The 45945-nt window shown below is 73.1% G+C and carries 40 protein-coding genes and 1 tRNA gene; 22 read left to right on the forward strand and 19 right to left on the reverse strand.

The genetic code is table 11. From position 1 onward, the window contains the following. Positions 1-144: 144 nt before the first annotated feature. The 3 genes from ACIPKM_RS08290 to ACIPKM_RS08300 are packed head-to-tail and all read right to left on the reverse strand — an operon-like array spanning position 145 to position 1846. Positions 145-1122, reverse strand: coding sequence for an SURF1 family protein (locus tag ACIPKM_RS08290; protein WP_402736542.1), 978 nt, complete (start codon positions 1120-1122; stop codon positions 145-147). Further along, on the reverse strand, positions 1119-1427 hold the full coding sequence (locus ACIPKM_RS08295; protein WP_070419043.1) for a hypothetical protein: 309 nt from the start codon (positions 1425-1427) through the stop codon (positions 1119-1121). Before ACIPKM_RS08295 ends, ACIPKM_RS08290 begins: the two co-directional genes overlap by 4 nt. Next, the gene (locus ACIPKM_RS08300) at positions 1427-1846 is read right to left on the reverse strand and encodes a DUF3099 domain-containing protein (protein ID WP_070419042.1); all 420 of its coding nucleotides are present in this window, start codon (positions 1844-1846) and stop codon (positions 1427-1429) included. The genes ACIPKM_RS08295 and ACIPKM_RS08300 overlap by 1 nt, the downstream gene beginning before the upstream one ends. Positions 1847-2012: 166 nt before the next feature. Here ACIPKM_RS08300 and fabG point away from each other — a divergent pair, with 166 nt between their 5' ends. Next, positions 2013-2726 (forward strand): 3-oxoacyl-ACP reductase FabG, encoded by a 714-nt coding sequence (fabG, locus tag ACIPKM_RS08305; protein ID WP_070419041.1) that lies wholly within the window; start codon positions 2013-2015, stop codon positions 2724-2726. Positions 2727-2840: 114 nt separating this feature from the next. On the opposite strand, the gene serB is transcribed toward fabG, so the two are convergent. Together serB and ACIPKM_RS08315 are read right to left on the reverse strand one after the other, a co-directional pair. Then, a complete protein-coding gene (serB, locus tag ACIPKM_RS08310; RefSeq protein ID WP_336696504.1) occupies positions 2841-3479 on the reverse strand; it encodes a phosphoserine phosphatase SerB in 639 nt (212 codons plus the stop codon). Between the two features lie 87 nt (positions 3480-3566). Continuing rightward, positions 3567-4808, reverse strand: a complete 1242-nt coding sequence (locus ACIPKM_RS08315) for a glucose-1-phosphate adenylyltransferase (protein WP_070419039.1) — start codon at positions 4806-4808, stop codon at positions 3567-3569. 47 nt (positions 4809-4855) lie between these two features. Here ACIPKM_RS08315 and glgA point away from each other — a divergent pair, with 47 nt between their 5' ends. The 3 genes from glgA to ACIPKM_RS08330 all read left to right on the forward strand — a co-directional run bounded on the left by glgA (position 4856) and on the right by ACIPKM_RS08330 (position 7217). After that, on the forward strand, positions 4856-6055 hold the full coding sequence (gene glgA / locus ACIPKM_RS08320; protein ID WP_071301538.1) for a glycogen synthase: 1200 nt from the start codon (positions 4856-4858) through the stop codon (positions 6053-6055). A gap of 9 nt (positions 6056-6064) precedes the next feature. Continuing rightward, on the forward strand, positions 6065-6847 hold the full coding sequence (locus ACIPKM_RS08325) for an ABC transporter ATP-binding protein (RefSeq protein ID WP_070419037.1): 783 nt from the start codon (positions 6065-6067) through the stop codon (positions 6845-6847). 121 nt (positions 6848-6968) lie between these two features. Next, on the forward strand, positions 6969-7217 hold the full coding sequence (locus tag ACIPKM_RS08330; protein ID WP_070419036.1) for a type B 50S ribosomal protein L31: 249 nt from the start codon (positions 6969-6971) through the stop codon (positions 7215-7217). Between the two features lie 719 nt (positions 7218-7936). Here ACIPKM_RS08330 and ACIPKM_RS08335 read toward each other — a convergent pair. After that, positions 7937-8683: a 3'-5' exonuclease gene (locus tag ACIPKM_RS08335; RefSeq protein WP_175473596.1), complete on the reverse strand. Its 747-nt coding sequence runs from the start codon at positions 8681-8683 to the stop codon at positions 7937-7939. Between the two features lie 158 nt (positions 8684-8841). Further along, positions 8842-10557: a maltose alpha-D-glucosyltransferase gene (gene treS, locus ACIPKM_RS08340; RefSeq protein ID WP_071296374.1), complete on the reverse strand. Its 1716-nt coding sequence runs from the start codon at positions 10555-10557 to the stop codon at positions 8842-8844. A 155-nt stretch (positions 10558-10712) separates the two neighbouring features. Here treS and ACIPKM_RS08345 point away from each other — a divergent pair, with 155 nt between their 5' ends. Continuing rightward, complete coding sequence (locus ACIPKM_RS08345) at positions 10713-11726, forward strand: alpha/beta fold hydrolase (RefSeq protein WP_083403476.1); 1014 nt, start codon at positions 10713-10715, stop codon at positions 11724-11726. 5 nt (positions 11727-11731) lie between these two features. Further along, positions 11732-12814, forward strand: coding sequence for a glycosyltransferase family 1 protein (locus tag ACIPKM_RS08350; RefSeq protein ID WP_071296375.1), 1083 nt, complete (start codon positions 11732-11734; stop codon positions 12812-12814). A 51-nt stretch (positions 12815-12865) separates the two neighbouring features. Here ACIPKM_RS08350 and ACIPKM_RS08355 read toward each other — a convergent pair whose 3' ends face one another. The 3 genes from ACIPKM_RS08355 to ACIPKM_RS08365 form a co-directional block, all read right to left on the reverse strand. After that, entirely contained in the window at positions 12866-13615 is a 750-nt protein-coding gene (locus ACIPKM_RS08355; RefSeq protein WP_071296310.1) for a hypothetical protein, read from the reverse strand. A gap of 99 nt (positions 13616-13714) precedes the next feature. Then, the gene (locus ACIPKM_RS08360; RefSeq protein ID WP_070419604.1) at positions 13715-14353 is read right to left on the reverse strand and encodes a histidine phosphatase family protein; all 639 of its coding nucleotides are present in this window, start codon (positions 14351-14353) and stop codon (positions 13715-13717) included. A gap of 55 nt (positions 14354-14408) precedes the next feature. Then, complete coding sequence (locus ACIPKM_RS08365) at positions 14409-15263, reverse strand: NAD-dependent protein deacetylase (RefSeq protein WP_071296376.1); 855 nt, start codon at positions 15261-15263, stop codon at positions 14409-14411. 108 nt (positions 15264-15371) lie between these two features. On the opposite strand from ACIPKM_RS08365, the gene ACIPKM_RS08370 reads away from it, so the two are divergent. After that, entirely contained in the window at positions 15372-16199 is an 828-nt protein-coding gene (locus ACIPKM_RS08370; protein ID WP_070419033.1) for an RNA methyltransferase, read from the forward strand. A 41-nt stretch (positions 16200-16240) separates the two neighbouring features. Here ACIPKM_RS08370 and ACIPKM_RS08375 read toward each other — a convergent pair whose 3' ends face one another. Genes ACIPKM_RS08375 through ACIPKM_RS08385 form a run of 3 tightly spaced genes read right to left on the reverse strand, consistent with a single transcriptional unit; the run spans position 16241 to position 19577 of the window. Beyond that, on the reverse strand, positions 16241-17797 hold the full coding sequence (locus ACIPKM_RS08375) for an AtzH-like domain-containing protein (RefSeq protein ID WP_071296311.1): 1557 nt from the start codon (positions 17795-17797) through the stop codon (positions 16241-16243). Further along, positions 17794-18888, reverse strand: a complete 1095-nt coding sequence (locus ACIPKM_RS08380) for an acetamidase/formamidase family protein (protein WP_402736543.1) — start codon at positions 18886-18888, stop codon at positions 17794-17796. The genes ACIPKM_RS08375 and ACIPKM_RS08380 overlap by 4 nt, the downstream gene beginning before the upstream one ends. Further along, positions 18885-19577, reverse strand: a complete 693-nt coding sequence (locus tag ACIPKM_RS08385; RefSeq protein ID WP_071296313.1) for a FadR/GntR family transcriptional regulator — start codon at positions 19575-19577, stop codon at positions 18885-18887. Before ACIPKM_RS08385 ends, ACIPKM_RS08380 begins: the two co-directional genes overlap by 4 nt. A 148-nt stretch (positions 19578-19725) precedes the next feature. Between ACIPKM_RS08385 and ACIPKM_RS08390 the strand changes: the two genes are divergently transcribed. The 4 genes from ACIPKM_RS08390 to ACIPKM_RS08405 are packed head-to-tail and all read left to right on the forward strand — an operon-like array spanning position 19726 to position 23580. Then, positions 19726-21015 carry an amidohydrolase family protein gene (locus tag ACIPKM_RS08390; RefSeq protein WP_402736544.1) on the forward strand — a complete coding sequence of 430 codons (1290 nt, stop codon included), beginning with the start codon at positions 19726-19728 and terminating at the stop codon, positions 21013-21015. After that, positions 21008-21613 carry a DUF1097 domain-containing protein gene (locus tag ACIPKM_RS08395; RefSeq protein WP_071296315.1) on the forward strand — a complete coding sequence of 202 codons (606 nt, stop codon included), beginning with the start codon at positions 21008-21010 and terminating at the stop codon, positions 21611-21613. Before ACIPKM_RS08390 ends, ACIPKM_RS08395 begins: the two co-directional genes overlap by 8 nt. A 48-nt stretch (positions 21614-21661) precedes the next feature. After that, positions 21662-22894, forward strand: a complete 1233-nt coding sequence (locus ACIPKM_RS08400) for a D-alanyl-D-alanine carboxypeptidase family protein (RefSeq protein WP_402736545.1) — start codon at positions 21662-21664, stop codon at positions 22892-22894. A gap of 2 nt (positions 22895-22896) precedes the next feature. Continuing rightward, positions 22897-23580, forward strand: a complete 684-nt coding sequence (locus tag ACIPKM_RS08405) for a GNAT family N-acetyltransferase (RefSeq protein ID WP_402736546.1) — start codon at positions 22897-22899, stop codon at positions 23578-23580. A gap of 4 nt (positions 23581-23584) precedes the next feature. Here the strand turns inward: ACIPKM_RS08405 and ACIPKM_RS08410 are convergent, their stop codons facing one another. Next, positions 23585-24907, reverse strand: a complete 1323-nt coding sequence (locus ACIPKM_RS08410; protein WP_402736547.1) for a hypothetical protein — start codon at positions 24905-24907, stop codon at positions 23585-23587. 170 nt (positions 24908-25077) lie between these two features. Here ACIPKM_RS08410 and ACIPKM_RS08415 point away from each other — a divergent pair, with 170 nt between their 5' ends. After that, on the forward strand, positions 25078-26445 hold the full coding sequence (locus tag ACIPKM_RS08415) for a serine hydrolase domain-containing protein (RefSeq protein ID WP_402736548.1): 1368 nt from the start codon (positions 25078-25080) through the stop codon (positions 26443-26445). Positions 26446-26452: 7 nt separating this feature from the next. On the opposite strand, the gene ACIPKM_RS08420 is transcribed toward ACIPKM_RS08415, so the two are convergent. Continuing rightward, positions 26453-27247 carry an SGNH/GDSL hydrolase family protein gene (locus ACIPKM_RS08420; RefSeq protein ID WP_079238902.1) on the reverse strand — a complete coding sequence of 265 codons (795 nt, stop codon included), beginning with the start codon at positions 27245-27247 and terminating at the stop codon, positions 26453-26455. Between the two features lie 23 nt (positions 27248-27270). Here ACIPKM_RS08420 and ACIPKM_RS08425 point away from each other — a divergent pair, with 23 nt between their 5' ends. From ACIPKM_RS08425 to ACIPKM_RS08455, 7 genes are all read left to right on the forward strand, one after another. After that, positions 27271-28428: an acyl-CoA dehydrogenase family protein gene (locus tag ACIPKM_RS08425; protein ID WP_402736549.1), complete on the forward strand. Its 1158-nt coding sequence runs from the start codon at positions 27271-27273 to the stop codon at positions 28426-28428. A gap of 77 nt (positions 28429-28505) precedes the next feature. Then, complete coding sequence (locus ACIPKM_RS08430) at positions 28506-30800, forward strand: FUSC family protein (RefSeq protein ID WP_402736550.1); 2295 nt, start codon at positions 28506-28508, stop codon at positions 30798-30800. Then, on the forward strand, positions 30797-32047 hold the full coding sequence (dinB, locus tag ACIPKM_RS08435; protein ID WP_402736551.1) for a DNA polymerase IV: 1251 nt from the start codon (positions 30797-30799) through the stop codon (positions 32045-32047). The genes ACIPKM_RS08430 and dinB overlap by 4 nt, the downstream gene beginning before the upstream one ends. Before the next feature lie 17 nt (positions 32048-32064). Then, the gene (locus tag ACIPKM_RS08440) at positions 32065-33981 is read left to right on the forward strand and encodes a DEAD/DEAH box helicase (RefSeq protein ID WP_374115176.1); all 1917 of its coding nucleotides are present in this window, start codon (positions 32065-32067) and stop codon (positions 33979-33981) included. Between the two features lie 7 nt (positions 33982-33988). Continuing rightward, entirely contained in the window at positions 33989-34198 is a 210-nt protein-coding gene (locus ACIPKM_RS08445) for a hypothetical protein (RefSeq protein ID WP_071296324.1), read from the forward strand. A gap of 32 nt (positions 34199-34230) precedes the next feature. Then, positions 34231-35559: an NAD(P)/FAD-dependent oxidoreductase gene (locus ACIPKM_RS08450; RefSeq protein WP_071296325.1), complete on the forward strand. Its 1329-nt coding sequence runs from the start codon at positions 34231-34233 to the stop codon at positions 35557-35559. A gap of 140 nt (positions 35560-35699) precedes the next feature. Continuing rightward, entirely contained in the window at positions 35700-37172 is a 1473-nt protein-coding gene (locus ACIPKM_RS08455) for an HD domain-containing protein (protein ID WP_175475932.1), read from the forward strand. On the opposite strand, the gene ACIPKM_RS08460 is transcribed toward ACIPKM_RS08455, so the two are convergent. The 4 genes from ACIPKM_RS08460 to ACIPKM_RS08475 all read right to left on the reverse strand — a co-directional run bounded on the left by ACIPKM_RS08460 (position 37156) and on the right by ACIPKM_RS08475 (position 42060). Beyond that, a complete protein-coding gene (locus ACIPKM_RS08460) occupies positions 37156-39258 on the reverse strand; it encodes a sigma-70 family RNA polymerase sigma factor (RefSeq protein WP_175475934.1) in 2103 nt (700 codons plus the stop codon). The genes ACIPKM_RS08455 and ACIPKM_RS08460 overlap by 17 nt on opposite strands. A 206-nt stretch (positions 39259-39464) precedes the next feature. After that, positions 39465-40109 carry a class F sortase gene (locus ACIPKM_RS08465; protein ID WP_254790940.1) on the reverse strand — a complete coding sequence of 215 codons (645 nt, stop codon included), beginning with the start codon at positions 40107-40109 and terminating at the stop codon, positions 39465-39467. A gap of 196 nt (positions 40110-40305) precedes the next feature. Then, positions 40306-41598 carry a collagen binding domain-containing protein gene (locus tag ACIPKM_RS08470; RefSeq protein ID WP_402736552.1) on the reverse strand — a complete coding sequence of 431 codons (1293 nt, stop codon included), beginning with the start codon at positions 41596-41598 and terminating at the stop codon, positions 40306-40308. Positions 41599-41974: 376 nt separating this feature from the next. Next, positions 41975-42060: transfer RNA gene (locus ACIPKM_RS08475), tRNA-Leu, on the reverse strand. A gap of 172 nt (positions 42061-42232) precedes the next feature. Here ACIPKM_RS08475 and ACIPKM_RS08480 point away from each other — a divergent pair. The 3 genes from ACIPKM_RS08480 (at position 42233) to mshC (ending at position 45683) form a co-directional block, all read left to right on the forward strand. After that, complete coding sequence (locus ACIPKM_RS08480) at positions 42233-43549, forward strand: M20/M25/M40 family metallo-hydrolase (protein WP_092387087.1); 1317 nt, start codon at positions 42233-42235, stop codon at positions 43547-43549. A gap of 62 nt (positions 43550-43611) precedes the next feature. Beyond that, positions 43612-44442, forward strand: coding sequence for an undecaprenyl-diphosphate phosphatase (locus tag ACIPKM_RS08485; RefSeq protein ID WP_071296530.1), 831 nt, complete (start codon positions 43612-43614; stop codon positions 44440-44442). Then, positions 44439-45683 carry a cysteine--1-D-myo-inosityl 2-amino-2-deoxy-alpha-D-glucopyranoside ligase gene (gene mshC, locus ACIPKM_RS08490; protein ID WP_071296531.1) on the forward strand — a complete coding sequence of 415 codons (1245 nt, stop codon included), beginning with the start codon at positions 44439-44441 and terminating at the stop codon, positions 45681-45683. The genes ACIPKM_RS08485 and mshC overlap by 4 nt, the downstream gene beginning before the upstream one ends. The last annotated feature ends 262 nt before the right edge of the window (positions 45684-45945 follow it).

A 45945-nucleotide genomic window follows, 5' to 3' on the forward strand; every position in this document is an offset into this window, starting at 1 on the left:
CCCGCGGGGGGGCGGGGGGGGGGGGGCGCGCGGGGGCGGGGGCCCCCGGTGGCCGCCCCGCCCCCCCCCCCCGGAGGGGGGGCGCGGGGCCCGCGGCCCCCGCGCCTCCAGTCCGTCCTGGGCGGCGTCAGCCCTGTGCTGGCGTCAGCGACCCGCGTTCAGCAGCTCGTCCTCGATCTGCGCGTCCGTCTTCGGCTTCGCGTCCTTGCGGCGCTGGCGCTCGAGAGCGCGCTCGCGCTCCTCGGGGTCGTCCTGGTTCAGGTTCCGGAACTCCTGCACCATCAGGTAGGCGAGGAACCCGAACCCGCCGACCGCGAACATGAACCACTGGATGAAGTAGCTGAGGTGCAGCCCCGTGTCGGCCGTCGGGCGCTCCCAGCCGAGCGGGCGAGCCTCGGTCGGGGCGGGGGACTCGGACGCGAGCTGCCCGTACGCCCCGGTGTAGATGGGCGTGTCGACCTTCTTGCCGACGTCGGTCAGCGTCACGGACTGCACCTGGTCGGTGTGGGCCGGGTCGGTGCGGCCGGGGATGCGCGGTTCGCTCGGCTGCAGGCGGACGATCGCCGTGACCTCGCCGGACGGGGGAGCGGGCACGTGGTCGGGGGCGTCCTGTGCGTTGCCGGTGGGGACCCAGCCGCGGTCGACGACGAACGCACGACCGTCGGCCGTGACGAGCGGCGTGAGGACCTCGAAGCCGGGCTGGCCGTTGTGCACGCGGTTCCGGACGAGCAGCTGGTCATCGGTGTCGTAGCGGCCGGTGACGCTCACGCGGAGCCAGGTCTTGCCGTCGTTCCAGCTCGACGCCGTCGGGAGCGCCTCGTCGAGGGGGACCGGGGTGTGCTCGTAGTTCTGCGCGACCTGCTCGTTCTGGCGGACGGCCTCGTTCCGGCGGTCCCACTGCCACATGCCGAACAGCGCGCACACGATCGCGAACGCCACCGCGATGGCGAAGTAGCCGAGCCACCGCCGACTGCGGACGAAGCGCCAGCCGACGAAGGGCTCGTCCGGATCACGCTCGGCGGTCCGGGTGGTGCCGTCGGCAGCGGAGGCGGCTGCGGCGCGCTCGAGCTTCTGCGCGTGTCGTCGGCCGTACCGGGAGCTCGGGTCGAACTGCTGGCTCACCGACGGTCACCGGCTGCGCGTGCACCGACGTCGTTCTTCGGGGCGTCGGCCGGGTCGCGTTCGTCGTCGAGGCGGTCCACGTCCTCGTGCATGCCCGTGACACGGACGGGGAACGACCGGGACCGGAGGTAGTCGGCGAGGAAGTCACGGTGCTCGTCGCACGCGGCCCAGATCTTCACCCGGTCGGTCGCGTGGATCCGCGGGTTGCGCCAGTTGACGCGCCACGAGGCGGTCGACACGCAGCCGGCACGCGAGCACACGGGGGTCGAGCCGGGTTCGGTGAAGAGGTCGAACGTGGCCCCCATCAGCGACGTCCCCAGACACGCGAGCGGTCACCGTTGCGCTGCCACTCGGCCTGCGCGTCCTGCGCCTGCTCGCGCAGCCGGTCCTGCTCGGCGCGGTACGCCTCGGCCCGGGCGTCCTCCTGCTGTTCGCGGAGTCGCGGGTCCACGGCGTCGTAGAGCTGGATCGCACCGGCAGGCGTCACGATGTCGCTCTCGGCACGGCTGCCCGCGTTGGCGATGATGACGGCGACCCACGGGATCACGCCGGCGAGGACGATCGGGATGACGGCGATCCACGTGTGCCAGATCGACCACACGACGACCGCACCGATGAAGAACACGACGCGGAGGGCCATCTGCCAGACGTACCGGGACAGGCGGTGCGCACGATCCTGCTCCGGAGAGTCCGGGAGGGTGGTGATGCTGTGCGTCGTCTTCATCCGATGTTCTTTCCTCTGCCCGAGGGAAAGCCTAACTCCGCGCGGGCCCGGATGGTTCCGCCGCGCGCGGACACGGTGCGCGTATCGGCTCCGGTACGCTCTTCCGGGCGTGTCCGACCCGGTCCGGGCCCGGCGCGCCGTGCAACCCACCCCGAACGGAGCGACCATGAGCACCCCCCGTACCGTCCTCGTCACCGGCGGCAACCGCGGCATCGGCCACGCCCTCGCGGAGCGCTTCGTCGCCGCCGGCCACCGCGTCGCGGTCACGTCCCGCAGCGGCCAGGGCGGCCCCGAGGGCGCGCTCACGGTGCAGGCCGACATCACCGACACGGCCTCGGTCGACGCTGCCTTCTCGCAGGTCGAGGCCGAGCTCGGACCGATCGAGGTCCTCGTCGCGAACGCCGGGATCACGAACGACCAGCTGCTGCTCCGCATGTCGGAGGAGGACTTCACGAGCGTCATCGACACGAACCTCACGGGGACGTTCCGGGTCGTCAAGCGCGCCACCAAGGGCATGATGAAGGCGAAGTTCGGCCGCATCGTGCTCATGTCGAGCGTCGTCGGCGCCTACGGCCAGGTCGGCCAGGTCAACTACGCGTCGTCGAAGGCCGCCCTCGTCGGCATGGCCCGGTCGATCACGCGCGAGCTCGGCTCCCGCGGCATCACCGCCAACGTCGTCGCGCCCGGGTTCATCCAGACAGACATGACGGCAGCGCTGCCCGAAGAACTGCAGGCCGAGTTCAAGAAGCAGATCCCGGCGGCGCGGTACGGCACCGTCGACGACGTCGCGGACGCCACGCTGTTCCTCGCCGGCGACGGGGCCGGGTACATCTCCGGCGCGGTCATCCCGGTGGACGGCGGCCTCGGGATGGGGCACTAGGCCGGGGCGCGCCCGCCGAGTCTCGCCTCTGCGGACACCTTCGTGGCGAAGCGGCCGCGAAACGGTCCGCGGGGCCGAGTCTCGGCCGGCCGGCGCGGCGCGGCAGGCGGCGCGTCAGCCGCGCAGGCCGAGCGTCGCGAGCACGCTCGACAGGTCACGGTCGACGACCGCGACGTCCGCCTGCTCGCGGACGAGCGGCTTCGCGTCGAACGCGACCGACAGTCCGGCCACACGCATCATCTCGAGGTCGTTCGCGCCGTCGCCGATCGCGACGGTGCGGACGATCGGCACGTCGTCGGCCGCGGCCCACTCCCGGAGTGCGACGGCCTTGGCGTGCGCGTCCACGACGTCGCCGAGGACCCGCCCGGTGAGGACGCCGTCCACCACCTCGAGCCGGTTCGCCCGGCAGTGGTCGAGTGCGAGCTGCTCGGCGAACGGGTCGAGGACCTCGTGGAAGCCGCCCGACACGACGCCGACGGTCCCGCCGGCGGCGTGCACGCCGCGGACGAGCTGGTCGGCGCCCCGCGTCACGCGGACCGCCTGCTGTGCACCCCGGAAGACGTCGTCCTGGAGGCCCGCCAGGGTCGCGACACGCTCCCGGAGGCTCTCGGCGAAGTCGATCTCGCCGCGCATGGCGCGCTCCGTGATCGCCTGGACCTGTGGCCGGGTCCCCGCCGTGTCGGCCAGGAGTTCGATGACCTCGTCCTCGAGGAGCGTGGAATCGGCATCGAGGACGACGAGGAAGCGTGGCACGCACCAACGGTACCGACTCAGGAGGCACGGCCGGCGTTCATGACGCCAGCCGCGCCTCCTGGGCCGTCCGTTCCTGCCCGCGCGACGCTACGCGTCGACGCGCACGCCCTTGCCGACGACCGTGATGCCGGACTCGGTGACGGTGAAGCCGCGCGCTTCGTCCGCTTCGCGGTCGATGCCGACCTGGGCGCCGGGGGCGATCACCACGTCCTTGTCGAGGATGGCGCGGTTCACGACGGAGCCGGCGCCGATCGAAGCGCGTTCGAAGACGATCGAGTCGAGGACCTTCGCGCCGGAGTCGATGCCGCACCAGGGGCCGATCATGCTGCGCTCGACCTGGGCGCCGGACACGAGGCAGCCGAGCGACACGAGGGAGTCGACCGTCGAGCCGGTGTTGCCGTTCGCGTCGCGGACGAACTTCGCCGGGGGCAGGTTCGTCTGCTGGTTGAAGATCGGCCAGTCCTGGTTGTACAGGTTGAAGACCGGCACCGGTGCGATGAGGTCCATGTGCGCGTCGTAGAACGAGTCGATCGTCCCGACGTCGCGCCAGTAGTACCGGTCGCGCTCGTTCGACCCGGGGACGTCGTTGCGCTTGAGGTCGTAGACGCCCGCGTCGCCACGCGCGACGAAGTCGGGGACGATGTCGCCGCCCATGTCGTGGTCCGACGCCTCGATCTGGCCGTCACGGAGGACGGCGTCGACCAGCGCGTCGGCGTCGAAGACGTAGTTGCCCATCGACGCGAGGATCTCGCCGGGGGAGTCCGCGAGCCCGACGGCGTCCTTCGGCTTCTCGAGGAACGCCTCGATCTTCGTCGGGTCGTCGTCGGCGACCTGGATCACGCCGAACTGGTCGGCGAGGCCGATCGGCTGGCGGATCGCGGCGACCGTGGCGCTGCGGCCGGAGGCGATGTGCGCCTCGACCATCTGGTGGAAGTCCATCCGGTACACGTGGTCGGCGCCGACCACGACGACGATGTCGGGGCGTTCGTCGCGGAGCAGGTTGAGCGACTGCAGGATCGCGTCGGCCGACCCGGCGAACCAGCGCTTGCCGAGCCGCTGCTGCGCCGGCACCGAGGCGACGTAGGACCCGAGCAGGCCCTCCATGCGCCAGGTCTCGGCGACGTGGCGGTCGAGACTGTGCGACTTGTACTGCGTCAGGACGACGATCTTCTGCAGTCCGGAGTTGACGAGGTTGGAGAGCGCGAAGTCGATGAGACGGAAGTTCCCGCCGAACGGGACAGCGGGTTTCGCACGGTCGGCCGTGAGCGGCATGAGCCGTTTCCCCTCGCCGCCGGCGAGCACGATGCCGAAGACCTTCTTTGGTGCCATGCCGCTCACAGTAGGCGTCAGCACTGGGAACCCGTTACGTTGAACGCGTGCGAGTCGATCTGCTGACCAGGGAGTATCCGCCGGAGGTCTACGGCGGTGCGGGTGTCCACGTGGCCGAACTGACCGCGGCGCTGCGGTCCGACACCGACACCGAGGTGCGCGTCCGCGCCTTCGGGGCGTTCCGCGACGAGGCCGACGTGTGGGCCTACCGCACGCCCGGCGGCCTCGAGCAGGCGAACGGCGCGCTGCAGGCACTCGGCACCGACGTCGCGATCGCCGCGGACGTCGAGGGCGCCGACGTCGTGCACTCGCACACCTGGTACGCGAACTCGGCGGGACGCATCGCGCAGCTGACCTACGGCATCCCGCACGTCGTCACGGCGCACAGCCTCGAGCCGCTCCGCCCGTGGAAGGCCGAACAGCTCGGCGGCGGGTACCGGCTGTCGAGCTGGATGGAGCGCGAGGCGTTCGAGCACGCCGACGGTGTCATCGCCGTGTCGAAGGCGATGCGCGCGGACATCCTCCGCTCGTACCCGTCGATCGACCCCGCGAAGGTGCACGTCGTCTACAACGGCATCGACATCGACGAGTGGAAGCCCACCGTCGACGAGGACGCCGTCCGCGCGCTCGGGATCGACCCGTCGCGTCGCTCGGTCGTGTTCGTCGGACGCATCACCCGGCAGAAGGGCCTGCCGTACCTGCTGCGGGCGGTGGCCTCGCTGCCGGCGGACGTGCAGATCGTGCTCTGCGCCGGTGCGCCGGACACGCCGGAGATCATGGCCGAGGTCACGGGTCTGGTCGACTCGCTGCGTTCCGCTCGTGACGGGGTGGTCTGGATCGACCGGATGCTCGCGCACGAGGAGATCGTCAACGTGCTGTCGTCGGGCACCGTGTTCGTCTGCCCGTCGATCTACGAGCCGCTCGGGATCGTCAACCTCGAGGCGATGGCGTGCGGGATCCCCGTCGTCGGCACCGGCACCGGGGGCATCCCCGAGGTCGTGGCGGACGGACTGACCGGTCGCATCGTGCCGATCGACCAGGCACAGGACGGCACCGGGACCCCGACGGACCCGGACCGCTACGTGGCCGACCTCGCCGCGACCCTCACCGAGGTGCTCGCCGACGAGGGGCTCGCGAAGCTCATGGGCCGCGCCGGACGCCTCCGCGTCGAGACCGAGTTCACCTGGGACGCGATCGCCCGGCGGACACGCCAGGTCTACGACGAGGTGCTCGGGCAGAACCCCTAGGCTGGTCGCATGCCCTCGGTCGTGCGCTTGTCAGACGTCTCCGTGGTCCGCAACGGGGCCACCATCCTCGACGGGATCTCGTGGGAGGTGCAGGACGACGAACGCTGGGTCGTCCTCGGTGCCAACGGTGCCGGCAAGACGACGCTGCTGCAGGTCGCCGGCGCCCAGACCTTCCCGACCTCGGGTGAGGTCGAGGTCCTCGGCACCGAGCTCGGCGGTGCCGACCTGTTCGAGCTGCGTCCGCGCATCGGCTTCGCGTCGACGGCCCTCGCGCGCCGCATCCCGGTCACCGAGAAGGTCATCGACGTCGTGCTCACCGCGGCGTACTCGGTGACGGGCCGCTGGAACGAGGAGTACGAGGAGCTCGACGTCCGCCGCGCCCAGCGTGTGCTCGACGAGTGGGGCCTCGGTGCCTTCACCGACCGGACCTTCGGGGAGCTCAGCGACGGCGAGCAGAAGCGCGTCCAGATCGCCCGTGCGGTGATGACCGACCCCGAGATCCTGTTCCTCGACGAGCCGGCCGCGTCGCTCGACCTCGGCGCGCGCGAGAGCCTCGTACGGACCCTCGGCGGCTACGCGCAGAGCGAGGACTCGCCGGCCATCGTCATCGTGACCCACCACGTCGAGGAGATCCCGGCCGGGTTCACCCACGCCCTCGTGCTCGCGGACGGGCACGTGCAGGCTGCCGGGCCGATCGACGAGGTCCTGACCGCTCCGACCCTGACCGAGGCGTTCGGCATCGAGCTCACCGTGTCGAAGGACGCCGGGCGGTACACGGCGCGCGCATCGTGACGCTGCTCCCGATCCGGCCGGTCGTCTGGTAACGTAGACGGCTGGCGCAAGCCGCAGACTTCCCGCGTCGTGCTCGTACGAGTGCCGCGCACGTCCCCATCATCGCAACCGAGGAATCTCCATGAAGACCGACATCCACCCCGAGTACCGCGCCATCGTCTTCCGTGACCTGGCTTCCGGTGAGACGTTCCTGACGCGTTCGACCGCGAACAGCGACAAGACCATCGAGCTCGACGGTGCGACCTACCCGGTCATCGACGTCGAGATCTCGTCGGCGTCGCACCCGTTCTACACGGGCAAGCAGCGCATCCTCGACTCGGCCGGTCGCGTCGAGAAGTTCAACCAGCGCTTCAAGAGCTTCGGCAAGTAAGCAGTCCTCCGGACGCTCGAACGGGCGGCTCTCCTGCGGGAGGGCCGCCCGTTCCGTCGTTGGCGGGCGTGTGGCGGCAGGGTCGGGCCGGCGGTGCGCGGGGCGGTGCGGCTGGGGCGGGGCGGCACGTTGGGCGGGCGGTGCGCGTCGCGGCCGGGCGGTGCTGCACGTCGGGCGGCCGGTGCGGCCGGGGCGTGGCACGTTGGGTGGGCGGTGTGCGTTGCGGCCGGGCGGTGCGGGCATGGCCGCGGCGACGGTTCGAACCACGGAACCGACGTCGAACCAGGCGAGCGGCGTGGTTCGACGTCGGAAGCGTGGTTCGACGTCGTGTCCGGCCGAGGTGGCGCGGGCGGTGGGGCTGTGCGGTGTGCTCCGGGCGGTGCGGCCGACGTAGCGCTGGTGCGGCCGGAGGGTCGGGCGGTGCGGATTGCCGGCGCACAACGCAAGTGCGTTTGCGCCGTGCGATGGCGCGGTTCGGACGGACTTTGGTTGTGCGGCCGTGCGGGAGCGGAGCGGGACGCCGTGCGGGAGCGGCGCGGGCGTCGGTGCGGGACGCGGGCGGACCGGCCGGGGCGCGCGTCGAACCACGGATCCGACGTGGAACCAGGCGACCGGCGTGGTTCGGTGTCGGATTCGTGGTTCGAAGGCAGGCGACGGGCGTGGTTCGGCGTCGGAAGCGTGGTGCGACGCCGGGCGAGCCGTGCCCGCCGACGGGCGCCTCAGCCGGCGTTGCGGTGGGGCCAGCGGCCGTCGGCGGTGAAGGCCGGGTCGCGCTTCTTCCGCATGTAGTCCTGGAACGAGGACGCCTGCTCGGCGCACCAGCCGACCTGCTTGCGGTGGAGCTCCTCGGCGGAGACGCCGAGCTCCTCGGGGTACTTCGCCGCGATGGCCTGCGCGACACGCCCGGCCGCGATGGCATCGGCTCCGGCGTCGTGCGCATCGGAGAGGGTGACGCCGTAGAGCTCCGACGCGGCCTCGAGGGTGCGCTTGCCCTTGCGGTAGGTGTCGAGCGCCTTGTCGATCACGAGCGGGTCGACGACGTTCCCGATGACCGGGGAGGCGATGCCGTGGCGCTTGGCCTCGCGGTCGAGGACGGTGAGGTCGTACGGGGCGTTGTAGATGACGAGCGGGATGCCCCGGGCGAAGACGGCCTCGACCGCGGCGATGATCTCGGCGACGACCTCGGCGGCGGGGCGGCCGTCGGCGCGAGCGCGCTCGGTCGTGATGCCGTGGACGGCGGCAGCGCCCTCGGGGATCTCGACCCCGGGGTCGGCGAGCCAGGCGCCCTCGACGATGGAGCGACCGGTCATGTCGATCAGGCCGACGTGGGCGGTGACGATCCGGGCGGTCTCGACGTCGACGCCGGTGGTCTCGAGGTCGAACACGCCGAGTGCGTGCCACCAGGGCCGACCCGAGAGGTCCTGGGCCGGAGCGGGGGAGTCGAGCTGCGCTGTGGGGAACGTCACGCGGTCAGGCTAACCGGACGCACCGACACGCCGAGACGCGACCCGCCCACCGGGCGCGACGCGACCGGACGGGGGACGCGACCCGCCCACCGGGCGCGACGCGACCAGACGAGGACGCGACCCGCCCACCGGGGCCGAGCCGCGCCTCCAGGACGCCGCTACCCGACCGGCGCACCCACGTGCAGCCAGTAGAACGACTGCGTCCCCATCGTCAGCGTGACCTGGCCCTCCGCGTCGAACGACGGGAACGAGCCGCCGCCGAAGAGGTCGTACAACGGCCTCCCGGCGTACTCCGGCGCAGAGATGGTGACCGACGTCGGGTTGGTGGCGAAGGAGAAGACGCAGAGGACGTCCTCGGCGGAGGGGCCGAACTGGTGGCCGGAGCCGGAGCCCTCCCACGACCGGACGAACGCGAGCACCGAGTCGTTCGAGGTGTCCTGCACGGCCAACGTCCCGAGCCCGAACACGGGGTGCGCCTTCCGCACGTGGATCACGTTGCGGACCCAGTGCAGCAGCGACCGGGACTGGGCGAGCTGCGCCTCGACGTTGACCTGCGCGTAGTTGTACACGAGGGACTGGACGACGGGCAGGTACAGCTTGCCCGGGTCCGCGGTGGAGAAGCCGGCGTTGCGGTCCGGCGTCCACTGCATCGGCGTGCGCGAGGAGTCGCGGTCCGGCAGCCAGATGTTGTCGCCCATCCCGATCTCGTCGCCGTAGTAGAGGAACGGCGACCCCGGGAGGGAGAACAGCAGGGCGTGGATGAGTTCGAGTTCGGCGCGCGAGTTGTCGAGCAGGGGAGCGAGGCGTCGGCGGATGCCGATGTTCGAGCGCATCCGCGGGTCGTAGCCGTACCAGCCGTACATGGCTTGCCGGTACTCCTCGCTGACCATCTCCAGCGTGAGCTCGTCGTGGTTGCGGAGGAAGACACCCCACGCAGCGGAGGCCGGCACGTCGAGCGTCTCGGACAGGATCGCCTTGAGCTCGGCGGCGTGCTGGGCACGGAGCGAGTAGAAGATGCGCGGCATCACCGGGAAGTCGAACGCCATGTGGCACTCGGGCTCCTCGTCGGTGCCGAAGAACGCGGCGGTCTCGCGCGGCCACTGGTTCGCCTCGGCAAGCAGGACACGCCCGGGGTACTCGTCGTCCACCATCGCGCGGAGCTTCTTGATGAACTCGTGCGTCTCGGGTTCGCCCTCGCCGTTGCCCTCCTCCGACTCGAACAGGTACGGGATCGCGTCGAGCCGGAGCCCGTCCACGCCGAGGTCCAGCCAGTGCCGCACGACGTCGTACACGGCCTCGACGACGGCCGGGTTCTCGAAGTTGAGGTCGGGCTGGTGCGAGAAGAACCGGTGGAAGAAGAACTGGCGGCGGACCGGGTCGAAGGTCCAGTTCGACTCCTCGGTGTCCACGAAGATGATGCGGATGTTCTCGTAGTCGGTGTCCGTGTCGCGCCAGACGTAGAAGTCGCCGTAGGGGCCGTCCGGGTCCTCGCGGGACTGCTGGAACCACTCGTGCTGGTCGCTGGTGTGGTTGATCACCATGTCGATGACGATGCGCATGTTGCGTTCGTGCGACTTGGTGACGAGTTCGCGGAAGTCGTCGAGGGTGCCGAACTCCGGGAGGATCGCCTTGTAGTCGGCGATGTCGTACCCGCCGTCGCGCATCGGCGACTGGAAGAACGGCGGCAGCCAGAGGGCGTCGACCCCGAGCCACTGCAGGTAGTCGAGCTTGCCGATCACGCCCTGGATGTCCCCGATGCCGTCGCCGTTCGAGTCGACGAACGAGCGGATCATGCACTCGTAGAAGACCGAGCGCTTGTACCACTGCGGGTCCAGTGTCAGGCCGGGGAGCTGGATCGGGGCGGTGAACGTCACCATGGACACGCTAGGCCGCGGTGCATGGAGTTGTCCGGAGAATGCACGGCCTGGAGGCGCGGGTCGTCCTCCACAGGCACGTCGCGGCCGCGAGTCGTCCACCATCCAGCGTGGGTGACGTCGGCGCACCGGCGCGCGTTCGTAGACTGACGGGGATGCAACCGCCCGTGCTCTCCCCGTACCAGTCGCTGATGGCCGCCACCACGGTCGTCCACCGCTCCGTGCAGGTCGACGGCCGCACCACCCACTTCTGGGAGTACGGCCCGTCCGACGCCACCCAGACGGTCCTCGCCGTGCACGGGTTCCGTGGCGACCACCACGGCCTCGAGACGATCGCCGCGCACCTCGACGGGGTCCGGGTGATCGTGCCGGACCTGCCCGGCTTCGGCATCTCCGATCCGCTGCCCGTGTCCGACATCGACTCCTACGTCGCGTGGCTGCGCGGCTTCCACGCGGCGCTCGGCCTCGGTGGAGACACCGTGGTGCTCGGGCACTCGTTCGGGTCGATCGTCGTGGCCGCCACGGTTGCCTCCGGCCTCGCGACGCGGTTGCTCGTGCTCGTGAACCCGATCGCCGCCCCGGCACTGCAGGGTCCGCGTGCGGTCGGCACGGCGATCGCGATCGGGTACTACCGTGCCGGCGCCGTGCTGCCGAAGCCGCTCGGGCTCGGACTGCTCCGCAACCCGGCGATCGTGCGCGTGATGAGCCTGGCGATGCTCAAGTCGCACGACCGTGACCTCCGGCGCTGGGTGCACGACCAGCACGACCGGTACTTCTCGGCGTTCGCGAACCGCACGAGCGTGCTCGAGGCGTTCCGCACCTCGGTCACGCACGACGTCGCCGAGTACGCCGATCGCATCACCGTGCCGGTGCTGATGATCGCGGCCGAGCGCGACGACATCACGGCGGTGCCCGAGCAGCGTGCCCTGGCCGCACGCCTCGCGGACGCCGAGCTCGTCGTCGTGCCGCACGTCGGGCACCTCGTGCACTACGAGACGCCCGGCGCCGCTGCGTCCGCGGTGCTGCGACGCATGGCGGACGCCCCGAAGCGCGGCCGCAAGGGAGCGCAGCCTGGGTCCAAGCGTGCCCCGAAGGAGACACCGAAGCCGAAGGAGACACCGAAGCCGAAGGCGCCGCCGACCCCGCCGGCCGACGGTGCCGCGTCGTGACCCGCCTGCGCATCGGGATCGACTGCCGCTACGTCCGCATCGGCCGCCACGACGGCATCAGCCGGTTCACGGCCGGCGTCGTCGCCCACCTGCCCGAGCGACACGACTACACCCTGCTCGTGCACGACGAGCGGCAGCTCGAGTCGCTGCCGTCCGACCTGCCGTGGGAACTCCTGCCCGCGCCGACCGAGCCGGGGGAGCCCCTCGTCGCGCGGAAGGTCAACCGCCTCGGGCTCGACGCCGTCTTCTCGCCCATGCAGACCATGGGGTCCCGCGGTCGGCAGTACGCCCTCGTGCTGACCCTCCACGACCTGATCTACTACCGGAACCGGACGCCCCCGCGGGAGTTCTCGTGGCCCCTCCGCCTCGGCTGGCGTGCCTTCCACCTCAGCTGGGTGCCGCAGCGCCTGCTCCTGAACGGCGCCGACGGGGTCGTGACGGTGTCCGAGACGACCGCCGGCCTCATCGCCGAGCACCGGCTGACGAAGCGCCCCGTCACCGTCGCGTACAACGCCGCCGACCCCGCGACCCCTCGGTCCGAGGGCGGTCCGCGCGAGAAGTCCCTCGTGTACATGGGCTCGTTCATGCCGTACAAGAACGTCGAGACCCTGGCCGCCGCGATGCCGCTGCTCGGCGCGGACTGGGTGCTGCACTGCATGTCCCGCGTGTCCGCCGCCGATCGAGCGCGGCTCGAACGGCTCGCGCCGGCAGGGTCGATCGTGTTCCACGACGGCGCCTCCGACGACGAGTACCTGTCGGTGCTGCGGTCGGCGACGGCCCTCGCGACGGCGTCGTACGACGAGGGCTTCGGCATCCCGCTCGTCGAGGCGATGGGCGTCGGGACGCCGGTGGTCGTCAGTGACATCCCGATCTTCCGCGAGATCGGCGGGGACGTCGCGGAGTACTTCGACCCGTCGTCGCCGTCGGCCGTCGCGGCTGCGGTGCGCCGGCTCGAGGCACGGTGGGACGAGGCCTCGCGGGCATCGGTCGTGCAGGCCGGGCGGTTCCGGTGGAAGACCTCGGCGGAGCAGGTCGTCCGCGCGGTGGAGCAGGCGGTCGCGGCCCGCGGGGCCACCCCCGGGCAGTAGGCCGGCCCGAGCCAGCAGACGTCGGCTACCGGTCGCGCACACCGACCCGCCTCAGGACGACGGCCGCTCCGCCGACACCGTGGCCCCCGGGAACACCGCCTGCGCCTCCTGCGTCGCCTTCGCCACCACGGCGTCGAGGGCAGCCCCGCGCCCGATCGTCTCGACCGTGATCGCCTGGTCGGCGGGCTCGTCCGACGGGCCGCCGTCGCTCCAGGAGCACCGCACGCCCGAGACACCGCCGATCGCGTCGAGCTGCCGGGCGAGCGTCAGACGCTGTTCCGTGGTCCGCTCGTCCGGAGAGACCCCGATCTCGAGCGCACCGAGGTCCGCCACGGCGAACACCCGGACGCCGTTGCCGCTCGCCGCCTTGGCTGCAGCGCGCAGGTCGTCGACGACCGCGGTCCGCTCCTCGTCGGAGAGCGTCGGCGACACCGAGACGGTCGACTCGACGTCGTAGCTCGCGAACGAGGTCTTCTTCGGTTCGGCGTCGCGCACGCCCTCGACGCCGTCGAGGTCCCGCACGGCGCTGCCGAACCGGTCGAGCGCGGCATCGGGGCGGGGGAACACCCCGCCGACGCCGTTCTGCACGCTGCCGATGATGGTGACGAGCACGACGGCGAGCACACCGGCCGCGACGATCACGCCCACTCCGACGAGGGCGCTGCGTCGGACACGCTGCCGCGGGGTCCGCACCGGGACGGATGCCGTGCCCGGGCCGAAGGCACGATCGAGGTCGTCCGGATCGGGCGACCGCGGCCAGCCGGGCCGAGCGCCCCCACCACCGGGTCCGTCGACGGTCATGTCAGCCCCCTAACGCGCTCGGGTCTGCGAGTGCATCGGAGCCTAGTACGACACCACCGACAGCGCGCAGCGGCTCGCCCCGGCGGCTCCCTGCGGCGGCTACCCGCGGCGCTCGAGCGGGTTCTGGTACTCGAAGGCGTACCGGCCGGGCCCGTCCGAGACCCCGTCGATCGGGTCGTCGAACCGCACGAGTTCGGCGTGGAAGCGCTCGGGGTCCCACCGGAACGAGTGCACGGATCCGTTCCGGATCGGGGTGCTGTGCCGGTCGGCTGTGCCGGGGGCAGCGGCGTTGACGATGCTGCGGATCACGGCGCCGTGGGTCGCGACGACGACGCTGCCGGCGTCGTACCGGACCGCGATCTCGGCGAGTGTCTCGGTGACGCGGTCGAGCAACGCGCTGCGGGACTCGCGGCCGGGGATGTCGTCGTGCGGGTAGCGCTCGCGGACCTCGTCGTCGGTCAGGCCCTCGGCCTCGCCGTAGGAGCGTTCCGCCAGCCCTGCGTACGTGGCGGGCGCTGCGAGACCGAGGTGGTCCGCGATGATCGAGCCGGTCTCGAACGCCCGGGACAGCGGCGACGCGACGACGGCGTCGAACCGCCGGCGGTCGAGCAGGGTCGCGGTGGAGCGGGCCTGTCGGCGTCCGGTGTCGTTCAGGGGGATGTCCGTCGAGCCCTGGATGCGCCGTTCGGCGTTCCAGTCGGTCTCGCCGTGCCGGACCAGGTACAGGAGCGTCGTCACCGCACGATCATCCCAGACGCGGCGCGGCACCTCGTCCCGGACGCGGCGCGGCACCTCATCGCAGCCGTGCCGCCAGGGCTTCGAGCGTCTCGGTCGTGCCGGCGTCGATCTTGACCGCTGCCCGGGGGTCGCTGCGGGTCGTGCCGCGGTTCACGATGACCACGGGGTGCTTGCGTCGTGCGGCGTGGTCGACGAGCCGGACGCCGGAGTTCACGGTGAGGGACGAGCCGACGACGAGGAGCGCGTCGGCCTCGGCGACGATGGAGACGGCCTCGCGGAACTTCTCGGCCGGGACGAACTCGCCGAAGAACACCACGTCGGGCTTCAGCACCCCGCCGCACACCGAGCAGTCCGGCACCCGGAAGCGCTCGACGTCGGTGATCTCGACGTCGCCGTCGGGCTGGAGCTGCACCGACCCGGGCTCGTCGATCCACGGGTTGTCCCGGTCGAGCACGGTCGCGAGGTCGGCGCGCGAGAACACCTGCCCGCAGGTGAGGCAGACGGCACGGTCCATCGACCCGTGGATCTCGACGACCCGACGGGATCCGGAGCGGAGGTGCAGTCCGTCGACGTTCTGCGTGACGACCCCCGTGACGATGCCGTCGCGTTCGAGTGCCGCGAGGGCCTGGTGCCCGGCGTTCGGACGGGCCGAGGCGAAGGTGCGCCAGCCGAGGTGCGAACCGGCCCAGTAGCGCTGCCGCTTGGCGGGGTCGGCGCGGAACTCCTGGAAGGTCATCGGCTTCCGGACGACGCGGCCGGCGCCCCGGTAGTCGGGGATGCCGGAGTCCGTGCTGAGCCCGGCGCCGGAGAGCACGGCGATGCGCTTGCCGGCGAGGAGCTCGACGGCGCGGTCGAGGGCGTGCCCGGACGCGGTCGCGCTCGCGGGGCTGGTCGGTTCGCTCGTCGCCATCGTGTTCACGGTACCCTCAACAGCCGACCGCCCCGGTCACTTCCCGTGGACGACGCCAGGCCGTGCCCCGCCGCCACCGGCCCCCACACCGACCCCGAAACGAGCCCCGTGCACGCCGTCCGCATCGACTCCCTCGACGACCCCCGCCTCGACGACTTCGCCAGGCTCACCGACGTCGCCCTGCGGCGCGTGTCCGAGCCGGAGGGCGGCCTCTACATCGCCGAGTCGAACACGGTCATCGAGCGGGCGGTCCGCGCCGGGCACGTCCCGCGGAGCGTGCTGGTCCAGGAGAAGTGGCTCGACAGCGTGCTCCCGGTCGTCGCGGACCACGACGGCCCCGTGTTCGTCGGCCCCGACGACCTGCTCGAGGACCTCACCGGCTTCCGGATGCACCGCGGCGCCATCGCCGCGATGCACCGCCCGGAGCTGCCGAGCGTCGCGGACGTGGTGCGCGACGCCAGGGTCGTGGTGGTGCTCGAGGACATCGTCGACCACACCAACGTCGGCGCGGTGTTCCGGAGCGTCGCCGGCCTCGGGGCCGACGCCGTCCTGGTCAGCCCCCGCTGCGCCGACCCGCTCTACCGGCGCAGCGTCCGCGTCAGCATGGGCACGGTGCTGCAGGTGCCGTGGACCCGCATCGGCGACTGGCCGGCCGCCGGCGAGGAGCTCCGGGCGCAGGGCTTCCACCTCGCCGCGATGGCCCTGACGGACCGCTCGGTGGACCTCGACGCGTTCGTCGCGGACGTCCCGGACCGCGTGGCGCTCGTGATGGGCACCGAGGGGCAGGGCCTCACGCCGGCGGCGATCGCGTCCGCCGACACCACCGTGCGCATCCCGATGGCGCACGGCGTCGACTCGTTGAACGTCGCCGCGGCGAGCGCCGTCGGGCTCTGGGCGGTCACGCACGCGCAGCGGCTCGCTTCCGCGCGGGCCTGAGGGGCCGGGAGGCGCGGGTCGCCTCCGTCGTCCGGCGCGCCTCAGCGGGTCGTCAGGTCTCGTGCGCGGCGCACCAGGTCGCGGTCGGTGCCGACCGCGCCGACCAGGCACACGCCGACCGGGGCGTCGTCGACGGTGAGGGCGGGGGCGCTCACCGCGGGGAGGCCGCCCACGCTCGCGAGGCTCGTCAACCCCGTCGTCGCGGTCCTGGTGCGCTCGAGTGCGGCGGCGTCGGCGGACACGAGCGGCGCGGGGCCCGGCACGGTCGGGAACACGAGGGTCCGGCCGACCAGCGCCCGGCGGATGGTGTCCCGGACGACGCCGAGGCGCTGGACCGCGTCGGCGGTGGCGGCGGGGTCGTTCGCCGCGGCTGCTGCGAACCGGTCCCCGACGACGGTGCTCAACGCGCCGGGGTGTCGGGCGATCCAGGCTCCGTGGGCGGCGACGGCCTCGGCGGCCTGCACGAGGCGGAGCAGCTCGCGGAGCTCGTCGGGGGCGGGGACGCCGAGGTCCGCGAGCCGGACCCGGTCGGGTTCGTCGTCGAGGGACCGGGTGAACGCGGAGAACGCCGCGGCGGTGTCGGGGTCGACCAGGGCGAGCAGGTCCTCCGGGACGACGAGGGGCGTCGGTGCCGGGGCCGTCCCGGGGTCGGGCACGGTGGCGTCGAGCGCGGCGAGGAGCGTCTCGGCGTCGCGGGCGAGCCACCCCACGGTGTCGAAGGACGGTGCGAGGGGGAGCAGACCGTCGCGGGGGACCGTGCCGTGGGTCGTCCGGAGGCCCCAGAGCCCCTGGTACGAGGCGGGGACCCGGACGGACCCGGCGGTGTCCGTGCCGATCCCGATGTCGGCCGTGCCGAGACCGACGGCCGACGCGGAGCCGCTGGACGAGCCTCCTGGCAGCCGCGTCGGGTCCGCGGCGTTCGGCGGTGTGCCGTGGTGCTCGTTCCGTCCGGTGAGGTTGTACGCGAACTCGTCGGTGCGCGCGATCCCGCGGATCGCCGCACCGGCGGCGAGGAGCGCCGCGACCGCCGGTGCCGCGACCGTCTCGACGGGCGCCTCGCGCAGGAAGCTGGGGTTGCCGGCACCGACGGGTTGGCCGGGCACGGCGTAGAGGTCCTTGACCGCGACGGTGCGCCCGTCGAGCGGCCCGGAGGCGCTGGGTGCGACGAGCGGGTCGCCGACGGCCCGCCAGACGGTCGGGTCGAAGGCGCGGGGGCGGCCGGTCACGTGTGCCGCCTCGATGCGCCAGCGCACGACGGGGCCGGTGTCGTCGTGTGCGGTCGTGCGGCGCCACAGCTGGGTCTGGAGGCCGTGGCCGCCGGCGGCGAACCGGGACACCGACACGACGAGGGCGAGGTCCTCGGCGAGGGGCCGGACCTCGACCCGCGTCAGCGTCCTGGTCGCGACCCCGCCGCGTGCTCCGCGGAAGGCGCTGATCGCGTCGTGGCCGACGAGCAGCCCGCGGTCGTCGCCGCGCATCGTGCCGGGTGCGTCGACGAACGCGTCGTCGAGGGCGTCGAGGTCGTTCGTCAGCAGGGCGGCCTCGTACGCGTCGAGTGCCTCGAGGAGACCCTCGGGAGCGTCGGGGTGCGTGGTCATCGGGCGGGCTCCTCGAAGTCGGCCTTGCGGATGCGGGCGTGGACACCGGTGACGAGGTCGACCACCTGCGAGATGTCGAAGTCGGTCGCGGCGGAGAGGTAGGCGTACGCCAGGTGCGGCTCCATGCCCCACCGCGCACCGAGGATCGCGACGGCGTGCCGGACGCACTCCCGGACGGCCTCGTCGAGGTCCGGGTCCATCCCGGTGGGGACGAGGTACTCCTGGGTCTCGGCGACCGGCCACACCAGGTCGCCGAACCGGCTCGCGGCCTCGTCGGCCGGTGTGAGGTCGAACCGGACCGTCGCGCGGAGCGAGGCCTCCATCGCGGTGAGCGCCACCTCGCCGTCGCCCTGCGCGAAGTGCGGGTCGCCGACGTACGCGAGTGCACCGGGGACGAGGACGGGCAGGTGCAGCTGCGTGCCCGCCTGCAGGAGGTTCACGTCGATGTTCCCGCCGTGGCGGCCCGGCGGGACCGAGTGCCGGCGCTCCCCGGGGGTCGCGACGCCCATGATCCCGAGGAACGGGGCGAGCGGGAACCAGGCGAACCGTTCGCGGGCGGGTGTCAGGGGGATGCGGCCGCGGAGTCCGGCGGGGGAGTCGACGACGTCGGCGAAGACGCTCACGGTCGTGCCGTCGACGGGGTACTCGCCGTGCAGCGCGCCCCGGCCGTGGCGGTTCGACACGACGCCGTAGTGCACGCGGGGGAGCGTCTCGACGACGGTCATGGTGAGGACGTCCCCCGGTCGTGCGCCCGCGACGCCGACGGGCCCGGACACGACGTGCGGTCCGTCCGCGTCGGGGTCGCGGCGTCCGGTCCGGGCGATCGCGACGGCGTCGTCGAGCACGTGCTCCGGTGCGACGCCGTGCGTGGCGAAGAAGGCACGTGGGTCGCTGCCCTGGTCGGGGAGGATCCCCTCGTGGCTGACGGTGTCGATCGTCACCGACTCGCCCGGCACGACGGTGATCGCCGGTCGGTCGTCGGCGTTCGGCAGCCGCCCCCAGAGGACGGTGTCCGGGTCGACCGGCAGGTAGCGGTCGGCGCGGACCGGTCCCGTTCCGGGCTGGAGGGTCGGGATCGCGGGGGTCGTCATCGGTCGGCCTTCCGTTCGACGAGGTGGGCGACGTCGGCGAGGTGGTCGGTCATCGCCGCGCGGGCGGCCCCCTCGTCGTGTCGGCGGATGCAGTCGAGGATCTGCTCGTGCCACACGAACGACGACCGGCGGCCCTCGCTCGTGCTGTGGGACCGGGCGCGGACGTCCTGCACCCAGCCGCTGCTGAGCTCGCACAGGGAGACCAGGAGCGGGTTGCCGGAGGCCCGAGCGACCTGCACGTGGAACGCGACGTCCTGCGCGAGGGACTCCTCGGGGCTGAGACCGGCGTGCGTGGCCTGCAGGATCCGTTCGAGCGCGAGCAGGTCGGCCTCGCCGGCACGGGCTGCGGCGAGCGCGGCGACCTGGGGCTCGACGACGGCCCGGAACTCGGCGACGTTCTCGGCCCGGTGCGCGAGGTCCTCGGCGTGCCCGACACCGGTCTGGCGTTCGAGGAGCGCGGTGGCCTCCTCGGACCGGGGGAGCACGACCGTCCCGCGACCGGGCGTCCGGGACACGAGGCGTCGGCGTTCGAGTTCCTGCATGGCCTCGCGGACGGTCGTGCGCGACACGGCGAGGTCCTCGGCCAGGGTCCGTTCCGGGGGCAGCTTGTCACCCGGAGCGAGATCCTCGAGCACCAGGCGCGCGAGGTGCGCGGCGGTGGCGGCGCTCAGGGTGCGTCCTCGTTGCATGGGCAGGAGCCTAGGGTCCATTGGTCTGCTTGGCTCATTGGTACGACCAACTTTTACACGCCCGTCACACGCTGCGACGGAGCCGGAAACACGACGGGCGAATGGTGGGTGGCGTCAACCGACCACCGATGAAGAAGAGTGGTCCGTCGTGGACCTGGTCCTCCGCAACGCCCGCCTGGTCGACGAGCCCGGCCTCGTCGACGTCGTCGTCGAACACGGCACGATCACCGCGGTCACCGCAGCCGTCGGCACCGTGCCCGGCGACCCCGCCACCCGGGTCGTCGACTGCGCCGGCCGCGTGGTCGTGCCCGGGTTCGTCGAGTCGCACCTGCACGTCGACAAGGCCCTGCTCGACCGGGAACGTCCGAACCCGGACGGGACGCTCGCCGGGGCGATCGCCGTCACCGGGGAGCTCAAGCGCGGGTTCACGCACGGCTCGGTCCGGGACCGCGCGCGCACCCTGCTCGACCAGGCGATCACGAACGGCACGACGCTGGTCCGCGCACACCCCGACGTCGACCCGATCGTCGGGTTGACCGGCGTCGAGGTCCTGCTGGGGCTCCGCGACGAGTACCGCGACGCCCTCGACCTGCAGATCGTCGCGTTCCCGCAGGAGGGCATCGCGAAGGCGCCGGGGACACTCGCACTCCTGCGCGAGGCGCTCGGTGCGGGCGCGGACGTGATCGGCGGCTGCACGTACAACGAGCGGACCCTCGCCGAGTGCCACGAGCACGTCGAGACCGTCCTCGACCTCGCCGAGGAGTTCGACGTGCCGGCGGACCTGCACGCCGACTTCGCCGACGACACGAGCGACCCGCGGTTCGCCCTCGCGCGGGTCATCGCCGACGCCGTCGTCCGCCGCGGGATGCAGGGCCGGGTCGCGCTCGGGCACGTGACCTCGTCCGCGAGCCTGCCCTCGACCGAGCGGGCCGACCTGTTCGCGCGGCTCGCCGAGGCGGGGGTCGCGGTCGTCCCGCTGCCGGCGACCGACCTGCACCTCGGCGGTCGCGCCGACGACCACGACGTCCGCCGCGGTGTCGTCCCGGTCCGCGACCTCTGGGCCGCGGGCGTCACGAGTGCGTACTCGTCGAACAACCTGCGGAACGCCTTCACCCCGTTCGGCAACGCCGACCTGCTCGACATCGGGCTGCTGCTCGCGCAGGTCGGGCACCTGTCCGGGCCGGAGGACCTCGCCCGCGTCCTCGACATGGCGACGACCTCGGCCGCACGGGTCGTCGGGATCGCCGAGACCTACGGCATCCGTCCCGGCGCCGACGCCGACCTCGTGCTGCTCTCGACCACCGACCCGGCGGGCGTGCTGCTCGACCGCCCGGACCGCGCCCTCGTCGTGAAGCGCGGCCGCGTCGTCGCCGAGACCACCCGCACCACCGTCCTCACCACCGGCACCACCCGATCGAAGGAGCTCAGCAATGCGTGAACGGATCCCGCACGAGATCGTCGCCTCCGTCCTGGCCGGCGCCACCGCGTTCATCGGGGGCACGGCGCTGAACCTGCCCACCTGGGCGATCTTCATCAGCTGGGCGGGGATGTTCCTGCTCGGGCCGAAGCCCACGCTCCGGAACGCCACCCGGCTCTGGGCGACGATGCCGGTGGGGTCGACGCTCGCCCTCGTCATCGTGCTCGTCGACCAGCGGATCGGCACGCTCCTCGGCGACGGGCAGTTCGCCCGGAACGTGGTGCTCGGCGTCGTGATCCTCGTGTGCAACACCGCGCTGATGTGCACCGGCCGGGTCCGTGCGTTCGCGCTGGTCCCCGGGATGTTCCTCGGGTTCGCGTCCTTCTTCGCGACGTACTTCGGCGGCTTCGGCTTCGCACCGGGCAACGTGTGGGCAGCGTGGGTCTCCGTCGTGGTGATGAACGCCGCAGGCCCCGTCTTCGCGTACCTGTCGCGGAGGTGGACCTTCGCGCGCCCGACGGGACCCGACGGCGGTGGGGCCGGCGTCCCGTCGGACGCGACGGCTGCCGTCGGGGGCGAGCCGCGCCTCCAGTCCGACCCCGCACCGACGCGCGCCTAGCGCGTCCTCGCAGCCACGGGGTACCCGCCCCCGGTACGCTCGGTTCCCGTGTCACGAGTCGTCCGCCGCCCCCGTTCCGCCGTCCGGAGGCCGGTGACCATCTCGGTCGTCGCCGTGCTCGTGCTGGCGGTCGGCTACCTCGTGGCCGCAGCGGTCGTGCCGTTCGCCCCGGCGAGCGCCTCGACCACGACGTACTCCGCGCCCACGTCGTCGGTGCCGGACCTGACGTTCCCCGGCTACGGCGCCACCGCGGTCGAGGCCACCGACTTCCCCGAGAGCCTGCGCACGAGCGGCGACACGAAGCCCCGGTCGATCGCGAGCATCTCGAAGGTCGTCACGGCGCTCGTCGTGCTCGACGAGAAGCCGCTGCAGCCGGGGGAGCCCGGGCCGACGATCACATTCAGCCCCGGGATGCAGGCGCTCTACGCGAAGTACCTCGCGGTGAACGGCGAGGTCGCGCCGATGCCCGCCGGCCTCCAGCTGTCGGAGTACCAGACGCTCCAGGTCATGCTCATGAAGTCGGCGAACAACTACGCCGGGTCACTGGCGCTCTGGGCCTTCGGGTCGATGGACGCCTACCGCCAGGCAGCGGACGAGTGGCTCGACGAGCACGGACTCGACCACACCACGATCGAGGAGCCGACCGGCCTCGACGCGCACAACACCTCGACGGCCACCGACCTCGTCGAACTCGGGCAGCTCGCGCTCGCGAACCCGGTGGTGAAGGAGGTCGTCGGCACGAAGCAGGTCACGGTGCCCGGCGCCGGCGCGATCGAGAACTCGAACAAGCTCCTCGGACTCGACGGTGTCGAGGGCATCAAGACCGGCACGCTCGACGAGGCCGGCGCCTGCCTGCTCTTCGCGGCGACGTACGAGCGCGGCGGCGAGGAGGTCACGGTCGTCGGCGCGATGCTCGGCGGCGTCGACCACGACTCGCTCGACGTCGACGTCCAGCGGCTGCTCCGGTCGGTCGCCGACAACTTCCAGGTCGTCACGCTCGCCCACGCCGGGCAGACCTTCGGCACGTTCTCGACGCCGTGGCAGGACGAGGCGGACGCGGTGTCGCGGTCCGCGGCCGAGGTGCTCGTGTGGGGCCGGACGAAGGTGTCCGCGAGGACGAAGCTCGAGCAGATCACCCTCGGCACGAAGGGGGAGCGCGTCGGCACGGTGCGGTTCACGATCACGGACCACGACCCGGTGACGGTGCCGCTCGTGCTCGAGCGGCCGATCGACGACCCGGGCGTCTGGTGGCGGTGGACGAACCCGTTCCAGGGCGCGTGACGGTGCCGGCCTCCGTGCGCCCGTGGCGGTCGTCCGACGCGCCGGTGCTGCTGGCGGCGTCGGCGGACCCGGAGCTCGCGCGCCAGTTCGGCGGCGTGCGGTTCGACGACGTCGCGGCGGCGGAGGCGTTCATCGGGGCGACGTACCGGTTCGACGGGCACGCCCGGTACTGGGCGATCGTCGCGGACGTCGTGGACGTGGCGGACGGGCGCGCCGGGTCGGACGGCGCCGGGTCGGGCGGCGCCGGGGCCCGCGTCGTCGGCTGCGTCGGGGTGACGGCCATCGAGCACACCCACGGCACCGCCTGGGTCTCCTACTGGCTCACACCGGAGGCCCGCGGCCGGGGCCTGGCGACCCGCGCACTCGCCGCTGCTGCCGAGGACGCCTTCGCCCTCGGCCTGCACCGCCTCGAACTCGGGCACCGAACGAACAACCCGGCGTCGTGCGCGGTCGCGACCCGGGCGGGGTTCCGCGCCGAGGGAGTGGAACGCGAGAAGCTCCGCTACGGCGACGACCGCTTCGACGTCGAGACCCACGCCCGCCTGGCGACCGACCCGACCCCCGACACCGTGCCACTGCCCCGCGACCCGGCCAGCCCGCCGCCCCGCGACCCGGACAGCCCGCCGCCCCGCGACCCGGCCAGCCCGCCGCCCCGCGACCCGGCCGACGCGCGCCGGGGTGTCTGAGCTCTCACCGGCCGACGGCGCGCTCGACCATCGCGCACGGCACGGTAGCGTCCCACCCCACGATCCGGGGCATCGCGCCGACCCGGACGGTGTCGCCCGGGTGCGCCGCGCAGTACGACGCTCGGTGCTCGATCTCGGCGGACCACTGCGGCCCGTGCTCCCGGAGCGGCACCGCCCCGGCCCCGGCCACGAACGCGACGAGCGAGGCGGCGACGAGCACCCCGCCCGCTGCCCGCCACGACCACCGTGCGCGGGCGAGGAACACCTCGGCGACGAGGACCACCGCCGCGGTCAGGAACATCGACGACGCGGCCGCGTACCGCAGGGGCGCCGTGCCCGCCCACGCCGCCGGGGTGAACGAGGACCACGTCGTGCCGGGCGTCCGGTTCACGATGAGCGCCGCGTACCAGACGACGCCGGCGCCGACGCCCACGGCGAGGAGCATCCACCGGGTCCGCCAGTCCGCCAGGACGAGGGCGGCCACGACCGCGACCACGAGGAGCACGGCCGGGACGGTGACGACCCACCAGCCGTGGGCGGAGACGGACGCCCCGACCGCACGCACGTCGGCGTTCCCGCTGCCGCCGACGACCTGGGCGACGAACCCGGCGGTCATGTCCCGGAACGAGGTGATGCCACCCTGGTGCGTGGCGGAACGGGGGTGTGTCAGCGCTGCCGTGACCTGTGCCGCGACACCGAGCACCGCGACTGCTGCGACGGGGATGACCCGACGCTGCCGACGGCCCAGCAGCAGGAGCGGCAGGAACACGGCGGCCTGGATCTCGCTCGTGGTCACGACCGCCACCGCGACGGCGGTCCACGCGGACGACCACCAGCTCCGCGGACGGTGGGCGAGCAGCCACGGCGCCGCGAACAGCAGGTACCAGTGCAGGTTCGCCGCGGTCCCGGCGATCTCGACGGGAGCCAGCGGGACGAGGGCGGGGACGGCCGCGAGGAGCACCCGGAGGGGCCAGGCCCGCACCACACCGCGCGCCAGGACGAAGACGGTGCCGCACACCGCGCCGAGGACCGCGCACGACATCGCCGAGACGGACAGCGCGTACAGGTCGATCCGTCCGAGCGCGACGGCGGCGTCGACCACCAGCCGGGGCAGGACGTGCAGGTAGCCGTCGTACGGGTGCCACACCGACCGCACCGGGCCGAGGGTGAGCCGGTCGGTGAGGAAGCGCCCGGAGTCCTCCGCCCAGGCGACGCCACGGGCCGGGCTCCCGATGCGGACCCACGCGAGCAGGCCGGTGGCGACGGCGACGAGGAGCGCCCAGACCGCCGTGGTCGGTCGTCTCCGTGGGTGGTCCGCCGTCGTCATCGGACCCCCTCGTGCCGTCGTGCCGTCCGTGCTGTGCTGCTGCCGATCGATCCTGGCGTGCGCCGGTGGACGGCACCCGTGACGCAGATGCCGTGACTCTCAGACAGACCGACGAGGACGCGGACCGAACCGCTGCGCGCGCCGACCCCCGGCGACGTAGTGTCGGACGGGTGACGACGACGTTCCCCCGGTCCACCCCGTCCGCCCTCGGCATCGACGCCCGTGGCCTCGCCCGGTTCCTCGACGCCCTCGAGTCGACGCCCGACGTCGAACCGCACAGCATCGTGCTGCTCCGGCACGGTCAGGTGGCGGCCCAGGGCTGGTGGCGGCCCTACGCCGAGGACCGCGTCCACCTGCTCTACTCCCTCAGCAAGAGCTTCACCGCCGCCGCCGTCGGGATCGCCGTCCGCGAGGGGCTCATCGACCTCGACGACACCGCCCTCTCGTACTTCCCGGAGCTCGACGCCGAGATCACCGACGAACGCAGCCGTCGCATCCGCGTCCGGCACCTGCTCGCGATGGCGAGCGGCCACCGCGAGGACACCATCGACCGCGCCCGGGAACTCGACCGCATGAACGTCGTGCGCGGCTTCCTGCTCCTGCCGCCGGAAGAGGAACCCGGCACGCTCTTCACCTACAACCAGCCGTGCACCTACACCCTCGCCGCCATCGTCCGCCGCGTCAGCGGTGGGTCGCTGGTCGACTACCTGCGTCCGCGGCTGCTCGACCCGCTCGGCATCGACGACCTGGCGTGGCGCCGGGACGAGACCGGCGCAGAGCTGGGCTTCAGCGGGTGCTACGCCCCGACCTCGGCGATCGCCGCGCTCGGCCAGCTGTACCTGCAGCGCGGCGTGTGGGAGGGCGAGCGGATCCTCGACGAGGACTGGGTCGCCGCCGCCACGAGCAAGCAGATCGACAACCTCGACGAGGAGAACCCGGACTGGTCGCAGGGCTACGGCTTCCAGTTCTGGATGGCCCGCCACGGCTTCCGCGGCGACGGCGCCTACGGCCAGTTCTGCGTCGTCCTGCCGGAGCAGGACGTCGTCCTCGCACTCACCGGCCAGAGCCTCGACATGCAGGCCGTCCTCGACGCGGCCTGGCAGCACCTCCTGCCCGCCGTCGACGCTGCGGACCTCGACGCGGCCGCGGATGCGGACCTGGAGGCGCGGCTCGCCTCCCTGGGGCTGCCCCCGGTGCAGGGCGGTCGCCTCCCCGACCTCGGCGCCGGTCCGTTCCGCGGTGACGGCATCGACCGGATCGGCTTCACGCGCGACGGCGACCGGTGGCGGGCGGCCCTCGAGGTCGACGGCGGGACCCTCTCGGTGCCGGTCGGCGAGGGGGAGTGGGCGGTCGACGGTCCCCTCGCCGCGAGCGGTGCGCTCGCACCGGACGGCACCGTGCTCGTCGACGTCCGGTTCGTGGAGACGCCGCACCTCGCGCACGTGCGCATCGACCTCGCGGCCGGGACCGCCACCGCGTCGTGGGCGACCGAGCCGCTGCACGACGGTCCGCTGACCCTGCGCCGCCCCGCCGACTGATCGAGCGCTACGGGGTGTCGGACTTGTGCTCGACGACGTCCTGCAGCTCGGGTCGCTTCGGGGTCACGCCGTCGCCCGAGGACGTGTGCTTGATCCGCCGGACCACCCACGGCACGAGGTACTCGCGCGCCCAGCCGAGGTCCTCGGCGCGGGCCTCCCGCCACGGACGGGCTTCGAGCGGCTCGGGGTTGAACGGTTCGAGCCCGTGCTCGACGCCGAGCGCGTCCAGCACCGCGGCGGCGACGGTCGCGTGGCCCATCGGGGAGTGGTGCAGCCGGTCCGGAGCCCACATCCTCGGGTCGCGGAGGACCCGGAGCGCCCACATGTTCGCGACGAGGGCGCCGTGCTTCAGCGCGATGGCGTGCAGGTTCTCGTTGTAGATCGCCGTCTTGCCGCGGACCATCCCGAGCACCGGGGTCATGCCGACGTCCGGACCGGTGAAGAGCACCACGGTGGCGCCGTCGCTCCGCAGCCGGGACACCATCGCGTCCACACGCTCGGCGAGCTCGTCGGGGTCGGAGCCCGGCCGGATGATGTCGTTGCCACCGGCCGACACCGTGACGAGGTCGGGACGGAGGGCGAGCGCCGGTTCGACCTGCTCGTCGATGATCTGCTGCAGGAGTCGCCCGCGGATCGCCAGGTTGGCGTAGGCGAAGTCGTCGGTCTGGTTCGCCAGGACCTCGGCCACCCGGTCCGCCCAGCCACGGTTCCCGCCGGGGACGGTGGGGTCGGGGTCGCCGATCCCCTCGGTGAACGAGTCACCGATCGCGACGTACCTGGACCACGGATGACGATCTGACACCCCTCGGACCATAGTCTCGTGGCATGACGAAGGCCAACCCCGCGGCGGTGCTGGGCGACGAGCTGCTGGAGCGCATCGCCACCCGCGCCCCCGGCTACGACGCCGCGAACGCGTTCTGCACCGAGGACCTCGACGAACTCCGGGCGGCCGGGTACCTGCGGCTCGGGGTGCCCGTCGAACGCGGCGGTGCCGGACTCGGGCTCGCCGCGACGACCGCGGTGCAGCGGCGGCTCGCGGAAGCCGCACCGGCGACGGCGCTGGGGCTCGGGATGCACCAGGTCTGGGTGCAGGCGGCGCGCGCCGTCACTGCGCGGGGTGGGTCGTTCCTCCAGGCCGTCACCGACCACGCGGCGGACGACCACCTGCTCGCGTTCGGTGTGAGCGAGCCGGGCAACGACGCCGTCCTCTTCGACTCGCTGACGACGGCGGAGCCGGACGGCGACGGCGGCTACCGCTTCACGGGGACGAAGGTCTTCACCTCGCTGGCCCCGGCGTGGGACGTGCTGAGCGTGTTCGGCAAGGACGGGTCCGGGCCGGAGCCGCGGCTCGTGCACGGTTTCGTGCTGCGGTCCGACGGCGACGTCGAGCACCTCGACGACTGGGACACCCTCGGGATGCGGGCGACGCAGAGTCGCACGACGAAGCTGCACGGCGTGCACGTGCCGGCGGCCCGGATCGTGCGGACCCTGCCGGTCGGGCCGAACCAGGACCCGCTCGTGTTCGGCGTCTTCGCGGCGTTCGAGCTGCTCGTGGCGTCGGTGTACGTCGGGATCGCCGCGCGTGCGGTTGCACTCGCGGTGTCGGCGGTGCGGTCGCGCACGGCACTCGACGGGACACCGCGGTCCGCGGACCCGGACGTGCGCCGGGCGATCGCGGACATGCGCGGGACGGTCGACGCGATCGAGCTGCAGGTGACCTCGCTCGCCCGGTCGGTCGACGAGCTCGACGACCTCGGGCCGCGGTGGTTCCCGTTGCTCGTCGGGACGAAGGCCCGGGCGGTCGACGCGGCGCAGCACGTCGTGGACGAGGCGATGCGGGTCGTGGGCGGTGGCGCATACCGGGCCGGTGGCGAGCTCGCGCGCCTTGCCCGGGACGTCCGGGCGGGCCAGTACCACCCGTCGTCGCGGGACTCGGCGGCGCGGACGATCGCGGCCTCGGTGCTGGGGCCGCTCGCACCGTAGCGTCGCCGCCGCGCGCCCCCAAACTAGTTCGCTTGCGGTACCATTGGCCTCCCCAGCGAACAGGAGGCGGCCGGAGCGTGCCGAGGACCGAGACCACGAACCGGACCGCCCCGCGGCGACGGACCCGCACCCAGCGACTGACGGACCGTGCCCTCGCACTCGACCCCGGGCTCGTGAAGACCGACGGTGCCCTCCGCACGCTCGTCGCCGTCCCGGCCGGCATGGCCGTCGGGTACGCGATCGCCACGGCGTTCGGCCTGCCGGCGATCCTCGGCGTGATGATCGGCGCGATGCCGGCCTTCATCACCTGCCTGGTCATCGTCGACCCGAGCACGGGCCGGACCGCCGCGCGCACCGGGGCGGTCCTCGTGCCGTTCGTCGTCGCACTCGCCGGGAGCATCGCCCTGCAGCCGTTCCGGCTCCTCGAACTCGTCCTCATCGTGGTGCTGCTGTTCGTGCAGTTCGCGGCGGCCTCGTGGGGCGTCTGGGCGGCGGACGCGGCGATCGTCGGGTTCGCCGGGTACCTCTGCGGACTCCTGCTGCCCCTGCCCGAGACGAGCGTCGTCCCGCTCGGGCTCGTCGTCGCGGGCTCCCTCGCCGTGACGATCGTCGTCCGCCTGCTGTTCCGGCCGGACCCGCACCGGGCGCTGCTCCGGACCCGTCGCGGGTTCGTCGCCCGGGGGTCCGACGTGCTCGAGGCCGCCGCCGCGGTCCTGGCCGCCGGAGCCGTCGGCGCTGCCGCGGACGACCAGCGCGCCCGCCGCCGAGCCCTCCGCCGGCTCGGACGCGCTCGTGACCGGTACCACGAGATCGCCCTGACGGTCGACGGCATGCTCGCCGCGAGCGGGGTCGACGCCGACACCACGGCCGAGGATCTGCACCGCCTGGTGTTCGACACGCACTTCGCGATCGACGAGCTCGGCCGCGCGGCCGGGGCGCTGGTCGAGCAGGGCGCGCCGTCGGACGTCCGGCACGCCGCGCTCCGGGCCGTCACGCTCGTCCTCCGACACGGCGGCAGCCACGGCCAGGAGGCAGCGCACACCCTCCTCGCCCGCTACGGGATCACGGCCTCGGCGGCCGACGACGGATCCCGGACGACCGCGATCGTCCGCCGCATGGCCGCCGAGTTCGCCGACCTGCGGTCCGCCGGACTCCGGTGGCGCGAGCTCCGCGACGAGCTGCCCCGCCACGGCGCCGGCGTACCCTTCGCCACGCCGGTGATCCTCGCCGGCGGGCGCCCGGCCGGAGCCGTGCCGGTCGTCGCGGACGCCGTCGCCGAGGGGCCGTGGCGCCGCTGGCACCTCACCGCGTCGCTCCGGACCGCCGTCCACGCCGCCATCGCCGTCGCGATCGTCGAACCCCTCGCCCTCCTGCTCGACGGGAGCCGGTTCTACTGGGGCGTCATCGGCGTGATGATCGTCCTCGCCGGCACGAACACCACGCACGAGCGGATCCGGAAGGGCCTCCACCGCGGCGTCGGGACGGTCGTCGGGGGAGCGGTCGGGATCGTCCTCGTGCACCTGCTCGGCACGACGCACCCGTGGGTGACGATCGTGTTCGTGTGCGTCCTGCTCGCCGTCGGCACGTACGGCTTCGGCGGCGTGTACTCGGTCTGGGCCGCGTGCCTCGTGGTCGTCCTCTGCCAGGTGTACGCGTTCTCCGGCACCTTCACGGACGCCCTCATCCCGATGCGGCTCGCCGAGAACCTGCTCGGTGCCGCGGTCGCGGTGCTCGTCAGCGCGGTCGTCTTCCCGATCGCCACCCGTGCCGTCATCCGGCGCGCGGTGCGGCGGCAGCTCGTCGCGGTCCGCGCATTCGTGCTCGCGCTGGTGGGGGTCGAGGACGACGAGGCGGACGCGGCCGACACGACGGCGGCGGACCGCGCCCGGCGTGACCTGCGCGCCCGGTCGCGCGCGGTCGACGCCGCCACCTACCAACTGGACGCCGTCCTGCGTCCGATGGTCCGCTTCCCGACCGGCGGCCCGGCGCGCGCCGACGCCAGGACGCGCACCTCCCTGCAGGCGGCCGCGACCTTCGCGCGCGAGGCGGCCGGGAGGCTCGGCTCGGCCCCGCAGGACCCGCCAGCGGCCCTGCGCGGTGCGGCCGACCGCCTCGCCGCCTCGATCGCGCAGCTCGCCGACGGCATCGTGGCCGGGCCGCGGTCCGTCACGTCGACGGCGGTCTGGGTCCGGGTCGGCGACCAGCTCGACGAGGCGGTGGCCGCCGCCTCCGGACGGCCGGACGAGCGGGCGATCGCGACGGCCGCGCACGCGCTCGGCCGGATCGACGAGGCGCTCGCGCTGCTCGCCGAGCGCCACCGCGCCACGGTCGTCGGGGCGATGTCGGTGGGTCCTGGCATCATCGCCGTGTGAGCAAGCAGGACGGACGCAACCGACTGGTGTCCGACGCGCCCGTCGACGACGTGACGGCGAGCGTGCTGCACGTCGACATGGACGCCTTCTTCGCCTCGGTGGAGCTGCTCGACCGGCCGGACCTCCGCGGCCTGCCGGTGATCGTCGGGCACGACTCCGACCGCTCGGTCGTCACGGCCGCCACGTACGAGGCCCGCAAGTACGGCGTGAACTCCGCGATGCCGATGGCCGTTGCCAAGCGCCGGTGCCCCGCGGCGATCATCGTCGAGCCGCACTTCGAGAAGTACCGCGCGAAGTCCGACGCCGTGATGGCCGTCTTCGACCGCTTCACGCCCCGCGTCGAGAAGCTCGGCATCGACGAGGCCTTCCTCGACGTCGCCGGAGCGATCCGGCTGTACGGCACCCCGTGGGAGATCGGTCGGGCGATCCGCGCGGCGGTGTACGCCGAGACCGGCCTGCACTGCTCCGTCGGCGCCGCGTCGACCAAGTTCGTGGCGAAGCTCGCGTCGAGTCGGTCGAAGCCGGACGGCCTGCTCGTCGTGCCGGCTGCCGACACCGTGGCGTTCCTGCACCCGCAGCCCGTGTCGGCGCTGTGGGGGGTCGGCGGCAAGACGCAGGAGACCCTCGAACGACGCGGCATCCGCACCGTGGGGGACCTCGCGACCACGCCGCTGGGCTCGCTCGTCTCCGCGCTCGGTCCGGCCGGCGGTCAGCGCCTGCACGACCTCGCGTGGGGCCGCGATCCGCGCGTGGTCGAGAGCGGCGTCGGCGAGAAGTCGATCGGGCACGAGGTCACCTTCGGCCACGACCTCACCGAGCGCGACGACGTCGCCCGTGAACTCCTGCGCCTCGCCGACAAGGTGGCCGTGCGACTCCGACGGGCCGACGTCCAGGCACGGACGGTGGCGCTCAAGGTCCGCTACACCGACTTCACCACGCTGACCCGGTCCCGCACCCTCGCGGAACCGACCGACGTCGCCAAGCGCCTGCACCGCGAAGCCGTCGAGCTGTACGACGTGCTGCACCGGCCGGGCAACCGGATCCGGCTCATCGGGGTCCGTGGCGAGAACCTCGTGCCGGCGGCGGCGAGCAACGCGCTCTGGGACGACGACGCGCCGTGGCGCGAGACCGAGACGACGATCGACGCGGTCGCCGCACGCTTCGGCGCGGGCGTGCTCCGACCGGCATCCCTGGTGCGCGGCACGCCCGAGGGGCACGTCCTGCACGCTCGGCAGGACGAAGGGTGACGGTAGAATCTCGTGCAGTGAGCGCAGCCGAGTACACCGATCAGCCAGGGGCGGGGGACCAGCCCGCGGCCCTGTGGGACGACGGCACCGCAGCGCCTGAGCACGCGGTCGTCGCCCACGACGAGGCCGTCGCCGCTGCCGAGGCGGCGGGCAACTCGGCCGTGCAGAACCTGTCGCCGGCCTTCCCGGACCGTGCCGCGTGGGGCACCGCGTCGAAGCTCCGCGCCTGGCAGGTCGAAGCGCTCACCAAGTACTTCGAGACCGAGCCGCGGGACTTCCTCACGGCCGCGACGCCCGGCGCCGGCAAGACCACGTTCGCGCTCCGGCTCGCCACCGAGCTCCTCGCCCGCGGCACCGTCGACCGCATCGTCGTCGTGGCCCCGACGGAGCACCTCAAGCGGCAGTGGGCGGACTCGGCGGACCGCGTCGGCATCCGGATCGACCCGATGTTCAAGAACGGCGACGGCATGTTCGGCCGGCACTACCAGGGCGTGGCGATCACGTACGCCCAGGTCGGCATGAACCCCGAGGTCCACCAGAAGATCACCGCCGGCGGCAAGACGCTCGTGATCCTCGACGAGGTCCACCACGGCGGCGACGCCCTGACCTGGGGCGACGGCATCAGAGAGGCGTTCTCGAAGGCCACCCGTCGCCTGTCCCTCTCCGGCACCCCGTTCCGCTCGGACACCGCGCCGATCCCGTTCGTGCAGTACGCCCCCGACGAGCAGGGCATCCGCACCTCGATCTCCGACTACAACTACGGCTACGGGCGTGCCCTCAAGGACGGCGTCGTCCGCCCGGTGCTCTTCATGGCGTACGCCGGACAGATGCGCTGGAAGACCCGCATGGGCGACGAGATGTCGGCGTCGCTCGGCGAGCAGGTCACGAAGGACATCACCGCCCAGGCCTGGCGCACGGCGCTCTCACCCGAGGGCGAGTGGATGCCGGCCGTCCTCTCCGCCGCCGACAAGCGCCTGACCGAGGTCCGGCGTGGTGTGCCGGACGCCGGCGGCCTCGTCATCGCCACGGACACCACCACGGCCCGCGCGTACGCCCGGATCCTGCAGCAGATCACGGGGGAGCGGCCGACGGTCGTCCTCTCCGACGAAGCGGCGGGGTCCAGCCGGATCAGCGCCTTCGCCGAGGACACCTCCCGCTGGATGGTCGCCGTCCGCATGGTGTCCGAGGGCGTCGACGTGCCGCGGCTGTGCGTCGGCGTGTACGCCACGAGCGCGAGCACCCCGCTCTTCTTCGCCCAGGTCATCGGCCGCTTCGTCCGGGCCCGACGGCGCGGTGAGACGGCGAGCGTGTTCCTGCCGAGCGTGCCCGGGCTGATGGCGCTGGCGGCCTCCCTCGAGCTCGAGCGCGACCACGCCCTCGACCGCCCGAAGGACGCCGACGACGGGATGTACAACCCCGAGGACGCGATGGTCGCCGAGGCCAACAAGGAGGACCGCGCGTCGGAGAGCCTGCTCGAGGTCCAGCCGTTCGAGGCGCTCGACTCGCAGGCGTCCTTCGACCGTGTCCTCTACGACGGCGGCGAGTTCGGCAGCGGCGGCGAGGTGGGCTCGCTCGAGGAACTCGACTTCATCGGCATCCCGGGGCTGCTCGAACCCGACCAGGTGCGCGACCTGCTCCGAGCACGCCAGGCGACGCAGGCGAAGCGAGCGAAGGGCCGTACCCCGAAGGACGGCATGCCCAAGGCAGCGGCCCCCGCACCCGAGGACCGCCCGATGTACCAGACGATCAAGGAGCAGCGGTCCGAGCTGCACCGGCTCGTCTCGATCTGGTCCCGACACGCGAACGAACCGCACGGGGCCATCCACGCCGAACTCCGCCGCATCAGCGGTGGCCCGGCCGTGGCGCAGGCGAGCATCGAGCAGATCCAGAAGCGCATCGACGTGCTGCGCTCCCGCATCGGCGGCCGCCGGTGAGCACCGCGTGATCGAGACCGTCGACGACCGCACCTGGTACGTCAAGCGCGACGCGGAGTCCTCGCCCGAGGCGATCATCGACCGATTCGGCGGGGGCTACCGGCTCCGTCGGTTCTCGCTCACCGAGTCCCGCCGGACGCCCCACGGGGTGTACACGGGCGTCGAACTCGCCGAGACCGCGTGGTGGCGGCTCCGCGACAGGCCGCGGACCTCATGACATCGCAAGCCGAAGTCGGGTAGACCGGGGGAATGGCAGACTCCATCCCTCACGTCCTCGTCCTCGGCGGCGGCTCCGCTGGCTACACCACCGTCAAGCAGCTCCAGAAGCACGCAGCGACCGTGCCGATGCGCATCACGCTGGTGGACCAGAACACGTACTACACGTACCTGCCGTTCCTGCCCGAGGTCGCCGGTGGCCACATCGCCCCGAAGGACGTGACCTTCGAGCTGCGCCGTGCGCTCCGCAAGACCCGGGTCATCCAGGGCAAGGTCACCGGGATCTCCTCGGCCGACAAGACCGTCTCGATCGCCACGGCCGGCGGTGACGACCGCACGCTCGGTTACGACCAGCTCGTCGTCGCGCTCGGCTCCGTCACGCGCACGTTCCCGACGCCCGGGCTCGAGGAGTACGGCGTCGGCTTCAAGAGCGTCGAAGAGGCCGCCTACGTCCGCGCGAAGCTCCTCGACAACATCGCCAAGGCCGCTGCCACCCGCGACGAGGACGAGCGCCGCAAGCTGCTCACGAGCATCTTCGTCGGCGGCGGGTACACCGGCGTCGAGGCGATCGGCGAACTGTTCGACGTCTCGCAGGCCGCCATCAAGACCTACCCGTCGCTCGCCGGCGAGCACCCCCGCTGGGTCCTCATCGACGCGCTCGACCGCGTCGCGCCCGAGGTCGGTCCGGAGCTGTCCAAGTGGACCCTCGAGTCGCTGCGTGCCCGCGGCATCGACGTCCGCCTGAAGACGACCATGCCGAGCTGCGAGGGCGGCGTCGTGAAGCTCTCCGACGGCGACGAGTTCGCCACCGGCCTCCTCGTCTGGACGGCCGGCGTGAAGCCGAACCCGCTCCTCGACGCGTCCGACCTGCCGCGCGGCCCGAAGGGTCACCTCGCCGCGAACGCGAAGCTGCAGGTCGAGAGCGAGGACACCCACGAGGTCGTCCCCGGCGTCTGGGGCCTCGGCGACGTCGCGCAGGTGCCCGACCTGACGGCCGAGAAGCAGCCGGCGTACTACCCGCCGAACGCGCAGAACGCGGTCCGCCAGGCCGTCGTGGCCGCGGACAACGTGGTCGCGACGATCACGGGCAAGCCGCTCGAGGAGTACCGCCACCCGTCCATCGGCACCGTCGCGTCGTACGGTGTCGCGAAGGGTGCGGCGAACATCAAGGGCATCAAGATGACGAACCTCCTCGCGTGGCTCGCGCACCGCGCCTACCACGTGTACGCGATGCCGACGCTGAACCGCAAGGTGCGCATCGTGATCGGGTGGGTCACCGGGGCCGTGTCGGGTCGCGACGCGACGTCCCTCATCAAGGAGACCGACCCGCGCCGCACGTTCGTCGAGGCGTCGAAGTCCTAGACGCGCGTTCCTGACGGACGGGAGGCGCGGTGCCGGCTGGCACCGCGCCTCCCGTCCGTCGTCCGGTCGCGCCGACGCGCGTGGTGCGGCAGACTGACTCCCTCGGTGCCGCCGCACGGAGGTCCTGGAAGACACCGCACGTGACCACCACCATCTCCTGCCCCCGCTGTCGAGCCGTTCGCCGCCCCACCGGGGTGCACCGCTGCCCCGGACCGGACGACCCGGCCCGAGCGCTGGGCGTGGGCACCTGCGTCGCCGTGGTCCTGGACGTGCTCGCCGGTGTCGGCCGACCGTTCCTCGTCGGCGGCGTGGTCCGCGACGCGCTGTTCCGTGCGTCCGGGCGCGCGGTCCCCGTCGCCGACGACCACGACGTCGACGTCGAGGTGCACGGCACGGACACCGCCTCGGTCGTCGACGCGCTGCGCGCGGCGGGAGCCGTCGTCGTCACCACGGGGGCGCGCTTCGAGGTCCTCAAGGTCGTGGTCGAGGGCGTGCACGTCGACGTCGCGGTGGTGCCGGGGAACGCCGACGACGACGGGCTCGCCGCGGCCGCCGTCCGTCGCGACTTCACGGTCAACGCGGTCGCGTGGGACCCGGCGACGAACGAGTACGTCGACGCGGTCGGTGGGATCGACGACGCTGCCCGGGGTGTGCTCCGACACACCTCGGACCGGTTCGGGGACGATCCGCTGCGGGTGCTGCGCGCCGTGCAGCTGGTGGCGCGCTTCGACCTCGTGCTCGACCCGTCGACGGTGGACGTCGCCCGGTCGCTGGTGGACGCGTTCCCGTCCGTGGCCGCGGAACGGGTCTGGCCGGAGATCCGGAAGACGGCGCGAGGCGACCACCAGTCGCGGGCGCTCCAGGTGCTGCACGACACCGGGTGGGAGCGGCACCTCGCGGAGCTCGCCGCGGTGCGCGACGTGCCGCAGGACCCGAGGTGGCACCCCGAGGGGCCCGTGCACGTGCACCTGGGGCTCGCGGCGGACGCTGCTGCCGCTGCCTGCACGGCCGACGGCGTCACCGGTGAGGACCGCACCGTCGTGGTGCTCGGCGCGCTCCTGCACGACCTCGGCAAGGCGGGCGACGGAACGCAGCGGGAGCGGGACGACGACGGCACGGTCCGGGTCCGCAGCCTCGGGCACGAGGTCTCGGGCGCGCATGCGGCGCGGGACCTGCTGCGGCGGATCGGCGCCCCGCGCACCCTCACCGAGCGCATCGCCACGATCGTGCGTGAGCACATGGTGGTGCACTCGACCGACGGGGCAGCGCCGTCGGTGCCGGCAGCGCGCCGACTGCTCCGTCGTCTCGGCGGGTCGATGGCGACCGCCGAGTGCTGGGCCCGGGTGTGCGAGGCGGACTCGCAGGGACGGGGTGCGGCGTCCGGGCCGTCTCCGGCGTGGGCGTGGCTCGCGGTCATGCGTGCCGACGAGGCCGCGGGACCCCGGGTGCGCCTCGTGACCGGGCGGGACCTCGTCGCGGCGGGGCTCGCGCCGGGGCCGCGGTTCCGGGAGGTCCTGGACGCCGCGGCCGAGGCGCAGGACGAGGGGCGCTTCGAGGACGCGGCGGGTGCCCAGCGCTGGTTGCGGGAGCGGCTCCTCAGTCCGCCACGGTGATCGTCACCGTGGCGGACTCGGTGGACGCGCCCGCATCGTCGCGGTAGCGCACCGTGATGGTGTGCCGACCCGGCGCCAGCCCGGCGTCCCCGCGCCGGATGTGCCCGCTGAACCGGCCCTCGGCACCGGTCGACACCGTGCCGACGAGCGCGCCGTCGACGGCGACCTCGACGTCGGTGTCCGCCCAGCCGGTGATCGTGACCGGCAGCGGGCCGCCCGTCGCGGTGCTCCCGTCGGCGGGGTCGGCGATGGTCGGGACGAACGCGAAGGGGGCGCTGCTCGTCGCCGCGGAGGTGTTCCCGGCGGCGTCCCGTGCGGTGGCGCGGATCCCGGTGGCGGTCGGGGTGAGGCCGTCCACCGCGACGCGCCAGTGACCGTCGGCACCGGTGGTGGTCGACGCGGTCGCCGTGCCGCTCGTGGTGCCTGTGCCGCTCGTGGTGTTCGTGGCGCCTGTGCCGCTCGTGCTGCTCGTGCCGCTTGTGCCGCTCGTGCCGCTCGTGCTGCTCGTGCCGCGGAGGACGGTGACGTCGATCGTGCTGCCGGCCTCGGCGGTGCCGGAGAACACCGGCGGGGTGGTGTCGGTGGGCGTCCAGGTCGTCGCGATCGTCGGCGCCGCCGGAGCGGTGGTGTCCACGGTGACCGTGACGACCACGGGGACCGAGGTGGCGTGGTCCGGCGTCGTCGCGGTGATGCTGACGCGTTCGACCCCGTCCCCGGAAAACCGCAGCGTGGTCCGCCACCTGCCGTCGGACCCGGCGGTGGTCGTGGCGGTCAGGATGCCGGAGCGGACCTCGACGCGGCTGCCGGGCGTCGCCGTCCCGGTGAGCTCGACGGTCCGGCTGGCGATGAGCATCGTGTCCTCGGCCGGGACCGGGGGAGCGGAGCGCGGCAGCTGCGGGTCGACGCCCCCGGTGGTCGAGGATCCGCCGGTCCCCGGTGACGTGGGGTTCGCGCTCGGTTCGTCGGTGCGGACGTCGGGTGTCGAGGACGCCCCGGCGGAGGAGTCCCCGAGGACCGTGTCGACGACGGGGGTCGGAGCGGTCGGGACCGTCGTCCGTGCGCCGGAGTCGTCGCGACCGGGCGACGGCAGGGGACTCGGTTCGGCGACGTGGGCCGGGGCGGTGCGGTCGGCCGGTGCGGGGTGCTCACCGGACGGCGCCGGGACGCCCGCGGGACCTGGTGCGCGCGCGCCGGCGGTGGACGTGCCGGTCGGGTGGCCGTCCGACCACGTCCCGGCGACCGCGACGACGGTCGTGACGACGACGAGCGCTGCGACCACGCCGACCAGCCCGGTGACCGGCAGCGGCGCCCTGCGAGCGGCACCCGTCGCCGGGGCCGAGCGAGCGGGGGACACGGCCGCCGCAGCGGGGGCGTCCGCGTGCAGCACCGCGTGGCCGATGCCCAGACCGACCACCGGCGGGAGGAGTGCCGCCGCGATCCGTCCGGCGAGTCGGCGCGTGTCCTCGAGCACCGGCGGGCAGTGCACGCAGTCGCGGATGTGCGCCTCGAGCTGACGACGGTCGCGCGCGGTGAGCGTGCCCGCTTCGTAGGCGCCGAACGCGGCCAGTCGCCGACGGCACTCGTCGGGCAGGCCGTCCGTCGCGAGGTGTTCCTGGACCCAGGCCGCGCGGAGCGCCCGCCGTGCTCGGAACGCCAGGGACGAGACGGCGCCGGGCTGGAGGTCGACCAACGGGGCGACGTGTCGAGGTCGCAGTCCCTCGACCTCGGTGTACCAGAGCACGCTCTGCCAGCGTTCGGGCAGGGTGCTGAACGCTCGCCCCAGGGCCGTGCGGTCGGCGGCGCGGGCCATCTCCGTCGCCGCGTCGGCGCCGGAGTCCTCGAAGGCGTCGAAGTCGACGTCGGCGTCCGTGTGGCGGGCGCGTCGGCGGAACTCGGTGTTGGCGACGTTGCGGATGACCGTGTACAGGTACGGGCGGAAGAGTTCGTCGGGACCGGCCCCGCGTTCGATCGCACCGATGACGTTCGTGAAGGCCTCGGAGGCGACGTCCTCGGCGTCCGAGGAGCCCACGAGTCCGATCGCGTGCCGGACGGCGGCGCGGTGGTGCCGGCTCCACAGCGCTGCCACCGCCGACCGGTCGCCGTCACGCGTCGACCGGATCAGTGCAGCGTCACTGCCTGGCTCAGGGGCACCGCGCACGTCGTTCGTCTCCTCGTCCTGGGTTCACCGGCTGGGCGGTGCAGTCCATCTGAACACACCGCTCTCGGATGCGAGGAGTCCGGGTCGGACGTTTCATCACGCGACCCCGGTGGATCCGATCGGTGAGGACGGTGTCACGCCCGTGTCGCGGTGATCACGAGGTTCTGCGTCGACGGTGAGCCGTCCGGGTGTTCGAGGCAGGTGATGAGGAGCAACCGGTCGGGGACGTCGCCCCACACGTCGGCGTCGTCGGCGATGCGGTCCTTGTCCACCAGGGTCGAGCCGGTCACCGTGTACGCCACGCCCGCGACCGTCACCGCGGCACCGGTCGCGACCCGACTCCGACCCCGATCGACGTCCGTCAGGAAGTTCCCCGGGGCGGTGCCGCCGCCCCGCAGGGAGTGCATCACCACGACCACGGTGCCGGACGCGGCGTGCTCGGGGGTGACCCCGACGTCGCGGACCAGGTACGCCGACCGGAACCCCGGCGGCGTGATCCTGCCGCGCACGGCGTCGAGTGCACCGAGCGGGACGTCGAGGTGCACCGACGGGACGCTGAGGCGTCCGGACCCGCTGGACGTCGCTCGGGCTCCGGGAGCGCTCGCGACGGGTGCCTCGAGCCGGACGGGGTCGCCGTGCATGTCGCGCGCGGTGCCGGGCGGGGTCGAGTTCGTCGCGGTGACCACCCCGCCGATCCCGAGGCCGAGCATCGTGACCGCGCTCACGGCGGCGAGGACGAGCGGGAGTGAGGACGGTCGTCGACCGGATCGGACGTGCACGGTGTCTCCTCGATGGGTCGGTCGTGGTCGGGGCAGGTCGCGCGCTGGATGTGCGGACCGGTGGGCGCTTCGGGTGCTGCCCACCGGCCCGCGCGCCGGGTCGTCGTTCGGGCGACGGACCCGGCTGGACTCCGCCCGACGCAGGGTCGTCGAGCGGAGCGGTCGGGGGCCGCGGCACGGGTGCCGCGGCGACGGGTCACGGTCGCGTTCGTGCGCGCGTTCGTGCGCGCGTACGGGCGGCCAACACGCCGAGGACGAGCAACAGGGTCATGCCGCCGCTGCCGAGGAGCGCGACGGACCACCAGGGGGCCGTGCTGTCGGACGTCGTCCCTCCGGTGTCGACCGCCGCGCCGATCGCCGTGGGCACCGGCGACTCGGTCTCCTCGTCTGCGGTCGACGCACCCGGCGTCACGGTCGGCCGGACGGTCGGCTCGGCGGTCGGGGTCGGTTCGACCGTCGCCGGAGCGGTCGGCGTCGGGGTCGGGGTCGGCTCGACCGTCGCCGGAGCCGTCGGCGTCGGGGTCGGCGTGCTCGTCGGTGCCGTCCCGGACCCCGAGGCACCGCCACCCTGGTGCACGACCGTGCCGCTGACCGAGGAGTCGTCGTCGCCGTCGATGCTGATCGTGGCGGTGTTCGTGTAGGTGCCCGCCAAGCCGCCGTCGGTGACCCGGGTGGCGAAGTGGACGTCGTAGAAGTACCCCTGGCGCGCGGTGAACGTGACGCTCCCGGCCGTGCTGGCGTAGTCCTCTCGCGGCGCCGGCGCCCATCCGGTGAGCCCCTCTCGCCCGTCGTCCCAGGTGGTCGTCCGGTTCGTCTGCCAGAGCGTGGCGAAGGGGTACCCGCGGAAGCTGGTGAGGAGCTCCTGGTCGGGCCCGGGGGTGTCGGTGACCGTGATGCGCTGGCCGTCCCGCATGCCGTCGGCGCCGGAGCCGATCGCCACGGTCCACTCGACCACACCCGCGGCGGCGTCGTAGCTGCCCCACTTGCCGCTCGTCCGGCCGGTGAAGGTGCAGTCGACGGTGCACGTCCCGGGTCCGGTGCCGGGCTGTGCGGGTTCGACCGTGGTCGTCACGGCGGTCCCACCGACCTGGTAGGTCGTCGGGGTGGCGGACTCGGTGGTGGTCTCGACGGTGACCCAGAACGAGAACGATCCGTGCAGGTCGTTCGGGTGGGCGGCGACGTAGGCGCTGTCCACGGCGCAGTCGAGCTGGGTCGAGGACACGGTGCACCGTCCCATCGCGGAGCCGTCCGGTGCGAGCAGGGGGAACCCGTCGGAGCGGCCCTGGAGCTCGGGCGGCAGGTCCACCACGAAGCCGGCCGGGGTGGTGGGGAGGTCCGGCAGTGACCACGTGCCGGAGAGTTCGGCGGCGCTGCCGGACGTGACGGTCTGGGACGTGAAGCGGAGACCGTCGATCGTCGCGTTCGTGGTGTACTCGGCGGCGGCGGACGCGGGGACCGCAGCGCTGATGCCGGCGGCGATGGCGGCCACGGCGGCGATCCCGGCCGCGAGGAGGACGGATCCGCGTCGGTCGCGGGATCGGACAGGGTGGTGGTGCATTCGGGCTCTCGGGTTCCTGCGGCAGCCAGGCCCGCGGCACCGAGCGGGGACGTGGCCGTCGACTCGGGTCATCGGGTTGCGGTGCCGAAGGTGAGAGTCCGCCCGCCCCGTTTCGTCACGCGCCCGCCGCGACCCCAGCGAACCGGCACCCACCCACCTGCCGGACGCACCCCGCACCCGCCGTGAGCGCAGCGAACTGGCGCGGCTGAGGCGGTGACGCCCCGAGCGAAGCGACGGCGGCACTCGCCGGGAAGACACAACAGGAAATGCCCCCGGGCCGAAAGGCCAGGGGGCATCCCATTTCCTGTGTCCGAGGGGGGACTTGAACCCCCACGCCCTAATACGGGCACTAGCACCTCAAGCTAGCGCGTCTACCATTTCCGCCACCCGGACAGGTGTTTCTTCACTTGTCGGCCGTCGTTCCGGGCTGTTTCCCCGGCGTTCCTGCCGAGAGAAGACACTAGCACGGGTCTGAACGCCCGATGAACACAGCGGCGCATCCCGGGCGCGTCCTGCTGTGACGTCCGACGCCGGGGCCGTCGGCGCGGACCGGTAGCGTTGGGCCATGACGAACCCGGAGGCCACGCTGACCGACCTCGAGGCCACCGCGGCGATCGCCCGTGACCTCATCCGCATCGACACGACGAACTGGGGCGAGGGGAAGTCCCGCGGCGAGACCGAGGCGGCGCACTACGTCGAGGCGAAGCTCCGTGCGCTCGGGCTCGAGCCGCAGCTGTTCGAGTCCGAACCCGACCGGGTGAGCGTCGTGGCGCGGGTGCCCGGACGCAACCGCGACAAGTCCGCGCTGGTCGTGCACGGTCACCTCGACGTGGTGCCGGCGGACCCGGCGAACTGGTCGGTCGACCCGTTCGGCGGCGAGGTCCGGGACGGCATGCTCTGGGGTCGCGGCGCGGTCGACATGAAGAACATGGACGCGATGATGCTCACGTCGCTGTCGGACGTCATCGAGCAGCAGGGAGCGCCGGAGCGCGACCTCGTGATCGCGTACTTCGCCGACGAGGAGGCCGGGGGAGTCCTCGGCTCGCACCACGTCGTCGAGAACCACCCCGAGGTGTTCCGGGGTGCGAGCGCGGCGATCAGCGAGGTCGGCGGCTACTCGATCACCCTCGGCGACCGTCGTGCGTACCTGCTGCAGACGGGCGAGAAGGCCCTGATGTGGATCAAGCTCGTCGCGACCGGCACCGCGGCGCACGGGTCGCACGTCATCCACGACAACGCGGTGACGAAGCTCGCCGCGGCGGTCGCCCGGATCGGCAGCGAGGAGTGGCCGGTGCGGCTGTCGGCGACGACCGACGCGATGGTGGCCGAGGTCGCACGGTTCCTCGGGGTGGACCCGACGGTGACCGGCCCGGACGAGGTGGCGCTGGCCACGGGGTCGGCGTCGCGGTTCATCCACGCGGCCCTGCACACGACGACGAACCCGACGGTGCTCACCGCCGGGTACAAGCACAACGTCATCCCCGACCACGCCGAGGCACTGGTGGACATCCGGTGCCTCCCCGGCGACGAGGAGACGGTGCTGGCGCGTGTCCGGGAGCTCGCGGGCGACGACGTCGAGGTCGTGATGTCCTTCCGCGACATCGGGCTCGAGCAGGACTTCGGCGGCCCCCTGGTCGACGCCGTGCGCGACGTCCTCGGCCGCCACGACCCGGGCGCTCCGGTGCTGCCGTACCTGCTCTCGGGCGGGACGGACAACAAGGCCCTGTCGACGCTGGGGATCGCGGGCTACGGGTTCGTGCCGCTGCAGCTGCCGGCGGGTGTGGACTTCCCGGCGATGTTCCACGGCGTGGACGAACGGGTGCCGCTCGACTCGCTGGCGTTCGGGCGGCGGGTCCTCGGAGACCTCCTCGCCACGTACTGATATTGTGCATGGTCGCCGGTCCGGCGGTGTCCTGAACCGACTCTCCCCGAAAGGCCCGAGCCGTGCACATCCTCGAGGCGATCTTCCTCGGCTTCGTCCAGGGGCTCACCGAGTTCCTCCCGGTGTCGTCCAGCGCCCACCTCCGCATCGTCGGGCTGTTCCTGCCGGACGCGCAGGACCCGGGCGCGGCGTTCACCGCGGTGACGCAACTCGGCACCGAGACCGCCGTGCTGATCTACTTCTGGCGCGACATCACCCGGATCGTCGGCCGGTGGTTCCGGTCGCTGTCGGGGAACACCGTGCCCCGGAACGACCCGGACGCCCGTCTCGGGTGGCTCGTGATCCTCGGGACCATCCCGATCGGCATCGCCGGCCTGCTGCTCAAGGACTCGATCGAGACGACGTTCCGGTCGCTGTGGATCGTCGCGATCGTCCTCATCGTGTTCGGCATCGTGCTCGGCGTGCTCGACGTCGTCGGCAAGAAGGTCCGGCGCATCGAGCACATGACGTTCGGCGGCGGGATCCTGATCGGCCTCGCCCAGATGCTCGCCCTCGTCCCCGGCGTCTCGCGTTCCGGCGCGACCGTGTCGATGGGGCTCGCGCTCGGCTACACCCGCCCGGCGGCCGCCCGGTTCGCGTTCCTGCTCGCCGTGCCCGCCGTGTTCCTCTCCGGCCTGTACGAGGCCGCCACGAGCCTCGGTGACACCGGCGCACCGTTCGGCGTGGTCGACACGCTCATCGCCACGGTGGTCGCCTTCGTCGTCGGCTTCGTCGTGATCGCGGCGTTCATGAACTACATCAGCAAGCGCAGCTTCATGCCGTTCGTCGTCTACCGCATCGCACTCGGTATCGTTCTCATCGTGTTGTTGTCGCTCGGAGTGATCCAGCCGTGAGGGCCTGGAAGGTCCCGTCCGTCCCCGATGTCCCGGGCACCGCGCCCCGCCCGGTCGTGCACGACACGGCGACCGGCAAGCCCGTCGACCCGACCGGTGGCGAGGAGCGTGCAGCGCTCTACGTGTGCGGCATCACCCCGTACGACGCCACGCACCTCGGCCACGCCGCGACCTACCTCTCGTTCGACACGCTCGGTCGTGTCTGGCGGGACGCCGGGTTCGAGGTCGAGTACGCGCAGAACACCACGGACGTCGACGACCCGCTCCTCGAACGGGCAGCGCGGGACGGCGTCGACTGGCGCGAGCTCGCGGCCTCGCAGATCGACCTGTTCCGGCGCGACATGGAGGCGCTGCGGGTCCTGCCGCCGGACGACTTCGTCGCGGTGACGGACGAGGTCGAACGCATCGCCGAGGCCGTGGCGTTCCTGCAGGAGACCGGCTACGCCTACGCGGTGCCGACGCCGGAGTCCGCGGGCGACGACCTCTACTTCGACGTGAACCGCCCGACCGAGGCCTGGTCGCTCGGGGACGAGAGCGGCCTCGACCGCGAGACCATGCTCGCGCTGTCGGCCGAGCGCGGCGGCGACCCCGACCGTGCGGGCAAGCGCGACCCGCTCGACCCGCTGCTCTGGCGCGCCGCACGAGCGGGCGAGCCGAGCTGGGACTCCGCCGTCGGCCCCGGGCGCCCCGGGTGGCACATCGAGTGCAGCGTCATCGCCGGCGACCGCCTCGGCCTGCCGATCAGCGTCCAGGGCGGCGGCAGCGACCTCGTCTTCCCGCACCACGAGATGAGCGCCGGGCACGCCGCAGCGCTCGCGCACCAGCCGCTCGCGCAGGCGTTCGTGCACACCGGGATGATCGCCTACCAGGGCGAGAAGATCTCGAAGTCGCTCGGCAACCTCGTCACGGTCCGTGGGCTGCTCGACGACGGCGCCGACCCGCGTGCGATCCGCCTCGCGCTGCTGTCGCACAAGTACTCCGACGACTGGGAGTGGTTCGACACCGAGCTCACCAGCGCCACGACGCGCCTGGCAACGTGGGACGCCTGGGCCTCCGGGAGCGACGCGGGACACGCCGACGACGCGGCCGAGGTCATCGCCCGGGTCCGTGCCCGTGTCGCGGACGACCTCGACACGCCGGGCGCCGTCGCCGCGGTCGACACGGCGATCGCCGGCGGGACGGCGGTCACGCCGGACCTCGTGGACCTGGTCGACGCCCTGCTCGGCATCCGCCTCGGCTGACGCGACCGGCCGCCCCCGTTCGTCGAGCGGGCAGGACATGCCGCTCACGTTCGCCGAGAGGGCGGAGTCGCCCGACTCCAGGCGCCGAGCGTGACCGAAAGTGCCCGCTCGCGCGGACGGGACGCGACCGTGTGACGGACGGGAGGCGCGGGGGCCCCGGGGCCCCCGCCGCCCCGCCCGCCCGGGGGGGGGGGGGGCCCCCGCGCGCACCCGGGCGGGTTGGGCCGCACCCCCGCCCCGGTCTCCCGGCGGGCCCGGGCCG

Source organism: Curtobacterium sp. NPDC086286 (assembly GCF_044746255.1).
In the GTDB taxonomy this organism is placed as follows: domain Bacteria; phylum Actinomycetota; class Actinomycetes; order Actinomycetales; family Microbacteriaceae; genus Curtobacterium.

Bases quoted from the DNA above. Each gene is read 5' to 3' on its own strand.
- ACIPKM_RS08410 (WP_402736547.1), bottom strand. From the start codon at position 24,907: ATGACGACGGCGGACCACCCACGGAGACGACCGACCACGGCGGTCTGG.
- fabG (WP_070419041.1), top strand. From the start codon at position 2,013: ATGAGCACCCCCCGTACCGTCCTCGTCACCGGCGGCAACCGCGGCATC.
- ACIPKM_RS08355 (WP_071296310.1), bottom strand. From the start codon at position 13,615: ATGACCGTCGACGGACCCGGTGGTGGGGGCGCTCGGCCCGGCTGGCCG.
- ACIPKM_RS08365 (WP_071296376.1), bottom strand. From the start codon at position 15,263: ATGGCGACGAGCGAACCGACCAGCCCCGCGAGCGCGACCGCGTCCGGG.
- ACIPKM_RS08315 (WP_070419039.1), bottom strand. From the start codon at position 4,808: ATGGCACCAAAGAAGGTCTTCGGCATCGTGCTCGCCGGCGGCGAGGGG.
- ACIPKM_RS08295 (WP_070419043.1), bottom strand. From the start codon at position 1,427: ATGGGGGCCACGTTCGACCTCTTCACCGAACCCGGCTCGACCCCCGTG.
- ACIPKM_RS08300 (WP_070419042.1), bottom strand. From the start codon at position 1,846: ATGAAGACGACGCACAGCATCACCACCCTCCCGGACTCTCCGGAGCAG.
- ACIPKM_RS08345 (WP_083403476.1), top strand. From the start codon at position 10,713: ATGCAACCGCCCGTGCTCTCCCCGTACCAGTCGCTGATGGCCGCCACC.
- ACIPKM_RS08385 (WP_071296313.1), bottom strand. From the start codon at position 19,577: ATGCAACGAGGACGCACCCTGAGCGCCGCCACCGCCGCGCACCTCGCG.
- ACIPKM_RS08395 (WP_071296315.1), top strand. From the start codon at position 21,008: ATGCGTGAACGGATCCCGCACGAGATCGTCGCCTCCGTCCTGGCCGGC.
- ACIPKM_RS08380 (WP_402736543.1), bottom strand. From the start codon at position 18,888: ATGACGACCCCCGCGATCCCGACCCTCCAGCCCGGAACGGGACCGGTC.
- ACIPKM_RS08375 (WP_071296311.1), bottom strand. From the start codon at position 17,797: ATGACCACGCACCCCGACGCTCCCGAGGGTCTCCTCGAGGCACTCGAC.
- ACIPKM_RS08325 (WP_070419037.1), top strand. From the start codon at position 6,065: ATGCCCTCGGTCGTGCGCTTGTCAGACGTCTCCGTGGTCCGCAACGGG.
- ACIPKM_RS08425 (WP_402736549.1), top strand. From the start codon at position 27,271: ATGACGAAGGCCAACCCCGCGGCGGTGCTGGGCGACGAGCTGCTGGAG.
- ACIPKM_RS08480 (WP_092387087.1), top strand. From the start codon at position 42,233: ATGACGAACCCGGAGGCCACGCTGACCGACCTCGAGGCCACCGCGGCG.
- ACIPKM_RS08450 (WP_071296325.1), top strand. From the start codon at position 34,231: ATGGCAGACTCCATCCCTCACGTCCTCGTCCTCGGCGGCGGCTCCGCT.
- ACIPKM_RS08330 (WP_070419036.1), top strand. From the start codon at position 6,969: ATGAAGACCGACATCCACCCCGAGTACCGCGCCATCGTCTTCCGTGAC.